This is a genomic window from Vibrio mexicanus (assembly GCF_001012815.1).
Lineage (GTDB): Bacteria > Pseudomonadota > Gammaproteobacteria > Enterobacterales > Vibrionaceae > Vibrio > Vibrio mexicanus.
Genome location: NZ_JYJP01000041.1, coordinates 1 through 57671, shown reverse-complemented (window position 1 = coordinate 57671; position 57671 = coordinate 1). Strand labels below are relative to the sequence as shown.

Sequence of the window (57671 nt, the reverse complement as noted above, 5' to 3'; positions counted from 1 at the left end):
GATGAACGAGATGTGGGTTCACGATACGATTCAGTGAATGCAGAATTAAGCCAATACCACTGACTGCCATTAGGAAGAATGACAGCGGGATCATCGCCTTAATTATCCAGCGATAAGGCAAGCCGCCCGGATCGCCCGATGTTTCACCCAATAGATAGCTCTCTTTGGCAAAGTCGATACCAAACCAAGCAACCAGTAGACAGAAAGGTAGAAGGAAAACCACGGTCCCAATCAAATCGATAATAGACTGAGCTTTGTGTGACAAGCGCTCATAGAACAAGTCTACTCGTACATGACCGCCCGCTTTAATCGCGTATGGGATACCCAGTAGGAACACCGCTGAAAATAGGTGCCATTCCATTTCTTGAAATGCGATAGACACATCGTTAAAGACATATCGCATAACGACATCGTAAACCACATTGGCCAGCAGAAGAACAAACAAAATGCTCGACAACCACCCTAGGAAATCACCGACGCGATTGAATACGCGTTCGATGTAAATAAGACTTCTCATTCCCAACTCCATGGAACGTTACTGCCCCCTTTAATTATTTGTGTTCGGGGGCTTTGAATAAATAGGTTTCTTGGGCTTGTCGGTGGTTGTCTCAGACAAAACATCCCACCGACTTTGTATTTATTGTTGTATACCCAAGTGACTTCAAGATTCAGGATTCAGAGCGTTGTCACTGATTCAAGTTCAAGGCAAATGACGCAGTGGAATAACAAGTTCTTTCCAAGTCATTTAACGCAGAAATTGAACCAGTAACACGCTCCCGAAGGGCGAGTTTGCCTAACTCGCACACTTTGTTAACGATTCTCTATTTAGAACCACTAGATTGTCGAATCGTTGCCGCGTGCAAACTAGGCAAATCTCGCTGAACAAGCATCTTGAGGTTACTTGGGTATAAGGAGATTATTGCGCTTGGCTGTTCAGATATGCGCGGTGCGAAATATCTGTCCAAGAGCGAACTTGCTTCAGGTAATCGGCTTGAGATTTTTGGATCTCTTTCGCTAGATCGTCTTTCTCTGCGTGCTTGGCAAGAAGACGGTCGTTCGCTTCTTTCAACGCTGACATTACTTCTGGTGGGAAGTCTTTAACTTGTACATCAGGGTACTCAGACTTCATAGAAGCCCAGTTCTTACCACTTTCGTGAGTCGCTTGCGTGTACATATCGTAAGCAGCTGTGCGCATCGCAACACGAAGAATTTCACGTAGGTCTTCTGGTAGACGTTCCCAAGTACGCTTGTTCACTAGGAACTGAAGCTCTGAACCTGGCTCATGCCAACCTGTGTAGTAGTATGGCGCGATTTTGTGGAAGCCCATACGTAAGTCTAGAGATGGACCTACCCATTCCAGTGCATCGATCGTGCGACGCTCAAGCGAGGTGTATAGTTCACCCGGTGCAATGTTCGTTGGCTTCGCACCTAGCTCAGCAAGGATTTCACCTGCAAAGCCTGGAATACGCATTTTAAGACCTTGAAGGTCTTCTACAGAATTGATCTCTTTTTGGAACCAGCCACCCATCTGGATATCTGTGTTACCACCTGGGAATGAAAGAAGGTTATGCGGAGTGTAAACCTGCTCCATTAACTCCATACCACCACCATGGTAGAACCAAGCGTACTGCTCTGCTGGCGTCATACCAAAAGGCATTGAAGTGAAATACAGCGTATTTGGCACTTTACCTTTCCAGTAGTATGAACCTGAGTGGCCCATGTCGTATTGGCCAGATTTCACCATATCAAACACACCAAGCGGTGCTTTGTGTTTGTTTGCTGAGTCAATACGGATCTGAAGGCGTCCATTCGACATCTTCTCCGCCATTGCTGCCATGTTCTTAGTGGCGTCGCCAAATACAGGGAAGTTAGGCCCCCAAGTTTCAGCAAGTTTTAAGCGGTATACTTTGTCTGCAGCAGTTGCAGAAGTGGCGACCATTGCTAAACACGTAGCTGCAATCACTGCCGTGTTCTTCATGATTCTTTTTAGTGAGTTTTTGATAAGACTCATGTTCACGTCCTTTGTTAGCTTGATATCTATTTACACAGATATTGAGGTTCATATTTACAATGAGCCAATAATCAGCCAGTTAAAATCGGCAAGAACACGGAGAAATTAACTTATCGAATAAGGGAAATAACGAAAGTACTACGCAAAACTACGTAGGAAATAAGCGCACACGGAATGCAATCAATGAGTTAAAGAAGGTATCGACGCTAAACATAGAAAATACTAACTACGTAGTTTTCAATTCAAACTATTGCCATTATTGTTCTTTTTTGTGACAACCGTATATCTCTAGTGTTAATTTCCTCACTAGCAAGAACTAAAAAGCCCCGCATAAGCGAGGCCAAAAACTGTCTACCCACAGGAGGGTGTGAGAGCAAGAAAGCGTAATTAAACGGCTTTGTAGATAACTTTGTTACCAGCTAGCTGCTCTTTAGTCACTAGATTTTCTTCTAGAAGTTTTTTCAATGCGCCAGTTGCCCAAGAAGCTGCTTTCGCGTCTTCTTGACCTGCTGCAAGACCAATGCCTTTCGGGTTAATACCTTCAGCATTGTTCACTACGATGTCTAAAACCTGTTGCTGTTTAGGAGTCAGAGCAACATTTGTTGCCGCTACTGATTTAGCAGGTGCTTCTACTGCTTTCTCTACAACAGTTTTCTCTACTACAGGTTTTGCTGTTTTAGTTGCAACAACATTAGTAGTAGTCGCTTTAATGCGCTTTTGCAGTTTAGCCTGTACTTTGCGCTTGTGAGCAAGTCTCATCGAGTATTTCTCCATTTCACTGCATACAACGCAGTGGTGAAAATTTGAAGCGCGTTTTATACCAAATATTTGGGTATATTTGTAGGGTGTCGCAGCGATAATGATCCAAAAATGCGTCGCAACACTATGGAAGTCTATAATTTAGTCAATAATTGAGAATAACCACTGAATACATATACAGAGGTTTTTAGAACTTAAGCGAAAACACCTAATATAGTGATTCATAAAGTTGTGATTCAAATTCTCATTTTAGACAAGAAACATGAAGCCAAATATGCAGTTATGGACACATTACACTTAACAAATACATCAGACACGCAAGAGCGGCTGATAAAAAAGACTCTTATTGCTTCCGCGATTTTTATATCTCTGGCTGCCATCGCGTTCGCGCCTAAATTTCATCACGCTCTTGCCGTTATCGCACTCGTGTGCTGTGTTGCATTTGTCATTCATACTTTGCTCAAACAGAGCAAAGTCTCTTACACGCTAACCTCAACGCATTTCCAGCAGCACCTACATAAAGGCGGCTGGGCAGTTAAATGGAACAATATCTCATCAATAGGTATTTGCAGCTATCAGCAGCAAGGTTGGCACCAACCCCTACCCTACATTGGCATCAAGCTTAAACACTACTCACCGTTTCTGGACGCAACGTGTCCAAGAGTGGCTTCAGACATCTTAATGAGTCAACGTGCTCTTCTTTATCTCGGTATGAAGCAAGCCAATCCCAACACTGCGTTCGAAGACATAGTGCTAGACTCTAGCTTGTTCAAAAGCTCAAATGGCAAAGTGTATTCGGGACTGCTGGCGATGATGGCCAATAGAATGAAGCATCAAAGAGGGTTCTTTGATTTTGATGTGTTTATTTCAGCGGCTGATCTCGATAGAGAGCCTGCGGAGTTTGTAGGATTGGCTCGGCGCTACCTTGCAGCCGCCGAGCCAGAAGAAACCTTGGATTAGTACAATGGCATTTCGTCTGCAACGAACGGGTTAGCAGCACGCTCATGACCAAACGTTGATTCAGGGCCGTGTCCAGGTACAAAACGAACCTCATTACCTAGAGGCCAAAGCTTGGTTTTGATTGAATCAATAAGGGTATTGAAGTCACCCTGCGGGAAATCTGTTCGGCCGACACTTCCATTAAATAGAACGTCACCCACAAACGCGAGTTTCGCAGAATCACTAAACAACACAACATGACCCGGTGTGTGACCAGGCGTGTGCAGCACATCAAAGCTTTGATTACCAAAAGTGACAACGTCACCCTCATCTAACCATTGATTAGGCTCGAATGCTTCCGTAAGAGGAAAACCGAACATTTTGCTTTGACCTTCTAGCCCTTGAAGCCAGAAATTGTCTGCTTTGTGTGGACCAATGATATCGATACCGCCTAATAGCTCAGCCAGTGGCTCTGTACCGCCAACGTGATCCAGATGGCCATGGGTCAATACTAAGCTCACCACTTCCACACCCAGTTCATCAATGAGCATCTTTAGCTGCTTAACATCGCCACCCGGATCAACTACGACACCTTTCATGGTCTCGTCGCACCAGACGATAGAACAGTTTTGAGAAAATGAAGTGACAGGAACAACCTGATACTTTAATGCCATTGTGAATACCTTCTTCAATACCGAAATTGTCCGCACTATGACACCACAACGCGGCGATTACAATATTTAGACCTTGTTTCGCTAAGGGTTTAAGGTTTGATGAGTATTGATAACTGCTTGTTATTTAAGTCGGTTATGCCCAACTGCGGACTGGACCGGTATCAATATGAAGGAAGTCGCTGCGTGGGTAGTAGCCCACACCGCCCGCTTTTAGGCTAATTGCCGCCTCGCGAACTTGTTTGAGGTTGACGCCTTCCAATCTAAAGTCGATAGCCTGACCTAACATATGGAAACTCTTCTTTGCCACGCCCGATGATTTGCCACGTAGCGCTTCATTGGTAGCGGGTGAGCGATAACCGGAAATAATCTGTACTTCCGCTTGGGTGCCCAACAAGTCTTGGATTTTGCTGATCTGATCAAACAAACGCTTGTCCATAGGATGTGACTCATTACGTCTAAAATCACGACAGATATGATCTAGGCGAGCGAGCTCGTCGGGTACATAAATTTTGCCATTAAAGTACTGAGATTCTACGGTTTCTCCAGTATGAAGATTGTTCATGGCTAACTCACGAGGGCGATCGGGATAGTAGGCAAACGCAACCTGAGGCATACAAGTAGCGACAACAACACCACTTCCGGCAAGTTTAAGAAAATTACGGCGAGTTAACGACAAAATTACGACCCTTCTCAGCAAAGTTTGGAAACGAGAACGGACACTACCGAACTCTTCTGAGAAGTTCAAATGCATAAATCGTGCAATAATCGGGTAAACAACTGACTTTTTTGCTTACTTATTGAGCAGTATGGAAAAATTCCATAAGTCAGATAAATGTCAAAATTCGATTCAGTTATCCTTTTGTGTAACTGAACGTGTCATAGCGGTAAACATCATCCCTATAATGAACTTTACCTGCCTCATACCACACAGTTTGATAGATGATATGCACTGGAATGCGACGTTTGAGCGGAATAGCATGATTGGAAGACATCTCTTCAGACTGATGCTCCATCGCATCAATGCCTTGTGTTTCTAGCAATAGCGACGCAAACTGGTCGGCATTTTCAACCCTGACACAGCCTGAACTAAACGCTCGAGTCTCTTTACCAAACAGATGTTTACTTGGGGTATCGTGAAGGAAGATCGCTCTAGGATTAGGGGTATTGAACTTATACAAACCCAGAGCATTACCCTGCCCTGACTGCTGACGCATTTTGTATGGGAACGTATTAGGGTTAATTGCGCTCCAATCGATCAGTTCTGGGTTGACGGTGTTATCCGGTTTCGAATACCAGCTTTTAATAATCTCAAAGTTCTGCCTTTCTAAATAGGAGGCGTCTTGCACCACTTGCGGCAAAATGTCTTCAACCATTATCTTGCGCGGTACATTCCAAGTTGGATTAAGAATCAGTGAATCCAACTTGGTCGTCATCACTGGTGTTTTGCGCGTCGTACGGCCAACCACCACCTTAGATTCAAAAACTTCCTCACCCAAATACCAATACTTCATATCAAAGCTAGGCACATTCACCATAATGATGGTATCGCGCTGCTCTGGCCACATACGTGAACGCTCGGCGTTTAAAGCAAGCATAGCTAGCCTATCGTTGAGAGGTAAGTTCAACCAGCTTAAGGTGGCCGGGCCTATTACTCCATCGGGTTTCAGGCCATGTAAGCTCTGAAACTCTTTCACCAACTTCACTAACGTATCATCGTACCAGCTAACATCGGTCCTCACCGTTGAAGCATCGAGATTTGCTAACTGTAGGCGCTGTATCAACAGATCACGGTTATCTAGTGTGTCACCACTTTTTACCAACTTACTAATACGATAAAGGGGCAGCTCAATCTGTTCATACTGCTTTAAGTACCAAAAGGAGCTCACAAGCTGCTTATAACCCTGAGAACTTGGTGTGTAAGCATTAACTAATTGGTCCAATTGATGGACTTCTATCGCAACAAAAAAGGACAACACCGCATCGCGGCTTGGTGTTGGCAGCTTTCCACTGAGTGAATGCTGGAAAAACCACTCTTTGCCTTGATCACTGCTTGCCGCACGCTCGGCGTAGCTCATATACAGCAACATGGTATCGGTTGCGAGGAGGTCGTACTCAAACCATTGACTGTTTTCACGCAATTTACGCATATGAGCAAGCTGACGTGAAAACAAACTACTAAAGCCTGCGTGCTCAATAATTTCGAGTTGAGATTCAAGATAAGAGTTGTGTTTAGTGTCGAACCAAATCAGTTGAAAATCATTTTCAGCATAAATTTGGTCAACTAATTCAGGGTATTGAATCAAGCTCGCGACAAATGAGTCTGACTCAAGCCAGTCCATTTTCACGAAGCGTTCTAAAGCAAGTGAACCTGATGAAAATATCATTAACATCAGAAAGATAGAGACACACTTCCTCATCAATACCACTCCTTTTTTCTTAAATGTATACCAAAGTAACCTCAAGATGCGTGGTTCAGCGAGAATTGCCTAGTTTGCAGACGCGGCAACGATTCGACAATCTAGTGGTTTTAAATTGAGAATCGTTAACAAAGTATGCAAGCTAGGCAAACTCGTCCTTCGGGAGCGTGTCAAGCATTCAATTTCTACGTTAAATGACTTGGAAAGAACCGGTTATTCCTCTGCATCATTTGCCTTGAACTTGAACCCATGACAACGCTCTGAATCCTGCATCTTGAAGTCACTTGGGTATATTCAATAAAGTATGGCAGATAACAAGAAGAAAAGTTGAACAAGTTTTAAGATCTAGCCCAAGCTATTGTGAACACTTAAGTATCAATTTTAACAGTACTCCACTTACAGGGGTGTGAGGACGTAAAGGAGTACTGTTATACCCAAAAAGCCTGACGCTAGATTGGGTACATAAATAGAAAACGGCTAGATTTGCAGATAACTTAAATGGTTGTCCCAAGCTATCGAAGTAGACGAAATGAGTGTGGAGATAGAATCCTGCCTGATTGAGGGGATCAATTTCATCTCACCAATGCCAGAGCTCATCGCAAACTGGATGGTGTTTGATGGTTGCATCGCAACTACCCCACTCGCATCGGTAAGCTTTCCAAGCTTAACCAGCTTCCTAGTCGTCTTATCCCAGACGCCATAACAGTTTCCTCTTGGAGACGTTGCCACAATATGCTCTCCAACCATGGCTACGCTGCCTATGTAACTGTTAAATCGCATCCATTCCTCTGGCGTCGCCTCTAGCGGCACAAGCGATTGACCTTGATAAGAGATCGCCATCAAAGGTTGAGAATCGTCTTCATCTCCTTGATATTGCTGCCCGCAAACAACGGCGCCACTTTCATCACAGGCAATATGCCGGATACTGAGCTGATGAGAGCCCAATCCTAACTGACTTACGATTTCGCCATCTGGCCTGATGTAGACCAGCTTAGGTTGCATAGTATCTAGGTTGAGTTTAGTGCGACCAGAAGTTTGAATACCGCCAACAGCGACCACAATAGTGTCATCACTTCGAACAATGATCTCATGCGGCCCTATCCCAATGCCGGAAAATTCGTTCACGCGCTGATAGCCATTAAATGCATCGTAAACACCTATCACGCCCTCACTGGTCTCAGAAATCCCTTCTGTAACATATAAGAACTGACCACTGTTTGAATAAGCCCCATGACCATAAAAGTGACGGCCAACGAGTTGAGGGATAAAAGCCACCTGCTGACCAGATTGCCCATCAACCACCTTAATAAACTCACCCGGTCGACGTCCAAATATCGCCACTTGATTGAGCTCAGTATTAATTGCTACGCCATGGCCTCGATGAGGTAAAGGACATTGCCATACCGGAGATCCGTCTATCTGAACAGCAGTTGCAATAAACTCGTCATTACCTAGCGCTGCGCAGCCGACTAGCAATGATTCTCCATTATCTTGGCTTTGGGCATTGTTTGAGATGCTGCAGCCAGACAGATAAAGAGGCGCCATAGTTGCGAATAACGCTCCTTTAAGCAGTTCTCTTTTAGAGTTATCAATCGCCATCGGTTGCATTAAACCCAATGACAATACCCAACTCGATCGCCACTTCTTCTGTCATGTAATAATGGAGCTGTTCAAGTTTGTTGTATTGCGCCATCAAATATTGGTAGCCCGATTTTGACTGTAGAAGATCGAACATGCTCTGCTGCTCTGGCCAAGTCTCCAGCGTCACTTGAAACTGATGTGAAATGAGGCTGGCAAGTTCATCGCGCCCTCTTTTCCTTAGTATGTTATCTAGACCCATACCGTTGGCAAAGTAAAGCGCTTGCATTGCTTCGATATTTTTTTCCAATTGAGATAGAGAAGTTCCAGAGCGCCATGACTCCGCAAAGTAGGCTCTGGGCTTACCCGGTTTGGCTAATGGACGGCTCATCTTCTTCATACTGTAATCAAGTTGATTTGTAATGAGAGACAAATACTCGCTGTGCCACTTCTTATCGTCCAGGCCATTCCAAGGATTAACGCGCCAAGCTTGTTCAATCAAGCTCGCGTTGTTCTCAATATTTTGAGAAATTGGCACCCCGAGCTGACATATCTCTGTTTTGCTATATCGCTCTGCGGAGCTGTCAAACAGCAACCACTCTATCGACCCAATTCCCTGTACTGTGACGCTTTGATTGGCGATCTCTTCGACTTGCCAAGTTTTGTCCTGCTTTGCGAGCTCGAACATTTTTCTGCCGGTGGTGTTTTTCTTATCGGGCCAGAACTGAATATTCCAACTCTGCTCCAACGCTGCCTCAGGCCCACGTTCCTGCCCTTGCAAATACATCCATGCCGAGATCGTTTCTTGCCATTGAGCTTTTAGTTCTGCGTCTTGCATCTCTTGGGTTTGACACCATGCTTGCCACTCCGAGCTTGCGCTTGACTCGCAGACAAGAATCGCTGTGCCGAATGCCATTGCAAACTATGCACAGCCTCAATGCTGTTAGTAGGAGCATCCACTGTTTTAGCGTTAACTTTTTCAGCATAAAGTTGAACGCGTGGCTGGGCTTCAGTTTCCATAGACTGACACCCCACTAGCAATAACGAAGCGGAAAGTGTGCAGCCAAGACTAACCAAAGAATACTTTTTCATGTTCAGTCTCCACTACCGTTATAAAGAGTTCAAGAAAGCGACCAAGGCTTCTCGCTTCTCTTTATCAAATCCTAGTACTGCCTGCTTCGCCGACTCTGCTTCACCGCCATGCCAAAGTACTGCTTCAAGCGCATCTCGAGCTCGTCCATCGTGAAGTAACGTTGTATGACCGTTCACTTCTTTTGTGTAACCCAATCCCCATAGTGGCGCAGTTCGCCACTCTCTGCCATTGGCTAGATACTCAGGTCGGTTGTCTGCTAACCCTTCACCCATATCATGGAGCAACAGATCGGTATAAGGATGAATTAGCTGATTGGAAAGCGCTGGAAGGTCTTCGCGAACCTTAGTTTTCACATTCACTTTATGGCAGCTTTCACAACCTGCTTGGACAAACAGTTCCTGACCCAATTTCACTTTGGGGTCGTTCACATTACGACGAATTGGGACCGCCAAATGCTGCGAGTAGAATTCAACAAAGTCTAAGATATTCTCACTCACCTCTGGATGACCACCGTTGGGTAATGTCTCGCAAAGCTCTTGCTTTGTCGTACAGTTCTCATTTGGAAATAGTTCGCTTGTTAAACCAAGGTCACCATTAAATGCGGCCGCATTTTGCTGCATAAGGTTTGGTTGACCTGCTTTCCAGCCAAATCGCCCAATAGCGAGCTCACCGGTTTGTACATCAAGCACTTTGTTCACTTTACCCGATAAGCCATCGGACCCCTTTTTCTGCTCTTCAACCCAAGCAAGTAGGGTTTCATCTGGGATACTTTCTATTAGACCAAGACCAATCATTGGCGGTGCAACACGGGCCGACATTAAGGTGTCTGGATGCATTGGTCCGTAACCCAAATCAGTGATAGACAGTAGCGGCTTACGCAGCTCAACCACGGTTCCGTCTTCAAAGACTACCGGATATGGTTCATAGACGATCTGAATTCGGCCTTCCGGTTTTTCGTCTGGCAGTGCAAAGTCTTGTAGCTGACCACCATAGGTAGGTTCTGGAATCACACCCGATAGAATTACCTCCTCTTTTTGCTCTGGCGTTGTGGCCGGAATACTCAATCGAACCAGCATAGAAACCGCATTTCGGTCACTTGGCTCAGGTGCGTGACCTCGGCCATCTTTAATGTGGCAGTTTTGACACCCATTAGTATTAAATAGCGGGCCCAAACCGTCTCTTGCATCTGTCGATGCTGGCGCTTGCACCCAAGGGTTTCTGAAAAAGCTATTACCGACGCTGAAGTCTAAGCGTTTGCTCATTGGCAAATTGCCTGCCGGCAGTGAGAAGGCGTTCGCACCCTCTTTTTTGACACTTGTTCCCCCGCCAGACTTCTTATCATAAGCAGAAACGCTCATTGAAGTGACGATTAGTAAACAAGCTAGAAAAGTTGTTTTCATGAATTGATTCTCAGTGAACATGCTCATCTGTATCTTCCATAACAGATTGGTGTGCGACTTATTTAGGCAGTTCGTTGTTATTGTTTGTCGCTGCTCTGTAGTCGTATAGAGTTTGTCGTTAACGAAAAGAAAGAGAGAAGAAAGGGCTTTAACAGCCCTTTCTACAACGAGTTAAACTAACCAAACTGGTGCTTAAAACTCGTGGTCAGCCGTATCTGGGTTTAGGCTGTCGATACCGATAATGCCTGCTGCACGTTCAATAGAAGCCGTTTGAGCCACTAGAGCAAAAATGGTTTCATTAACGAGTGCATTACCTTGAGCGTTACCAGATGCGATAAGCTGGTCGAAATGTTGGTTGTTCTTCTCAGCTGAAGACACCAATAGACCTACTTGGCTACGTGTTTGATCAAACTGCTTTTGAATCTCTTTCGCTGCCTGCGGGTCTTTTTGCTTAACTAGTTGATGTAGGCTTGGACCAGATAACAAAGTACCATCTTCACGCTTGTACAAACCAGTGTAGACATTGTAGATGCCTTGCTCGTTGTAGTAGTGAGAGTTGTGCGTGTTGTCTGAGAAACAATCGTGCTCGTCTTCTGTTGAGTTGGCTTCTAGTGCAACCTTCATACGCTCGCCCGCCAGTTCACCTAAAGAAAGTGAACCCATACCAAATAGCATTTTACGCAGACCTTGATCGCTGCTGTCTGCCAGTAGTTCTTGGCGGTAGTTGTTCTTCTCTGATGCTGACCACTGCTTTTCCATCCACTCTAGATCTTGAATAAGAAGCTGTGACGCTGCTTTAAGATATTCACCACGACGGTCACAGTTACCATTCGTACATGCACTGCCTTTAGCAAAATCTGTGTAGGCACGCTGACCTGCACCAGCGTTAGTACCGTTTAGGTCTTGACCCCAAAGCAAGAATTCAATCGCATGGTAGCCAGAAGCAACGTTCGCTTCAGAGCCGCCAACTTCATTCAAATCCGCAATCAGTTTTGGTGTAATTTCTTTGACTTCCAATACTTCTGAGCCGATTTGGATCGTGCTATTCGCTACGATATTCGCGCTTGCCCCTTCGTTACCCAATTCGTGTTGGTAGTCTGCCGCAACATAATCGATAAGACCTTCATCAAGCGGCCAAGCGTTTAGCTGACCTTCCCAGTCATCAACAATTGCGTTACCAAAACGGAATACTTCAGACTGTTGGTATGGTACGCGAGAATCGATCCAAGCTTGCTTAACGTCTTCAAAGCCTTTCGCCGATGGCGCCGCTAGGAATTGGTCAATCGATTGATCAAGTGTTTTAGCCGTCACTAGAGCATCAGCGAAAACTGCGTGAGCAATATCCGCATAATGCTCAACGACTTGTTCTTGTGTCACTGTTGCTGCTGAGGCATTGAAAGCGAAAGCTGTAACAGCGAGAGAAGGAATAATGGCAAATTTACCAGTCATATTGTCGTCCTTGTTGAGCTTATTGTAATTGATATTATTAACGAGAATTATTATCAGTTTTATTTAATACGCCGCAATAATACAAAGTTACAATTTATTTTCAACACTAGTTACAAAAAAACCTCACATAAGTGAGGTTTTTGTCAATGTACTGATATGTTTTGCAAAAATGCTACTTGGTCAGCTTGAGGTTGTGTTTACCATGAGACACTTTAGCCGCTAGATAGCTCTCGTTGCCTTGCTTAACATGAGCGGAGGTATTGACAACTTCTTCGATTTCAATGCCTTGGTCTTTCAAGGATTTAATCTTCTTTGGGTTGTTGGTGACTAAGCGGACTTTCTTTATTCCAAGCGCTGATAGCATCTGACCAGCTTCGGTAAAATCGCGTAAATCATCGCCAAATCCTAAGTGGTTATTCGCTTCGTACGTATTCATACCTTCACTTTGCAGTTTGTAGGCGTCTATTTTGTTGTAGAGCCCGATTCCACGACCTTCTTGGCGCAAGTAAAGGATAATGCCCCCACTTCGCCCATTAAGTTAATCGTCTCATCTAACTGTTCACCACAATCACAGCGAGACGAATGGAAAACATCTCCCGTTAAACACTCTGAGTGCATGCGTACTAGTGGCGCTTCTTGGGTTGAATCCGCCTGCCTAAAGATAATGGCAACATGTTCCTTGTCTGTTTTTAGACCGTGAAATGACAAGAGCTCTGCGTCTATATCACTTTTACTTCCGACTCTGAAGTCTACTCTGGCTCTAATCTCCGCCATATCTCTACTCACTCGATACTTTTTTATAATCTGTACAACTGTACGACGCTACGTACTTGGTCACAATATATTGTTATACTATAACAATTTCAAGGCATAGCATCATTCAAATCTTACAAGTCAACATGTGAAATTTTCATAATGATATAGCATTAGTCGCGTGGCTTAAAACAGTTCTACATCGTTATCATCATTTGAGGCTTCGACAATCTCCCCTCTCTTGAGTAAAACGTCGTAATTTCGTACCTGATTACGGCCATTTTCTTTGGCGTAATACAAGGCTCGATCCGCTCTATCGAGAATGGTTGGCAAGTAGGTATGGGCTTCCATGTAACAAACGCCAATACTCACGGTAATGTGTTCGATTTGAGGAAAAACATGCGACTCAATGTGCCTTCTAAACGACTCAAGCCGACGGTTCACAGAACATTGCGATTCAAGATCCAAAATCACCACGAACTCTTCTCCACCAAATCGAAACAACTCTTCGCCCTCAGTGAAGAAATCCCGCATACATTGCGCGAACATCAGAAGCACTTCATCACCAATCAAATGGCCAAACTGATCATTAACCCGTTTAAAGTGATCGATATCCATAATCGCCATCCACAAACCACGGCTACTGGCTGCACCTTCCTCCCCAGCCATTTCATCGAGTAGCGCACCAGTAATTAGGCGGCATCGCTCTTCAAACGTTCGGCGATTAAAGAGCCTGTAAGAGAGTCTTTTTCACTTTGAAGCAGCACACTATGGTAATTTTTGTAGATACTGAGAAAACCTTGAATGAGCAATTCGTAACCCGAGGGGAGACTGGTTAGCCCAAGCTTAGTACCAGCATGGCATTGTCGCCAATTTGAAGAGAGTAATTTACACACCAATACTCATCACTGAGCTGTTCGACAAACACACCCTCACGCGTAAAAGACGTTTCCAAACCGACGATTTTTTGTTCATTCAAACCTTTTTTGTCCGTCACCGTCGCCGGGAGATCGGCTTTTTCGATGGATGCAACCACTTCAATGTTGGCTTTAGGATCTAATCGGTAAAGGGTGACATAGTTTGCTGGTAGGATCTCAGATAACGTTTCCAGCAAGCACTGAACGAGTGCATCTGAGTTTTTCTGTTCGGTAATATTAACGATTAATTCGAGGACTTTTCTATCCATACTTACTTCCTAGTTCGGAAATAAAAGGTAAATAGCCGCAAAGCGCGACCCACTTACTCAATTCTAGAAGAAAAGTGAACGTACGTTGGTGAGATTAAGCGTTGGCAAGGTTAAGAAAGAGAGGAAAGTTAAAATCGTCGCTGAATACTAAACGCCTTGTTTACGTTTGTAGACGTTCCATTCTACCCATAACGCTTCAAGCTCTTTAATCTCCTCTTTGGTGAGAAGGTCGAGTGTCGAGCTTGTATTTGGCTCTGAAGTAGTTTGAAGTGACTGAATCTGAGCGTAGAAAGCCTTTTTTAGCTCAGGTACTGCTTTTTCTAAAGACATTCCATATCCATGATTAACCTGTTCTTATTTGTTCAGACTATCATCACATAGAGATTTTTCACAACGCACTGTAAATTATGGAATTATCATCACACTCTAAACGCAAAAAATGTGGAATTAATTAAAGAAACGAAAAAAGCAGCCGAGTGGCTGCTTTTTACTAGTTTCTATATCCCAATTTCACTTGGCCTTCACTATCAAACCATAATGCTTGTTTTCTGCGACGCCCTATCAAGATTGGGCCGTCATCATAAAACAGGAAGTTTTTCCAATGCTTCTTGAAGATACTCCACTTGGTCTCAATAACATTGTACTTTTCATAGCAGAAGTAAACCGTCACATCATCTTGCCAATCCAGATGTTCTAACAGCTCTTCTGGTAAACCTAAATCGTCGTCTTCCCAATTTGCCATCCAATTGATTTCATCGATCCAATTAGCGGCTTTCATTGGCCAATCACTCGAACTCAAACGCTCAGAATCTGGGCTTTGAGCACTGATATTTTCTTTCCAAAGCTGCGCCGAACGTGCTTGATCCATTGGCTTAATTTCAGCTAGTTCTGCCTCTGGAATAGGCATTGATTGATGTGTGAATATCCACTTTCTTTGGTATTGATCCAAAGGTAAATACGACATTGATTTTCCTCGTTATTGAAGCCAGCCTTTTTCTGCGGCTTCTTCGATCATTTGTTGGGCTTTGTCCCAAAGTACGCTTGAACCGTCGCCTATACGGCGGTTAACCGTTAATGCTTGCTGCTTTGTTACGCCATGTTCTTTCCAACTCTGCCCATCATTATGGTAGTTCAAAAGCATCGGTATAATTCTATCCAGCGCTTTACCGAACTTGGCATCTGCACTCTGGGCAGATTCGAATTCTAACCAAAGCGACATTAACTCATCGCCTTGGTCTTGGGGTAACATGCCAAACAGCCTTTTTGCGGCGTCTAGCTCTTTTTGTTCTTGCTCCGCAGAAGCGGCAACATCATAAACGAAAGTATCGCCCGCATCGATCTCTACAATGTCATGCAGCAGTAACATTTTAACGACGCGCGTAATATCCACGTCTTCATTTGCATGCTCTTGCATCAAGATAGCCATTAACGCCACATGCCAACTGTGCTCTGCACTGTTTTCTAAACGCTTCTCTGCACTCTTTACACGTGTACGTCGCAACACAGATTTAAGCTTATCAAGCTCCATCAATAAGTTGAGTTGCTGGGTAAGACGATCGCTCATAATTATTTTGCACTCCAATTTGGATTCACTAACGCAGTCAGTACGTGATCTTGCCACTGCCCGTTAATGAGTAAGTAATCTTTGGCGTAACCTTCCTTCTCGAACCCCAATGCCTCCAGCACTTTCGCACTGCGTTCATTGCATGGCATGTATCCAGCCATGATGCGATGCATGTTTTGAATCTCAAACATGTAGTTCACTGCCACCTCTAAACAGCGGCGCATAATGCCTTTCCCCTGCGCAGATTCTGCCAGTGAATAACCCACATTACACGCATGAAATGGGAAACGACTCAGGTTACTAAAAGAGATAGTGCCTAGCATTTCTTTGGTTTCTTCATCTTGAATCACAAGGTAGTAACCAAGCCCTAGTCTGTGCAGCTCATTGAGTTTAATTAAGCGCTGCGCCCAGCCTGTTTCCAAGAAAAAGGCTGCCTCACGCTTTGGCTCCCAAGGCTCTAAATAGGCTTTGTTGCTGTTGAAATAATTCGCCAGCATCGACGCATCGCTTAACTGCGCGGTACGTAAAATAAGACCATCGATACGCTCAAACACTTCAGTTGGAGTACTGCAATCACTCATTAGTTTTTGCGAATCCCGTAATCACGAAGCTTATTGGCAATCGAGGTGTGTGAAACACTTAAACGCTTAGCCAATTTACGGCTGGATGGGAAGGACTGATAAAGACGCTCCAGTACTTGCGACTCATAGTCTTTCATAATGTCATCTAACGAGCCGTCTAGGTTGATGCTAGTACTGGTTGAAACCACGTTTTCCAATTGAGGAAGGTGGAACAGTTCAATACTTAAAGGCTCATCTTGCAGTTCAGTCAGCGCTCGAAGGGCCATATTATCGAGTTGGCGCATGTTTCCTGGCCAAGGATAATTTGCCAGTTGATCGAGTAGCTCGTCTGCAATACTTGGTTTCGCCATACCCAATTGCTTGGTGTACTTGTTAATAAACAAATCGAGCAGCGGACCTAAATCGTTGGTGCGCTCACGAAGCGGTGGAATGCGCAGAGTCAAAACGTTCAAGCGATAAAATAGATCTTCACGGAATGCGCCAGATTCAGCTAAATCCGCTAACTTATGACGGGTAGACGCAATCACGCGCACATCTACATGCACTTCATGCTCTTCGCCAACACGTCTAAACGTGCCGTCTTGAAGGAAACGCAGAAGTTTGATCTGCAAATGCGGGCTCATCTCACCAATTTCGTCCAAGAAGACGGTACCACCATTGGCTTGCTCAAAAATGCCTTTATGGCCTTGTTCATGATTAAATGAACCTGGGGCATGGCCGAACAGCTCAGTTTCCGCTACATCATCAGGCATTGAAGCACAGCTCAGTACAAGAAACGGGAACGACGCTCGGTTTGAACGATTGTGGCAAGCCTTAGCAAGCATCTCTTTACCGGTGCCCGTTTCACCTTCGATCAGCAAAGGTTGGTCGAGCATCGCCAGTTTTTTCGCTTGGCTCATCAGCGCCTTATGGCGGTTAGACACACCAACAAAATGCTCAAAACCTAAGTTATTTTGCAAAGGCAAACTGTCTTCAAAAGCTTGTCCTGATTGGCTTGAGCGGATAATCATCACGGTACTCGCCAACGTCGCCTCTTCAGAGTCACCAGAGATATAAACTGGCATCACTTCCATGACGTAGTCTAAGCCGTTTATCACAAGATTTTCACGCTGGCGGCCGCAGTTACCTTCTGCCCATTTAGAGAAGTTAAGCCCGGCAGCATGCTTGAGATTTGCTCGTTCAAAATCTCTTGTTCGGTTTTCTGAAACAGACTCAGCGCAGCATGGTTCGCCATGTCGACTTGACCTTTTAAGTCAATCGCAAGCACGGGATCGGGAAGATTATTCAATAGAGCGATAAGCTCGGTGTTATGCCTCTCTATAGGCATAAACTGAATTTTTCGAACGTCGCGGACACCATCAATACGGCGTATTTCAGCCATTAATTCGCTGAAGGTATCAAAGTCGATATCGGGACAGTTTAGATAGATAATTCCGGTTACATCAATTTCGATACCTCGAAGATCGATGTTTTTGGAGGCAAGTATATCAAGCAGCTCACGGGTCAGCCCGAGGCGGTCTTCACATAAAACTTCTAGGCGCACTGAAAAACCTTAGCTCAAAGTGTCAGGAATTGTTGACAGTAGTTTCGCCCAAGCCCTCAGATGCGTCAAGCATCAAGGGTCTACAAACCTCACAATCATGGGCTTTACACCCTGTTTGTTCGAGTGTTTGACCTTTTATGATGAAATTTCAATCGAATGCTTTGAGCACTTGAGCTGTTATAACTTTTGAAACTCTTGATTCACTTGATAGCTACTGTCAGTCACAATCTTTTCTAATACGGCAACCCTTTCGGTGAGCTGCTTAACTTGCTCGCGGAGCTCTTCATTCTCTGCGCTTTGCGATTCGTTGATCTTTGACATCGCTTGCTGATGGTTAAAGTACTTCATTAGCGCAAGCCAACCAAAAACAATGGCAACAATAAATACGGGTGTAGTGATCATTTTACTTCCTCAATTGGGTATCTAACTCATTGTAATCGTACTCTTTGACCGAATACCGAGAGTCACTTCGCGGATACAAAAAAACAACGACCTTTCGGCCGCTGTTTCTCTTTTACAATAATCTCATTTTAAAAAAGCGTTTTTGGCCCCAGGATTATGAGTCCTTTTCAACGGTATGCGTATAGAGGTGAACATCGCGTTGCGGGAATGGAATCGAGATACCCGCTTCATCTAAGCGTTTCTTGACGGTTTCCGTCACGTCCCAATACACATCCCAATAGTCTTCCGTATTAACCCAAGGCCTTACGACGAAATCGACTGAAGACTCATTAAGGGTATGCACTTTCACGGCAGGTTCCGGATCTTTTAGGACACGCTTATCGCTGTTTATGATGTCATTAAAAATCGCTTTGGCTTCGTCGATGTCTTCGCCGTAACCAATGCCAAACACCATATCTACACGGCGGATACGCTCTGCGGTAATGTTGTTAATCACGTCTCCCCAGATCTTGTTGTTTGGGATCACCAATCTTTGGTTATCAATGGTTTGTACCGTTGTCGACACCAAGCTCATATTTCGCACGGTTCCTTGAATTCCCGCTACTTTCACCATATCTCCCACATCATAGGGACGATAGATTAAAATCATCAATCCAGAGGCGAAGTTAGACAAGGTATCTTGTAAGGCAAAACCAATGATGACACCCGCGACACCAAAACCAGTAAGCAGAGGCCCCATCTCGATGCCGATTTGCGACAACGCCACCAGTAAGCCAACGAAAACAACCGCTTTAGAGGCCATTGAAACGAAGAAGTCTTGCATCAAAACACTAAAGTCCATCTTTGAGTGTTTTACACTTTTCCGAACCCCTTTCCCAACAACACGCGAGACTTTAAGCGTGAAATAGATAATACCTAAAAACAGTGTCAGCTTTACGATGACAGATGGCGTATTCTCATACGCCCACTCTTTGAATGACGTTGCCCACCCATCCAGTAGCCCAAGCGCCACATCGATATCGAGTACATCTGCGTTTATATCGCCAGTCATCGATAGCAGCAGTTGCTTATCTTCGGTGACGTCAATACCCATAGCGCCAAGCAGTGAGATGCCAGACTCAAAACTTTGGATCATCATCGATTTGCGTTCGTTCAAACGTACCGCTTCATTAGTGAGTACGGCTTTTTCATCTTCAGATACATAAGGAAGCCTCGTTTGAACTTCTCTCTGTTGTGTGTCTAAGTAAAGAATAGCGTTGGAGAGAAAGTCGACACGGTCAAGCATCGCGCTACGAAATGCTTCTCTGTTTTCCTTAACATCAACGCCGCGTGCTTCAGCTTGACTGAGCGTTTCATCCAACTGTTGGTAATACAGGTCCATGATCGCGATGCGTCGCTGAATATTCAGGTTGATTTGCACCTTGTCGGCTTCTTCAGCCGTTCTTGATTGCTTAGCAAGCGTATCAATGGCGAGCTCACTCTCCCTAATCAAGGTGGTGAGTAGCTCAATCTGCTGACTCACTATCTTTCCAACAACTTCATCTTCGATGGTGCCGGCTTTGATCTGTTCCGCAACTCGATCGCGCAGATTCTCATTCTTACGGCGAAGCACATTTTCATAGAAAGGTTTATCCACTTCATGCGCTTCAAGCAGTGTGGTTAAATCCAGCATCAATTTGTCTTGAACATCTGAAACCGTCTGACCCACTGCGACGGAACTCATTAAAAGTAGTAAGCCAATAGCTGACGCTTTTAGCACCGATAGAATCCTTTTCATACCACCACCTTATTCATTGATATCAGCAGCTTCTTGCAACTGCTTCTCCATTTTAGTTTCGAGCACTCTTTGATGCCAATACTGCGCTTTTATTTCATCTTGAAGTTGATAATCGGTCACTAAATACAAACCAGCCAATGCCTCTTGCGCTTCTAACATGCCGTGTTGCGCAGCATTGATTAACCAAAACTCAGCTTTAGCGACGGTATCGGATGCCACGCCTATCGACAAGTAATAATTCGCCAAGGTCAATTGACTAAGATGATCACCTTTATTGGCCGCCACTTCGATCCAATTAATGTTCCCTAACCCGTTGTCGAGCTGCATCTTTTGATAGTTGGCCAGATGCAAGATGGCTGGCAAATACCCATTGTTGGCTGCTTCTTCTAACCAGTACATAGCACGAGATGAATCTGAATTAACACTGACGCCATCAATAAACATCAGAGCGAGATTATACTGGCCCTGTGGGTGCCCTTGGCTTGCTGCGAGCAAATACCACATAGCTGCTTCATCAACATCTTGCTCAAAGTAGTCTCCCTGTTCATACAGGAGCCCTAATTTAACTTGAGCATGAGCAACCCCTTCTTCCGCCGCATGTTGCAGGGCTTCGACCGTTTGCTCGCCCCAAGCGGGTCGCGCGCCAAAATCATCGTCAGGTTCAAGTTGAGTATTGGCAATACCTAGCGGAGAAAAGAAGCAGAACGACAGCAATAAGGTAGAAAAGATGTTTTTCATGACAGACCCTCAAATGTGAGGCGCCAGAATACGCATTTCTCGTCACTTAGACTTACCCTTTTGCGCCAACCCTCGGTTCGCGTTTATTCATCCAACAAAGATCGTAGTAGCTGTTTTGCGTTATCAAAATCGTACTGCTCTAAACTCTTTTTCACCTCATTCAGGGTAGCGTTTGCCGTTTGGTTAAACAGCTCCTCGGCTTTGGCTAACGCTTGACTATCGTAGGCATCAATAAGCGCAGATAGAGCTTCAACCGCCGCATGGTCAACCACTTCCACTGACGCAGACTCAACCTGCGTCTGCGTAGGCATCATGTGATGTTTAAGTTGCTCAATCAATACACTATGCTGTTCTCTCATTGGCGCAAGTTCATCGAGCACCGACTCTCCTTGGTTCACTTTTTGCTCCATGGTCGCCATATGCTGCGCGAGGATTTGCCCGCCAATCGACGCTGACATACTTTTTAAGGTATGGCACAACCTTTCCACCTCAGAAAAATCTAACGATGTTTCGATGTCTTGAATCATCTTCGGCGATTCAGAAATAAACCTATCTACAAGCTTGTGCTGCAGACGCTCATCGCCTTGGGTGAATTCTTTCAGCCTTATCGACGAGAAAACGCTGAGGTCTTGTGCAATTTCACTCGGTTCGGAAACCGCTGCCACGCTTTGTTCGACCAACAAACGGGCTCCGCCTTCTCCTTCAAGGAACTGCTTAAGCACTGTCACAAAACGTTCAAATACGATGGGCTTATCGATAAAGTCATTCACGCCGACATCGGTTGCTTTGCGTTTTTCTTCTTCAAACACATTGGCTGACATCGCAACTATAGGAACTGAGTTTTCAGACTCTCGAATTAAACGCGTAGCTTCATAACCATCCATTATCGGCATTTGCAGATCCATTAAGATCAGTTGGTAGTCTTCAGTCGAGGCTTTCGCAACCGCTTCTTCGCCATTAACAGCAAGGTCTGCGACAAGACCAATCTTATCTAACAGGCAAACGCCAGATCTTGATTAAATTCGTTATCTTCCACCAAGAGTATTCGAGCCTGATTAAAGAGATATGAATCAACCACATCAACTTGTGCTTTACTATGCTGTTCAATCTGTTCTTGAGACGCTAAATCAAAGTTCAAGGTAAAGTAAAAATCACTACCCTCATTTAAGCTACTCTCTACATCAATCGTTCCACCCATTGCATTTACAAGCTTCTGACTAATATTAAGGCCAAGTCCTGTCCCACCAAATCGTCTTGTTGTCGTACTGTCTTCTTGGCTAAAAGCTTTAAACAGACGATCGATGTTGTCCGGTGAAATTCCTATCCCTGTATCCTTAATTGAGTACTTCAACGTTACGCTGTCGTGCCGTTGCTCCACAAAATTGATCGAAATGGTCACGCCGCCGCGCTGTGTAAACTTAATCGCATTCCCAACTAAATTCAGGATAATTTGGAACAACCTTAAAGGGTCACCAATCATAAGCTGATCCGCTTCTGGCGCTATATCGACATCAAGGGTCAACCCTTTGTCCGTCGATTTCACTTCTATAAGTTCGGTAACTTCTTCAATGGTTTCACGCGGATTAAACGGGATGTACTCCAACCCAAGCTGACCTGCTTCAATTTTAGAAAAATCCAGAATGTCATTTATGATAGAAAGCAACGCTTCTGCTGAGTGGTGAACTTTTTTCACATAACCTTTGGCAATCGGGTTCGCAATTTCGTCAATCGCAAGGTGTGAAAGTCCTAATATGGCATTCATTGGTGTACGGATCTCATGGCTCATATTAGCTAAGAATTCCGATTTAGCTTGACTCGCCTGATCTGCTCTTAGCTTCTCTTCTTCGAGCTGATGATTTAACTCCTTCATCACAGAAATATCGAAGGCCCAAAAAAGTAATACGGGTTTATTGTCCCTCTCGAATAAGTAGTAACTCACTAAAGCGGTAAAGCTTTCTCCATTCGCTTTTAAAAGGTTCAACTCGCGGTTAACCACTTTGCCATAGGTGCTAAGCTCTTGATGGATGTCCGCCCTTTCTTGTGGGTCAGGATAGATAGTTGTAATGTCAAAGCTTTTTACGTCCACATCTTCTAGCCGAAACAACTTGCGCGCGGTTTCGTTAATGTAATCAATTTGCTCATTAATCACCTGAGCCGCGGCAATAGGAGAGGTATTTAAAATGCCATAAAGATGTTGCTGCGCATGTTCTAGTTCTTGTGTTGCCTTAGTGGCAATTGCCACTTGCTTTTTAAGCTGACGGTTCCAAACAAATATGAGCAGCAATATCACCAGAGAGAAAATCGAGACGGTGTAAACCAGTTGATAGTCAACTGTTTCAATCTCTCTTGGCGCAGACCATTTGGCTCGAATTTTTCGATGCTCATCGGTTGAAATCAGGTTGATGGCTTTATTAATGATTGCCAAAAGTTCCGGTTCACGGTTTGTGACATGAAAGGTAGGCGACACATAAAAGTTAAGCCTTTCTAATATCGAAATATCGGTATAACCGTAGGAATTAATCAAGTAGTTTAGGACAGTGATGGTGTCGACCATACCGTCTAGCTTCTTTGATTCTACTTGTTCTAAGCCACTGGCCGTGGACTCAATTAACACCCACTCAATGTTTGGATAACGCTCCATAATAAAGGGGGTATTGGAGGCACCACTTAGTATCCCTATTTTTTTACCTCGAGCTTCTTCGATTTGCAGATCATAAAAGCCACTTCTGCCCGCCACACCCATTCTGGCTGAAAAAAGTGCTTTAGCTGGCTGATAGGGATCACCTATTTTTTTGTTTTCTACCGCTGCTGAGATCAAGTCCAGCGATTCACTCTTAATAAGCGCTTCGGTTTCAGACCAACTAGACACAATATGTGCCTCAATGTTTAAACCCGTCTTCTTTTTAATCAGTGAAACGTAGTCACCAATCATACCAACGTATTCACCCTTAGAGGTAATCGCCTCGTAAGGCAAGGCTGCTGGGTCGACCCCCAAGCGGATGACGGTATGATCTTTCACCCACTTCTGCTCCCTAAGGTCAAGATTTAACACCTCATCAGTAAGCTCATTATCCTCATAAACCTCTTGGATATAGTTAAGTGCACCTGAACCAAAGCGGGCAAAACGGTTTACCGGCGGATAGTAGACATAGCTATCCATCAGCTTATCCATTGAAAAGTAGAAATCTAGATTACCAGCCTTACCTACCCCGGTTGATGTCACATACGATGCAACATGTTTTACGTGACCACTATTGGAAAGATTGACCTGCGATTCATACAGCCCTCTATTTTCTCCTCTATACCAAGAGGTTATTGCGTAGGGGTCATTGTCTAAGCTCAGCTCTATGACGGACAGCTTACCCTCTGGGTCGAACATGTCGAACAGTTCAGGCAACTCATTTAAGCGATCATTAACAATGAAATAAGCAGCAACATCGGCAACCACTTTGGATAAATGTAAAACTCGGCTGAGGTCTATTTGAACATGCTGATTGATGATGGATTGGTAGCGATCTTTCTTAAAGTCTTTGCCTGATAAAACTTGGTTGAATTTGTCTCGAATCAACTTGTCTCGAAACTTAACCCGGATGGGATAGCTCAACGCGTGTTTATCATGCATCTGTAGCTCATCAGGCTCAATAAAGTTGGTATTGGCGATGAACCAGTCCAGCACTCTTTTTTCAATCACAAACGCATCTATGCCCTGCGAACGCAATTGATTAAAGGCTTCCTCCATACTGTCAAAGTTACTAATACTCTCTACAGAGATGGATTCTTTCAAGCTCAAAACGGCAGTTTTACTCGGAGAGTTATCTTCATAAACCATTGCTCCCAATTTGAGTGGTTCTCGACTGCTCAAATTAATTGCACGTCGCTTTAGGCTAATGGGAATGTATTCAATTTCAACCAATGGATCACTGGCAAAGAAATTCGACTTACTTATCGTTGGCATACTCGAAACAAACGAAATTGATCCATTTTTATCCATCGCTTTTTTCGCAGCGGATGGTGGCATCGTTGAGACATCACCGACTTGATAGCCCATCTCATCAAAAACCGCTTGAATTAAATGGTGCTCTAGACCCACCGCGGGGCTATTGGGGTACATATAAGGAGGGTTACCAAATCCGAACACCCCTTTTAATGACGGACGATAAGGCGAGCTAGAAAGCCAACGCTTTTGCAACTCATTATGCTTTTCAACGGGGAACGACAATATTTGTTTATTCAATAATGCCAATAACTCAATGGCTTCTTTTCGAACCAACATGCTGGCTTTTGTGCTTCGCCAGTGTTCCAAGCCATATATAACAGACAGATCATCAATCCCAATACGATTTGCTAGCGTGATCATTGAAATAGGTTCAGATAAAACACCATCAATTTCTTGCCTTTCCAATGCTTCTAGCGCTTCGAGAGTTGAGTTAAACTCGATACCTTTGATTCGCGTAAGCTGAATCCCTGCAAGCTCTAAATTCAGCGAGCCTTTCACTGTACCTACTTTCGTACCTTCGCTCTTACTGGTTACACCATTGGAAAGCTTATCTTTGGTAAAAGCGATTCCTGATTGATAAGGAAAGTAAGGCTTAGAAGAGATTAAAACCGTACCCACTTTCTCTGGAACTTGGGCAAAGGGAAACACGTCGACAATGCCTTCGCGAAGTGCCTTCTTTGCTTCGGAAGGAGAAGAAACAATATGAAAATCAACCGATACGCCATACCGTTCAATCAAGTCCTGTGTATAGCCCTTGATGACCCCATCAACCTGCCCTTGTTCATTAATAAATGAATAGGGGTAATGGTTATCAAGAACCACGAACGTGATCGTCTGCCCTCGATTAAGCCAGTTTTGAACTTCAGTGGCCCCACTTTGTGCGGCCGAATAAAAAGAAAGACAGGCTCCGACTAAGACAAGCCAAAATTGAAGAGCCAAACGACGGGTTGTCTGATTGCAATGGTAGAATACGTGTGATCTATTCATCCTTGAAACGCTCTTTTATGACGAGTATTTCGTCAATATTTTTCTCAAAGTGTTCAACCACATCTGGGTCAAAATGCTGGCCTTTTTCTTCAACTAAAAGCCCTACAGCCCTGTCAACCTCCCACGCGGCTTTGTATGGCCGCTCAGAGGTTAACGCATCAAACACATCTGCAACCGCCGCAATTCTTGCTGTGAGGGGAATAGCCTGACCACTGGTGCCGTTGGGATAGCCCGATCCATCCCATTTCTCATGATGATTTTGTGCGACTTCAATCGCCATTCGCATGAGTTTTGAGTCACTAAACTGCCCTAAAATCTCCACCCCATACTCCACATGGCGCTGCATGATCGTCCACTCTTCTTGATCGAGCTTTCCCGGTTTTAGCAACACTTTGTCGGGGATACCAATCTTTCCCACATCGTGCATTGGGGCGGCATCTCTGAGCGTTTCCGCATCTTGTTCATTAAAACCCATTGAGCGCGCGAGTATGTAGCAATAGTGACTCATGCGTTTCACGTGCATACCAGTTTCATTGTCTTTGAACTCTGCTGCTCGCCCTAGGCTCTGAAGCGTTTCTAGTTTACCTTGGTTTATCTCACTGGTTTGCTCTTTAACCTTCTCATATAAGGTGCGTTGTTGGTCATACAAAGCTAACTGCGTTTTAACACGTTGTAGCGCAATGGCCGGGGTTATTGGTTTAGTTAAGTAATCGACCGCGCCAAGTTCTAGCCCTTTTACCTCATCCTCGGGAGCAATTTTCGCAGTTACAAAGATGATCGGAATGTGCGCCGTGTTTGGCTGAGATTTCAATGTTTCGCAAACTTGATAGCCATCGATGTCTGGCATCATGATATCGAGAAGAATTATGTCGGGTTGAGGTTGTATAGTTGCGATTTTTAACGCGATGTGTCCATTTATCGCCACTTTGACTTGATAGTCATTTTGCAAAATACCCGTTAATACATCTAGGTTACTTGGGGTGTCATCGACAACCAGTACCGTCGGTTTTGAACTCATTCAGCCATCACTCAAATAAATGAAATTGATAAAAAAAGTGTAAGACATAGGTTTCAATGCCTCCACTGAGTACCTACTTTTTTACGAAAACTGATCGTGTGAAATTGATAGCTTGATCCCCTTCACATCGAACACGTCCAATCGTTCAAATTGCTTTTTCACACAGTGGCGTAAAAAGGTAATTCTCAATTTTAGGAAAGCTGCATACTTCGCCCCGTTCCCAAAACCACAATGAAACAGGTAATGAAATGAAAATGATCGCTGTAAAACTGATTGGACTTTCTTTAATGGCTGCTGCGCTAACTGGCTGTGTGGGTAGCAACGCTGTCACAGGTAAAGTGATGAAGTTTAACGTAGAAGTCGTGGACAACCGCTATGCTCGTGCAGGTGTGAACTTCCTGTTAGCTCCGGTCTACGGTATTACTACGGCAGCCGATTATGTCGTATTCAACTCATTAGAGTTCTGGACTGGCAAAAACCCGCTTTCTGGCTCTCCACACATTTTTGATTCTGAAGCGGACACGCACTTCAAAGTGAATGACGAGTTAGACCCAAGTCTGACCGATGCGCCACTGTCTAACAACCGTACTATTGAGAGTGGCGAAATGGTCCAACTCGACGACAATACAGTTGAGATGAACATTGTTTACGATAATGGTGATCAAGCGACGCTGAAAGGCATTAAAGACGGTGAGAACGTCAGCTACTACATGGATGGCGAACTGGTAGCGCAAACCACCATCGATGAGCTTGAGAGACTCGCTCAAGAAAAAGCCTGATAACTTAATATCCTAGGAACTAAACAGTACTAGCAATGAAAAGCCCTGCTGAAAAGAGCAGGGCTTTTTTGATCGACTTTTTAGGCTCGCTCCGATTGGGCAAGGCGCATGCTCACTAGGCTTGCGACCATGATGGCTAAATAGAAGCTGCCAATGATCGATTCCAAGAAAACGAAAAATTGCGCTATTGGAAGCGTCGGTGAAATATCTCCATAACCCACGGTCGTCAAAGTAATGAAGCTAAAATAAAGCGCATTAAATAGATTATTTAACCAAGGTAGAGGCTCAAGGCCATTGAAGGCTTGTGGAAAAATTTCCAGTATCAGCAGATACAGTGTCGCCCAGCTTAACCCCATCAATAGGTAAATACAGATGGACCCTACAATATGATTCCCGCTTATTGTCTTCGACAATACCACTTGTTTTAAAGCTGAATAAATCCTAGAGACGAAAAATGCCAACAAGGAAGCCAACGTTACAATAGTAAAATCAAAATCTTCAATAAGAGAAATAACACCTGACACCGCGGCAGTGACAAGCAGTAGCCCATACCACGAGCGATAAATCTTCTTCTGCCTACGAATACCCGCAATGGATAGTGACAGAGTCACAATCAACAAGCCCAATATGGTTTGCTGCCCTTCTGGATAAAACTGCTGCATGGCTGCGCAACCGAAGAACAGCAGCAAAAGGGCGACAAACAAGAAGTAAAAGTTGTCTTCGCCCGTCACCGTTTTCATTTACGCATCCTGACTTTGTTCATGTTCTAACCACGCCACGAGCAACTGATACGTCAGACTCAGCACTACCGCTCCCACAAACAGCCCCACAATGCCTGACATTGCCATGCCGCCAAGCGCACCTAGCAAAATAACCAGCATTGGGATGTCTGAGCCACGGCTTAGAAGCATAGGTTTTAATATGGCATCACTACCACTCACGATAATACACCAGACTAAGAACAAGCTTGCCGCAACTGTCGATTCAACACTAAACATGTATATGATTGCGGGTAGCAACGCTAAAATGGGTGGCAATTGAATGATTGCAACAAGCAATACTGCCAACGCCCAAAATGGTGCTCCCGGTACACCAGCAATCACTAATCCTAAGGCAGACATGGTCGATTGAATCACCGCCACACCGATAACTCCTTGAGTCACGCTGCGAACCGTCACTTTGGACAACTTCACTAGTCTTCGCCCTTCTCACCGGTTAGACGACCTGCCAGCATAATAGCGCCCGCTTGGCATTTGTCCGCATTTGCCATAAATGCACCCGCAATCATGGTCGAGATAATGAACTGTACAAATCCACCACCGACAGAGCCAATCACCGCTGCTGCTTTACCAACAAACAGTTTGATCTCTTCAGAATACTTCAACAAGGCACCTTCAATATTCGCCGAAGCATAAACCATTGCGGCATAGAGTTTTTCGCCGATAAATGGAATTTCCTGCAACGAAGCTTTTGGCTTAGGCAGGGAGATGCTTCCCTCTTGAAGGCCTGTCACCACCTCGGTTGTACTGGTGTAGATACCTGAAGACAGCGCAATGAGCGGACCGAGAAGCAGCAATACCCCAATCACACTCAATAAAGTGCTGGCTTTCTTTTTAGACATTCCCGTTCTAGCGTGTATCGCCACGGCAACGGGATAGAGCGCTGTCGCAATGATCGCTCCCCAAATCACTAAAAGAATAAAAGGTTTTAGAATGGAAAAGCACCAAAATACCAAAACACCAACGGCGAAGATCTTAATGGCGGCATCTATCGCATGATTTGAGAACTCGCTGTTTATTTTCATTACACATCCTTGTACATGAATACTGTGATTTTTGAGAAACTAATTATTAATAAACTAGTTTTTAAGAAACGCCCAAGTTCTCGTTTCCAAAAAGAGCGAAGCCAAAATCATATAGACTCCTATGAGGAACAATTGAAACAGTCGAATAAAGGTACTGCTGTCGATCTCACCCGAGCTCAACAAGGTACTGCCGACTAATACCAACAACGTGCTAAAGGCCGTCGCGTATATTGGGGCTTTAGCAGGAATGGTATAAATCTTTTTGCCGATCCAAATGGCCATTAAACCAATAAACAACGAATAGAAGAATATATTCGGCACAATGGACAAAATACTAAATGACGCGATCGCTAATAACCCACCAAGCCCATTACTAAAAAGTAAAAATGCACTCAACTTTACCGATTTCTCTGCGGTAATCATCAGGGACAACAGTGCGATGAACATCATGGTGAGCAAAGCTTCTGAGATCTGGAATACAAAAAAGAAGCAAACCACAGGGAATGATATCAACATGGCACGAAAAGCCGCATACCAACGCTCTTGCTTACTGATCATCGGTTCAGCAAATCCCGAAAACTCGGCATCAGGCTCAGGTAAATAGATGTGCACAATAGAGAAAATCGTCACTGCCACCACACCTGAAACGGCTAGGCCTAACGCTAAGTATACCGACATCCCAGGATTAGATATCCCCATAAACGGCAGCATCAAAACGGCAATCAACAAGATGGTTGCGAACAAATTCCACTTCGGATCGCTAAATAGGTAATAGCCCCACAACATTGCAAGCCCCACTAGGCATAAAAGGGGAATGGGATATTGGGTTATACCACCAGTAAGTAGCAAGCCGAGTAACATGGTGACTACCAATGCCAATAGCAACTCGTAAACCGTCTCTTTATGCAGCGACGGTTTATCTATCAGGAACTTAGCGGTAAAAACGGGACCAACAAAGGCAAGAGGCCAATTTATCCATGCCGCAAGCAACACTGCAATTGTTACACCTAGCGTAAATCGCAGTATTCTTGTCTGTGCATGTGCGTCGGGTACATTCACTGAATTATCGGACATAAGACAACAAACTAATAAAGCGGATCCAAACCCAACCAATCGCGTTGAAAATTGAGTTTTCTTTCGCGTAGACAATTACGTCAGCTTGGCCACCAACACGCAGTAGGCTTGATACTTCATCTCGTTCAAATTCAATTGTGATTGGTAGCATCTGAGTTTGCCTTAACCAACCTGTTTTTTGAGTGGCTTGGGCGAGCTTACCGGCTTGGTCATTCTGCCCCCAGTCGACACCCCAATCGATACTGGTCACCGTTCCGCTAACCACTTTACCCGGCGCAAAATCTAAAGCGACTTCTACTTTGTCGCCCACTTGAATATTGCCTAAGCTATTTTCACGATAATACGCTTCAATCCAAATATCATCTGTCGATACGAATGTCATCAAAGGCTGGCCTGCTGATGCATAAAACCCTTCCGAAAGACTAAAGTTAGATACACCACCCACACTTGGTGCTTTAATCTCTGTGCGTTCTAGGTTTAACTGTGCTTGCTCTAGCGCCAAAAGGGCCGCTTTAACTTGGCTATTCTCTTGCCCCTCTTTACCTAACTGCTGCTTGGTGCGTTCTAGGTCTGCTTGCGCGTTAACCACCGCCGCTTTCGCTGTAGCAAGCTTCGCTCTTGCTTCATCCGCGTCTGATTTCGACACCACCCCTTTCTCAGCCATCGCTAAAATACGGTTGGCTTGAACTTGCGTGTTTTGCTGCTCAACCATTGCTGAAGTCAGTTTCGCTTGAGACGCCGCGATATTTGCGGTCTGAGCACCGACATTCTGACCCGCAATCTCTAGGTTTTGCTCGGCTTGAGCCACTGCAATTTTAAAATCCGACTGATCAAGAATGGCTAAAACCTGCCCTTGCTGAACCAGCTGGTTAGGTTGGACGACAATATCAAGAACTTTGCCCGAGACTTCAGGTTTGATAGGTACGATGTAACCCTTAACACGAGCGGTATCGGTGATCGGAATAATACGGTCGGCAACAATGCTAAACAGCAACATACCAACCACAAACATAAGTAAGTAATTAGTGACCTTTCTTACTTTATCCTGTTTTGCCGTCGTTTTTTGTGTCTCGTCCTTAGTGGGCTCAACTGAGGTTTCTACTTCAGTGTTGGTGTTATCTGCCATTTGAGGTCCTTCTATAATCACTCATAACTTATTTATACGTTAAAAATATGCATTTTCATGGATAACTCAAGGAATTAGCGTTAGATTTACTAAAAATATTCTTCAAATTCTAGGGCGTGTTGAACTTTCGCGATAACGTTTTGTTCGAGATATGAAATTCTAAGCGCAAGGAGTGGCGTAACCATGACAACCAGTCCATTTCAAGTCCCCGTAGTACAGACTCGCTATGCCAAAGTATTGGTAGAAGTGTTTTCAGACTATGGATTGAATGTTCAGTCAGTTCTTGAAGAAGCCGGACTGCCCTCCGACCTGTTTTCCAACGCTAATGACTTTGTACCTTCAGAGTCAGTTAAACGCCTCATCTACCTCACTTCGTCGCAATTGGGGACTGCTCGTTTCACTGATTTACTCGCGTTAGCATTTCGTCAACGAATCATTCCGCAAGTTTTGATCCAGTTCCAGTGCTACGAAACCATTGGCGATGCTCTTCTCAATATCAATACAATCTTCTCCAATGATTCACCAGGCAGTCGCGTTATCCTGAAGCAAGAGTATGGTCAGAACTGGTTTTGCCGCTACGCTGACTACGAAGATTCAGGTAAATTCGTTTGGAGTGAAACATTCGCCATCATATACATCATCGAGCTGGTGAGCTTACTTACCCATCAACGGTGGCAACCGACACAGATTAAGGTTCAGAGCAAAACCACCGAAATCATCGAAGCGGTTGTACCCAAATCTTGCCAACTGTATGTAGAACACGATTGCGCCAGTGTGCTCATCCCTGATGAGGTTCTCAGAACGCCGATATTCATCTCAAGCAAAGTGCTTGCCCCTAAGCCTCAACTGATTGAATGGCATACGAGCTTTACCGACAGTGTATTTGAGGTGTTATTGCCATATGTAAAAGAACATTCTTTGACGATTGAGCTGGCTGCCGATCTACTCAACTACTCTGTTCGAACCCTCCAACGAAAATTAAAAGAAGAGCACACCTCATTTCGAAATATCAGAGACAGCTTGATTCTATCTTCCGCCTGTGAGCTGATGGAAGCAGGCCACTCATTGACCTACATCTCCACTCAGCTCGGTTTTGCGAATATCTCTCACTTTTCTCGCGCTTTTAAGCGTATTTCAGGCTATCACCCAAAATTTATCGTAGCTCGATTGTCGCGGAAGCTTCGCTAGATGAACACTCTCGCCCTTAAGCCAAATACCCAAGCGCTGCTCTCGCTCGAAAACGCCGGATCTTTGATGTATTGGATGTCAGGACTAAGCTGAAGGTGATCACCAAATTGCATGTTGTAATAAAGCTCTGCAGTGACTTGGTCATCACCACCAAACGCAACATCATTAGTTTCTGCCCAGTTGACCGCAAAGCCCAATGTGTTGGTCGGTTTACCTAAGCCAAAGTAGCCAAAACCGACGCTAAGAGATTTATCATAAAGCGCTACGTCACCTTCTGAGAGACCACCGCGAATAAAGGGCATGATCTGTTCTGTCGCGAAGTAGCTAGCTGAAAAGTTAACCCCTCTGCCGCCTTCTCCTGTCGCGTTACTGTGACGAGTATCTTCGCCAAAATCCCATAAGGTAATGTGCACGTTATCGGTATAGATTTGTTCTTGAGACGCGGTCCAACCCAGCTCAAGCGTAGTAAAGAACTCACTTTCATCAAATACAGTATCAAACCCGTCGAAGATGTCGTCTGACTTGCCGTTCGCGTCCGCAATGCCCGCAATAGTATAGAAGTTATCCGTGATCATGTGGCCTGCAGATATCGCAAGCACACCATCATCTGGCAAACCCATTGCGCCCGCGCCTGTTGAAAAAGCCAAGTTGCTAAAGCCACCCCAAGGACTTGCTAGCGCATAAACATCAACATAATCCGTCACATCTTGCCAACCCGCAATCAATGACGTTCTTCCACCATTGAATTTTTGTTTCCAATGTAAATTAGTGACGCGAGAACCTTGGTCGTTAAACGCAGCTCCGATCATACCTACATAGCCTAAGCCCTCAGGACCACCAGACACATCATCAATGAAGGCCAACCCTTTAGGTGCAGTATCGCTGTAGGCGTGTCTATGTTCGACCTTCCATACCAAAGTGCCTGTATTACCCGATTCTTTACCAGTCAGCGCCCATGAACCATAAAATCGAGCAACACCAGATGAACGATCAACACGGTTACCTTTTGAACCATTGGCTGAGCTCAAACCTAAAACGTTGTAGTCTGCGCCCATATTCAAGCCTTGCTCGGCCAAGCTTTCACGCCAAGATTTCTTATGCGCTGTCTGCTGGGCGATGGTGTTGTCGACAGAGTCTGGCCCTTCAAAATTGGCAGCATATAAGTTTATTGAGAATAAAGCGGCGGCAACCGCCAAGCTGGCAACTGAGTAATGGAATGTCATAAATAGTCTGCTCGCGTCATTTATTTGCTCATTATTAGTGTAATGAGATTGTCTGAAATTAATTGCCATTTAGTGACATAAGAACGATATCTAAAGCTGATAATCTGTTACCTCTATTGCTTTCATGGTGTAGACAGTTTCGACATCCATCGCTCCATCCACATACGTGACATCGGCAACTTTTTTCTCAACTTCAAGCACTCCTTCTACCCAAATAGGTTGGTATAGAGAGGTGATAGTCATACCTTCAGGAAAATCAACTAAGACGATTTGATTGGCTGGCGGGGGCGGAGTGTGGACACAAGCCCCTGAAGTTGGCACTAAAAAGAACTTGGTGATTCGTTCATCATCAAATTCAACAGGAGCAATAAAGCCGGGAATTTTAAACTCTCCACCAGATATAGCCTGATTAGGAAGCGTCGCTCTATTGCGGCGATAGTCCATGATCTCTTGCCGCTTGCTAAATAGCCATTTCACATCAAGCCCCTCGGCGGAAAGCTTAGCATTGATCTCTTTCTGAGTATCCAGCTGTTCTGACGAGAGCGTCTCTACTTGCGCTAACCGTGCAAGTGTCCCAAGTTCAAAAAGTTGTTCATCCGAAAGGAGCAAAAAAGGATCTTCAATAGCGGGTAGCTTTGGTTGTAAATCAGACCAAGTGAGTTTATTTGCAAGCGCCGAAGAACTTAAGACCACACTTAGCAGGAAAATGATACATCTAGCCATATTGACACCATTTAACGTTGTTCGAATTAGAAGGGCTTGCGCCCCTTCTAAATTTAAAGTGTGTTCTTGTGGATTTTTCCGTCTTTCATGATGACTTTAAACTTGTCTTGATAGTCATTAAGCATCGTAATATCTTCAAGTGGATTACCTTCCATCAATATCACATCGGCATAGGCACCTGTCTCGACAACACCAAGCTTTCCGTATTTATATGGATTCATACCACCTGACCAGCTTAGAACCTCTGCTGCGTTCGATGTACCCATCTTCATGATTTCATAGGGTGTAAAGCCAACTTGGCTCATCCAAACCATGTTGTCTGCTTGACGAGTGTTATACGCTGGACCAAACATATCCCCGCCGGTCACGATCAGCACATCGTGCTTACGAGCCCAGGTAAACATGTCTTTTGCTCCACTATTAACTTTTGCAGCTTTAGATTTCTGATCTGGACTGAAGAAGGTGATCTTCTCTGGCTCAGCGAAGGCTTCTAGCGACATCACTGCTTGAGCAGACAGCGCGACCCCTTCTTTCTTCATACGTTTAATGGTTTCTTCTGACACAAGGAAATTGTGTTCTATCACCTTGACGCCAGCATCAATAGCACGGTTAACCGAACGATCATGATACGCATGCGCCATGACATATGTACCATAGTCTTCAGCCACACCTACGATAGCTTCCATCTCTTCTTGAGAGAATTGAGTCATGTGAATTGGGTCGAACTCACTGGCTACACCACCGCCCGCCATGATTTTGATTTGAGTAGCGCCGGCACGAAGGTTTTGACGTGCTGCCCGTCTCGCTTCAGTAACACCGTCGACAATATAACCAAATCCATGCCGTTCAAGGTCATCCACCGAGCCTGGCATATCATTAAAACTGCCCGTGTCGGCGTGTCCGCCTGTTTGACTTAAGAAACCGCCCGCTGGGAAAATACGCGGCCCTTCAATAAGACCATTGTTAATGCTTTTGCCATACCAAGGATATTACACCCCGCGTCCCTTGCCGTTGTGAAGCCTTGATCTAGATATTGCATCATTGAGACATGCGCACGCGCGCCCATGGCCATCTGGTCGTATCCGTCACGCCCCACTAACATGCCCTCTTGAATGCAAAAGTGGGAGTGCATGTCGATTAAACCAGGTGTCATTGTTAAGCCTTGACCATCGATCACTTCAGCATCGCCTGCTTCTATTGGCTCTGCAGATATTTTAGTAATCATATTGTCTTCTACCAAAACATGGTGGTCTTCGTAGAGTTTGTTTTCTGTGCCATTAAAAATATCGACATTGGTAAAAAGCGTTGCAGCCGATGCAGTAAAAGCCGAACCGCATAGCAAGGCTGTCGCAGTCAGTTTGAAAGCTGAAGTCATAGTTATCGTCCCTTTAAAGAATCAATTAGTCCTTTGGTATCCGGGGGTACTCACAAGAGCTTGGGATCCCGATTACCTCAAAGAGGTTATCAAGAGAGTCATTACGTCTTGCTGGCTTCAAAGATCAAAAACGCAACAAACCCAATACAAGCATAGATACAAAATATAATTTAACTCTAACAAAGTGGCATATCAATAGATTTACATTGCCATTTGATGACAACATTCACGAGTATTCATGCCTTACTTAATGCCCTGATTTCTATGATGAAACCCTATGACGTAAGCGATACTGTTTAGGCGTGATGCCATAAATACGCTTGAATGAACGAATAAAATGTGGCGAATCCGAATAACCAAACTTGGTCGCGATATCCGTAATTGCGTATCAGTCGTCGCAAGAATGTCGCAAACTTGCTCAAAAACCATCTCTTCTATTAGAGCCTTATAGGCGACATTCTCACTCTTGAGCCTGCGTTGCAGAGTTCGAACATTCATACGCAAAATTTCAGCAGCGAGCTTAATTGGCAACTTGCTACAGGAAGGTACGGATAGATAGCCAACTTAAACTCATTAAGGAAGCCACCCTGATCAACTTGATTCATATCGACCAGAGTTCTCTGCGTTAATGCCGAGGCTGCCACGTCCACCGGTGTATTAATGAGTGATTTTGGAATTTCAACAGCGGTTGCAGGGCGCTCGGTAAAGAATTGAGCAAAATCTAATGAAGGAAGCTTGGAAAAAAGCTGGCTATCTTTGCTTCTGACCCCTATTCGCGTTGGTCGCCAGATACCGTTGGTCAAAGACCGCAGTAACTCGCACATAAACAACACTGAAAACATCTCTGCAAATTGAAACCAAGATTCATCAACGCCATTTTTTTCTCTAACCAGCCAGTAGCTATTACCCGCCTCTTGTACATAGACTGTCGCGCCTGATGATTCTTGGCTAACTACATTTGAAAACTCCTCTAACGCTTCTTTAAGCGTCTTGGATCCACCAAGTTTGCTTAAAAAATAAGGAATGAAATTTTCTTTGCAACTGCGCCAAAATACTACCCCCAGTTTATCTTCAGACATCGACTTCGACAGTACTTCCATTAAGTTTTTCAGCGTCGATTCAGGTAAGTACTGATAATCACGGTTGTCCGCTTCATTGATATCGATTGGAATCGTGGCAGCGCGCAACAACTGATAAGCATCATCGTCGATGTCTTTAAGCATCAAAGTAAAGAGACGAACGCTCTCTTTGGAGACCATTGGAATTAATTGAGAAGGCATGATTTTCGCTGTACCTATTATTCTTCGTTAGTACCAAACCGACGGCACTATTCTAAATAGCAACCTATTGATTATAGTTATAATAAACCACTAACTAAAACAAAAAGTTAATTTAGAGCGACTCGTCAAAAAGATAGAGGCTCAAACCAAAAAGCGGCACCGATTGCTTTGATCAATCGATGCCGCTCTGGTCAAATATATACCCAAGTGACTTCAAGATGCAGGGTTCAGAGCGTCATCACTGGCTCAAGTTCAAGGCAAATGACGCAGAGGAATAACGCGTTCTTTCCAAGTCATTTAACGCAGAAATTGAGGCCAGTGATGCGCTCCCGAAGGGCGAGTTTGCCTAGCTCGCACACTTTGTTAACGACTCTCAATTTAGAACCACTAGATTGTCGAATCGTTGCCGCGTTTGCAAACTAGGCAATGCTCGCTGTACCACGCATCTTGAGGTTACTTGGGTATAGATTATTTCACTCGTTGGATAATCTGCTTACGAATAGACTCCAATTTTACCTTGCGATCTGACTGCCAAGGGAGAGGCCTTAGAAGAGCCATTGCTTTGATGCCTAACCGCGCCGTTAAAAGCCCAACGCCAATCCCTTGCCCTGCGCGAGCCGAGACTTTACTTGCAAGATCCATCGACATCGCATCCAAGCTCACGTCAATAGCAAGTTCACTCGCCCCTGCGAGCGCCATGTTCATCAGCACTAGCTTGAACAATTTGATGCGTGACCAATAGCCTAGCTTAATGCCATAAAGTTCTGATAGGTCGTTGACCATTTTAAAGCTGCGCCAAGCCACCAGCAGCATGTCGGCCACGGCCAAAGGGCTAACCGCAACTAATACCGCCGATTCCGACGCGCATTTTGCGACTATAGCCGACGCTTTTTTATCTTGCCCCTGTACGACCATCGCATCGTACATTTCGATCACTTCTGCATCGCTGTGGCTAGATTGAAGGGCGTTAACCCAACGCTCGAAGTCAGGGTTCTCGTCGGGTATCCCGGCATCTTTCGCGATTTTGCTACAAATCTCTTTGGCCTGACCGACACGGCCCTCAGACAGTAGCGACTCTAACTCTTGCTGAGTAGAAAAATGCTGTCTTAATCGGCGTAATTGCCATAGTTCTTTACCCAACGCACCAATACCAAGGCCCGCCAAGGTTGCAATAAACCCAGTCCAGCCCAAAGTGAGCCAATCACCCGCACTGATTGCCGAGATGACACCATCGATACTCTGCCATCCAACTAAGCCAGCAAATGCGATGGCCAAGCCTCCCGCAAGTTTACCTCCGCTCTTCAAAGGTCGAATCACTTGTTCTAACTTATGCTCGGATGCCAGTTCAGTTTCATCACTATTGCTAACTTGCGGAACGAACTTCTGCTTTTCATCAAACTGGTGCTTCGCTGTCAATTCCGGTGATTCACCATCGTTCGTATTCAAATCTTGGCGAAATACTTGTTTGGTTTTCAAATCACTCATTTCAGTTTGTCTCCAATCAAATACTCCAACGCCTTATCCAGACGGATGTGTTTTAGAGGCGCATCGGGTTCATACTCTGAAGGTCTAAACGATGTAAACTCAAACCCTTTGTTCTGCCAGTAACTTTCATTGGGTAACTTACTCGGCACTTCGCCGGGAAACAGCGTGATGGACTCATCATCCAACGTCACACCCTGGAGTCTGGTACTTTGCTTTCACCATCCCCAATAAAGCCTGACTGCGTTGCCTGAATAGAGGCTAGCGTGACGCAATTCATTTCTATGTTCTCATAAGCCACTTGTTGCCAAGATGGGTGGACCATCTGTTGCAGCAGGCTCACAAGATTAGGGTGCTGTTCTGGTGTCACGTGATCCGCTTTTGTAGCGGCGAACAGGACTTTATCGATTTTAGGCGCAAATAGCCGCCTTAAAAAGCTGCTCTTACCGTATTCAAAACTCGCTATCGTTTGCTCTAACGCACTCTTCATATCTTGAAACGATTCATAGCCCGCATTTAGCGGTTGCAAGCAGTCAACCAATACGATTTGGCGATCAAATAATGAAAAGTGATTATTGTAAAACGCTTTCACGACTTTGGTTTGATACTCTTCATAACGTGCAATCAATGCAGCGAGCATTGACCCTTTGGGTACTTCTTTATGTTCGTCATACTCGCATGGGAAAAATTGCAATACTGGCGCTCCTGCCAGATCCCCCGGCAGCACAAAACGTCCTGGCTGAACCCAGTGAAGACCGTGTTCTTTACAAGCGTGCAAGTACTGAGTGTATTCCTGCGACAATGTTTCGATTACTCGCTCATCTAATGGTGCGAACAAATCAAGATTTTCCAGCGAAGCTAACCAAGTTTGAGCCAATTCACCTCGCTGACCTTTTAGTGCTTCAAACTGAGTTTTAGACCACTCACGAAAATCCATTTGCAACAAAGGCAGGTCAAGCAACCATTCTCCCGGATAGTCGATAATATCCACGTATAACGTCGAGGCTGAACTAATAAGCTTTTTGGTGCGGCTCTTAGGCTTGTATTTTATCGCAAGACGAATTTCGCTCACGTCTCGTGTTGGCACCGGCCATATCGGCGGCGTTTGAGAAAGCTGCTTATCGCCGTGTCATACCCAAACCTTGGCACCATCATGTTTTTTTGAGGAACACGTTTTGCACCAATGATGCGATTCTCTCTCGCCGCGCCAAGTAGAGGCAAATTGTCATGCGTAGAGGTATGAAGAAGCTGATTCACCATTGAAGTAATGTATGCAGTTTTACCCGCTCTCGATAACCCTGTCACAGCTATGCGGACATGGGAGTCCAAACTTCGATGAAGAAAATCGTTCACTTCTTGCTTAATACGCTTCATATAGTTTCTCTAGTTAACATCAGGCGGTGAGCTTACTCGGTTCAATCTTAATATCAGATGAACAGGGAATGCCATTTAAATTCATGCCGTTTGACGCAGAACACATGATTAAATGCCCCCTTTTATCTCCTTCACTGGCGTAACAAGGTAAATTTAGTAAGCGAAGCACGGGTACACTTTGCGCAGTTTTGTTAACTGAGTGAGCTTTATGACCCTACAAGAATTTAAATACAGCGACACCTACCATTGCCTTTGTGTCGCTGGAGATCTTCTAAAAACCATCAGTAAATACGCCTACCTATTTTTTAAGGCCACTTTTAAGGCACTATTGTGGATCGTAGCTAAAACCTATCGGTACATCTCTTAGCTCACTAGGCAGTTTGCCAGTCTGCTTGGCAAAAACAAAAAAGCCTCTGAATTCTCAGAGGCTTTTTACTGGCGTTAAACCGAGTTTCTAATCATCTTCAATGAGCTTGTAAATCACAAACAAACTGATTTGCAGTAGAACGAACAGAGCACAGGTTATGGTGACGTACTTCTCTTCAAAGATACTGATCCCATGCAGAATCAAGTCGTAACCCAGAAACGCACCTATGACGACCGCGATAACAATCTGTAGAATCTGAATAAAGCGAGGCATGTCCTCTCCTGTCAAATTAATGCTATATGCAACATAAAGTGCAGTGTTTACTGCACTTTTGTCAAATGTTTACCTTAGTAAAAATCAATCGGTCACACAATAAGTACAACATTCGCTTAATGAGATAACTATTTCTGTAAATAGAAATTCAGAGCGAGTTACTTTTGAGCCTCAGCGATTTTCACTTTCCAAGTATCTGGGCCTGTTTGGTGTGCGTTAACGCCGCTTGAGTCTACTGCCACCGTTACTGGCATATCTTCAACTTCAAACTCATAGATCGCTTCCATTCCCAAATCTTCAAACGCAACAACACGCGCTTTCTTGATTGCTTTAGATACTAAGTAAGCTGCACCACCCACAGCCATTAGGTAAACGGCTTTGTGCTTCTTGATGGACTCAACCGTCGCAGGGCCACGCTCAGCTTTACCAATCATGCCCATGATGCCGGTTTCTTCAAGCATCATGTCGGTGAACTTATCCATACGAGTTGACGTTGTTGGGCCAGCAGGACCAACAGCCTCATCACCCACTGCATCTACCGGGCCTACGTAGTAAATAAATTTACCTTTGAATCGACGCCTTTTGGAAGACCTTCGCCATTTTGCAGCATTGTTTGAATGCGTTTATGCGCAGCATCACGACCCGTTAGAATCTTGCCGGATAGCAGAACCGTTTCGCCCGTTTTCCACTCTTCAACATCGGCTTGAGTCACTTCATCAAGGTTAACACGGCGCGTATTTGCGCCCGCTTCCCATGTGATATCTGGCCACTCTTCCAGTTTTGGTGGTGTTAAGTCCGCAGGGCCTGAACCATCGAGCGTGAAGTGAACGTGACGCGTTGCCGCACAGTTCGGGATCAAGCAAACCGGCTTAGACGCCGCATGCGTTGGCGCTGTTTTGATTTTCACGTCTACAACTGTAGTCAAACCACCTAGGCCTTGCGCACCGATACCTAGCTTGTTCACACGGTTAAAGATGTCTAAACGCAGTTCTTCTTCGGCATTTTCAGGGCCACGATCAATCAACTCTTGAATGTCAATGTGCTCCATTAGAGACTCTTTTGCCAGTACCGCTGCTTTCTCTGCAGTACCGCCAATGCCTATACCTAGCATGCCCGGTGGACACCAACCCGCGCCCATCAGCGGTAGTGTCTTCTCTACCCATTCAGCGACGTCGTCCGATGGGTTTAGCATCACCATTTTGGTTTTGTTTTCACTACCGCCACCTTTTGCGGCGATTTGAATCTCAACCTTGTCACCCGGCACTGAGTTAATGTGTACAACCGCTGGCGTGTTGTCTTTGGTGTTAATACGTTTACCCGCTGGGTCCATAAGAACCGAAGCACGTAATGGGTTATCTGGATTTGTGTAAGCTTGACGAACGCCTTCATCCACCATCTGTTGGATAGTCAAATCCGTGGCATCCCACTGAACGCCTATCCCCACATTCACAAAACATGTCACGATGCCCGTGTCCTGACAAATTGGACGGTGGCCTTCTGCAGACATGCGAGAGTTGATAAGGATCTGAGCGATTGCATCTTTAGCGGCTTGGCTCTCTTCCTTGTGATAAGCCTTTTCAAGAGCTTGGACAAAATCAAGTGGGTGGTAGTAAGAGATGTACTGAAGCGCATCAGCGACACTACTGATTACATCCTGTTTGCGAATTACCGTCATTGCATACCTCGTGTTTATTATGTTTATCACCTAACTGCTTGCGTTGAGCATTTTTATGAGCAGTCTCTGTTGGTGACAAAACAACCATAGCGCTCGAATCTACATGCTTTTGCATTAAGTAGGCACTTTCATTTTGCGTTTTATGATACTCTTGCTCGCTCTCACACGCCATGCATGGTTCGAACTCTTTGTCACAAATTAAACAAATGAATAACAACGACCTGAACAACATCCAAATCCAATCGATCGATTATCATCCAAACTTATCTAAGCACCTGTTTTCAAAAATAGAACATTTGCCATGGTCGATGATACTTCGCTCGGCTTCGAACAAGCATATTGATAGTCGTTACGACATTTTGGTGGCCAATCCGTTGGTAAAATTAACAACTTCGGGTGATGTGACAAATGTAGAAGGGCCAAGCGGAAGCTACAACACCAAACAAGATCCTTTTGAACTTCTCGCTGAGCTTCAGTCTCGCTACATTCCTGATTGCTCCCACGATTCCACGTTGCCATTTCTTGGAGGCAGTTTGGGCTATTTTGCTTACGACCTTGGCCGACGAGTAGAAACCATGCCAACGCTCGCAGCCAACGAAGTTGATTGCCCAGACATGGCCGTTGGCTTATATGATTGGGCTGTCATTGTTGATCATAAAGAAAAGAAAGCTTGGGTTGTGGGCCAAAATGTCGATGAGCACTGGCAGTGGCTAACAAACCTAGATACTGACAAAGAGAACCTTGGTTATACGGTAAAGTCTGATTTTGCTTTGACGACAGAATGGCAATCGAATATGACCAAGCAAACTTACCAAAACAAGTTTGATGCGATTCAAGAATATCTGTTGTCTGGTGATTGCTATCAGATAAACCTCGCACAGCGATTCCACGCCGAATACCAAGGCAGTGAATGGCAAGCTTATGAAAAGCTAGAAGCGGTCAACAAAGCGCCTTTTTCAGCATTCATTCGCACAGACGATAGCGCCGTGATTAGTGTCTCACCTGAGCGATTCTTACAAGTTCACAAAGGGATAATTGAAACCAAACCGATTAAAGGCACACGCCCACGCTCTTTAGATAAAGCACAAGATGCCGCACTCGCTCAAGACCTTGCGACGGCCGAGAAGGATCAAGCTGAGAATCTGATGATCGTGGATTTGCTTCGTAACGATGTTGGGCGCGTTGCCAAACCGGGTTCGGTGCACGTACCTAAGCTGTTCGATATTGAGAGCTTTCCGGCGGTCCATCACTTAGTAAGCACTATTCGCGCCGAGCTTGGTGAGCAATATCAGAGTGCTGAGCTGCTGCGTGCTAGTTTCCCCGGCGGGTCGATCACGGGCGCTCCCAAAGTTCGCGCAATGGAAATCATTGAAGAGTTAGAGCCTCATAGGCGAAACGTTTACTGTGGCAGTATTGGTTACATTAGCTGCCATGGGCACATGGATACTAGCATTACCATTCGTACCCTGCTTGCTAACAATCAGACACTCTACGCTTGGGCGGGTGGTGGTATCGTGGCAGATAGCCAAAGTGATGCGGAATATCAGGAAACGCTAGATAAACTGAGTAAAATCCTACCCACGCTTGCGGGCAAACCAAACAACGATTAACCAAAAGGCCGCTTCGTGTTCCCACCAAGCGGCCTTTTCACATCCATTTGGTCAACATGCTTTCTAAATCAGAGGCGGTGTAGGGTTTGGTCAGGATGTCATCCATACCAGATTCTATACATAACTCGCGTTCTGCAAGCGTTGTTCCGGCCGTAAGGGCAATGATGGGGGTTTTCAAGCTTGATCCCTTAAATGACGAGTTGCTTCAAAACCATCCATTTCTGGCATTCTACAATCCATAAAGATCAAATCGTAATGATTGGCTTCAACAGCATTAACCGCTTCTCGGCCGTTGTTTCCGATATCTGGCTTCACTTGGAGTTTCTTCAGCATTTGCGTGATGATGATTTGGTTCATTCGGATATCATCCACGACCAGAATCGACAATGAATCAAATGACTTCTGTTCATCGACCACTTGCTCAACCGCTTCTTCCTCCTCTTCCGAATCGACCGTGGGTAAAGGCAAAGATACAGTAAATTGTGTCCCCTTCCCTACATCGCTTTTTAAGGCTATTTCCCCATTCATTAATGTGATTAGATTCTTACAGATGGCCAAACCTAATCCTGTTCCCTCATAATTACGTTTACTGGAACGGTCAGCTTGCACAAACGGATCGAACAATGTCGCTTGCGCTGCTTTCTCAATTCCAACACCTGTATCGGAAATAACGGTCACCAAACGTTCATTCTTCCACTTAACCAACACATCAACCGCCCCTTCGTGGGTAAATTTAATTGCGTTACCAATTAGGTTCACCATAACCTGTGTGATCCGTTCAAAGTCTCCAACAAACCGATCCGGCACATCCGATTTACGTGTGATGGTAAATTTAATCTGTTTCTCTGCTGCTTTGTGCGAAAAAATACCCGTGAGCGAGCTCTCTAACTCCTGCCAATTAAACTCCGCTAAGATGAGCTCCATCATACCCGCATTCATTTTACTAAAATCAAGCAAGTCATTGATAATTGTTCGAAGAAACTCACCTGATTGATTCAGGTTAGCCAGATAGTCCGATTGCTCTTTGGTCAGAGGCGTCTCTTTAAGTAAGTCCGCGCTTCCAAGCAAACCCGTAAGAGGCGTGCGCAACTCATGGTTAATCATGGCCACAAACTCTTTAGTTGCTCGTTCAGACTCTTCTGCTCGCTTTTTCGCTCTCAATGTTGCACTAACCATTCGCTGACGACTAATGGCGCTGCACAACAGTTCTGCTACCAAAGACATCTGGTTGGCAATAAACTCCTGATCGACATCGCCAATCCGAACCTGAAAAACCAATTCACCTACAGAGTTACCTTCTACTTTGAGAGGCAGATATAGCCGCTCTTCTCTCCATGTCACACTAGAGACAAGGGTCGTTGCACTCGCAATGCTCTTATCTCCAAACTCAGAGAGGCTCAAGGTCTCTAAGTCAAGATCGACAAAGCGAGCGTAAGAAGATTCAATAACATCGCTAACTGTCAGTTGATGTATAAAATTAATGATCAGGGCATCGTCTAACGTCTGTGATAGAAACGCGCGGCCAAAATGAATCAAGCACTCATCAATCTGCTGCTCAAACTCAAATTTACGTAAATCGTATTGTGTTTGGAGTTCTAACTGACCAATAGCGACCCTAAGCTGTTGATTAGATTCGTAAAGCTCAACACCCTTTTGCTCCAAGAGCCGCTCAGCTTCTTTCCGCGCTGCAATCTCTCTTTTCAGTTTTCTCTCTAAAGCGCCATCGCTGGGCATAACTTAAGTCCTTAACGACACCGCAAAGCGAACACGGTCGTTGGAATCACTTATGTTGAGCATTTCAACGTCTATCTCTTCGTTGTAGAACTCTGCACACCCTTTTAGCAATCCGAAACAGACATGCGCCATACAACGAGCACTGACATAATCAAATACCATTTCCGTTTGATGCTCAGAGATAAATTCGAATTTAGGGGGTTTAGCATCTGGATAGAGTTTTTTAACTTCGAGATGAATGTAGTCTTCTACATGGTGAACAAACTGAAATGTGTTCTTACAATGGATCAAACTTGCCGTGTCTGGCAACGCTTGGTAAAGATTTTTGAATACCGACTTACCAAATACTTGCTGTAAGGTCTCTGGTGGTATGTCAGTTACCTTGCTCAGTTGCACGATAAGCTTTACTAAATCTCGGTGATCATAACTGCCCACCGAAGTGTAAATGCCTTCGTCTTCCGCCAACTCCAGTATCTTATCCAGTGTATCTAACCCGAACTCTTGCTCAACTAGCTCCATGAACTCAGTAAAAATAATCCCTTTCATCTTTATGAGCTACCTTTATTATTAAGTGACTAAGAAAGCATGATCCAAAAGTCAGGTTTTATCAAATACTCACAAGAGGTAATGCCTTGTTAAATCTTAATAAAACAAACCTAATTCAAACTTTTACCCTTAAACAACCTGTCCCTTATCATTTTGAATCACTTAAACGAGTGGCACACCTTAACGGAGAAGCTCTTCGTAAAGCCTCGGTTTTAATCGGTTTTGTCGAGCGACCTTCGGGTATTCATGTTTTATTGACCAAACGCGCAATGCATCTCAAGCATCATCCGGGGCAAGTCAGCTTTCCGGGTGGCAAATATGAAGAATCAGATAGGTCAATCATAGAAACCGCTATTCGAGAAGCCAATGAAGAAGTCGGCATAGGGACATCGCAGATCGAAGTGTTCGGCACGCTGCCCGAACTCAATACGATTAGCCGATTTAGCGTAACCCCAACGCTCGCATTCATTGATCCAACTTATCAATTAAAGGTGGATAGAAATGAAGTTGAAGAAGCATTCGAGGTACCAATAAAAGTTATCTTCGATAGCAAGAATCTAATCAGCCAAACCTTCAGCGTAAACAACGAACGCCATAGGGTATTTTGTATCGCCTATGAAAACCATTATATATGGGGAATGACAGCGCAAATCATACATGCAATGCAAAAACACCTATTCCATTAATCAGCCTCATTTTTGAGACAACTCCCACCCATAAATAGCAAACGTTTGCGAGCAAAAAACCTCATTTCGAATAAGTTTTACTAATGCTACAAATTAGTAGAAATCATCTCTAGCACGTGATTTTCGTGACCAAAAACATGTTTTGCGTCACTGGTGTGACAAGTCGGACAAATACATGATTTAGATCTAATTTTTTTGCAATTATAAAGTTCATAATTGCAACCAACTTATTTCCTGTTCCCAAAATGAGTACACACACTATGACAACTTCAACTACAGCTACTACAGCTGCTAACCCGAGTAAATTTACTTATAAAGATTTCACTTGGTGTCTATCACTATTTGGTACCGCCGTTGGTGCTGGTGTTCTATTCCTACCTATCCGTGCTGGTGCTGGTGGTTTCTGGACTCTTGCTATTCTGGCTCTAATCGCGTTCCCAATGACTTGGTTCGCACACAAATCTCTTGCTCGCTTCGTACTTTCTGCAAAAAACCCTAACGCTGACATCAGTGAGACTGTAGAAGAACACTTCGGTAAAACTGGCGCAAACCTTATTACTTTCGCTTACTTTTTCGCTATTTACCCTATCGTTCTAATCTATGGTGTTGGTATCACTAACACGGTTGACTCTTTCTTAGTTAACCAAGTTGGCATGGAACCTATTCCACGTTGGTTATTGTCTGGCTCGCTAATCGCGATGATGACTGCGGGTATCCTTTTCGGCAAAGAACTAATGCTGAAAGTGACTTCTGCACTTGTATACCCACTGGTATTCATCCTACTTGCACTGTCTCTATACCTGATTCCTGATTGGAACACTTCAATGATGGCTGAAAGCCCAGACTGGGGTGCGATGCCTGTAATGATCTGGCTTGCGCTTCCAATGATCGTGTTCTCTTTCAACCACAGCCCAATCATCAGCCAATTCGCTCGTGAGCAACGTCGTGAACACGGTGAGAACGCAGTTAAGAAGACTGACGCTATCACTGGCGGTGCAGCAATGATGCTAATGGGCTTCGTAATGTTCTTCGTATTCTCTGTTGTTCTATCTCTATCTCCAGAGCAACTAGGTGAAGCACAAGCACAAAACATCAGCGTTCTGTCTTACCTTGCAAACATCCATGAGTCTCCACTGATTTCAACGCTTGGCCCTATCGTTGCTTTCGCGGCAATCACTTCTAGCTACTTCGGTCACTTCCTTGGTGCTCAAGAAGGTCTAGTCGGTCTTGTTAAGTCTCGCACTCAAACCACTGAAGCTAAAGCTGAGAAAGGCGCTCTAATCTTCATCGTACTAACAACTTGGGCTGTTGCTATTATCAACCCAGACATCCTAGGTATGATTGAAGACCTTGGTGCTCCAATGATTGCGGCAATCCTGTTCCTAATGCCAATCTTTGCAATGCACAAAGTACCTGCAATGGCTAAGTACAAGACTTCTAAAGCAGCACAGGCATTTACCCTAATTTGCGGTCTAGCTGCAGTAACTTCTGCTATCAATGGTATCTTCTAACGCGTATTATCTGCGATAATAACCAAACAATACTAAGTCCTGCCTCTCTCCTTGGGAGAGAGGCTCTTTAGCTGAGGCATCTTATTAATGATTAGTGTTTTTGATATCTATAAAATTGGCGTTGGCCCTTCTAGCTCACACACCGTGGGTCCTATGAAAGCTGGTAAAGAATTTATTGATGATTTACGTTCAATGGGAAAATTGCGCGACATCACTAAAATTACCGTCGACGTTTATGGATCATTATCACTGACAGGGAAAGGTCACCACACAGATATTGCGATTATCATGGTCTTGCTGGAAACACACCCGAGAAAGTAGATATCGATTCTATTCCAGGATTTATCGCTCGCGTTGAAGAGACTGAACGTCTACCTGTAGGCATGCACTGCCATACTGTTTCTTTTCCTAAACAAGGTGGTATGAACTTCCATACAACGAACCTTGAGCTTCACGAAAACGGTATGCAAATCCACGCTTGGATCAACGACGAAAAAGCCTACTCAAAGACTTATTACTCAATCGGCGGTGGTTTCATCGTTGATGAAGAAAACTTTGGTAAAGAAGAAGAAAACCCTATCAAAGCGCCTTACGAGTTCACAACGGCTGAAGAGCTAGTGAACCAATGTAAAGACAGCGGTTTATCTATCAGCACGCTTGTGATGAAAAACCAAGCGGCATTGCACTCAGACGAAGAGTCTCGCACTTACTTTGCTAACATCTGGAAAACCATGCGCGAATGTATGGACCGTGGTATGAATACAGAAGGTATTCTTCCTGGCCCACTGCGCGTGCGTCGTCGTGCTGCTGCACTTCGCCAGCAACTGATGACTTCAGAAAAAACCACTAATGACCCTATGTCAGTAGTTGACTGGGTAAACATGTTCGCTTTTGCTGTGAACGAAGAGAACGCTGCCGGTGGCCGTGTAGTAACCGCGCCGACAAACGGTGCATGCGGTATTATTCCAGCGGTTCTTGCTTACTACGATAAGTTTATCCAAACCGTAACAGAAAAAGATTACATCCGTTACTTTGCCGCTTCTGGCGCGATTGGCGGTCTATACAAGCGTAATGCTTCTATTTCTGGTGCCGAAGTAGGCTGTCAGGGTGAAGTGGGCGTTGCCTGTTCTATGGCGGCAGCGGGTCTTGCTGAGCTTATGGGTGGTAGCCCAGAGCAAGTTTGTATGGCGGCAGAGATCGCAATGGAGCACAACTTAGGCCTAACATGCGACCCAGTTGCTGGCCAGGTTCAGGTTCCATGTATCGAGCGTAACGGTATTGCTGCAGTGAAAGCGATTAACTCATCACGCATGGCGCTGCGTCGCTCATCTGAGCCTACGGTATCGCTAGACAAAGTGATCGAAACGATGCTCGAAACGGGTAAAGACATGAACGCGAAATACCGCGAAACATCTCAAGGTGGTCTAGCCGTTAAGGTTATTTGCTAAAACTTGGCAAAGCCAACATCGACTCATAAAAGGAACGCTCAGGTGTTCCTTTTTTAATACCTACAATCCTCAATCGCCTCAAAGGAATAGCGCTCGAACAATACCCCTAAAGGAAATGTCGTTTATATTTTTGGTGATATGTGTCACATTGAATTCTCCATTCGTTCTCTTTCTAGAGAGGCTCTTATGATAGACATTGCCTTTTTCAGCACCAAAAACTACGACGAAGATGCATTCAATCAAGCCAATACCAAATCCGATGTTCAGTTCCACTTTCATGATTTTCGACTAACAGAAAAAACAGCGCAAATGGCGGAAGGCTGCCAAGCAGTTTGTGCGTTTGTTAATGACAACTTATCACGCCCTGTACTGCAAAAGTTGTCGTCACTCGGCGTTCAAATCATCGCTATGCGTTGTGCCGGTTTCGACAAAGTAGACTTAGAAGCCGCGAAACAACTTGGTCTTCAAGTGGTACGCGTCCCCGCTTATTCACCAGAAGCCGTAGCTGAACATGCTGTCGGTATGATGATGTGTTTAAACCGACGCCTTCACAAAGCTTATCAGCGAACTCGTGATGCCAATTTTTCATTAGAGGGCTTAGTAGGCTTCAACTTCCATAACAAAACTGTTGGTGTGATAGGAACAGGCAAAATTGGTATTACAACAATGCGAATTTTCAAAGGATTGGGAATGAACATCCTTTGTGTCGATCCTTATGAGAACCCACAAGCCATTGAACTCGGTGCTCAATATTGCGAACTTGATGAGCTGTATGCCAAGGCTGACATCATTTCACTGCACTGCCCTCTTACCGAACACAACCATCACCTTCTCAATGAAACCGCTTTCGACAAAATGAAAGACGGCGTCATGATCATCAACACCAGTCGCGGCAAACTGCTCGATTCGGCAGCGGCGATTGAAGCGCTTAAAAAAGGCAAGATCGGTTCTCTGGGATTAGATGTGTATGACAATGAAAAGGATCTGTTTTTTCAAGATAAGTCGAATGACATCATCGTCGACGATGTTTTCCGTCGGTTATCCGCTTGCCACAATGTCCTATTCACTGGCCACCAAGCGTTCTTGACCCATGAAGCACTGCATAATATTGCGGATACAACATTACAAAACATTCGAGCCTTCTTCTTGGATGACAAAACCGGCAACGAGCTCATCTAGCGATTCTCTTATCGAATAGACGAGAATTAGGATTTAGACGAAAAAGAGGCTGCAACTGCAGCCTCTTTCACCTATTTCAATCGATTGAGGGCGCTACTCCTCGACTTCGATGACTTTCGATTTAAGCTCTGTGCTTGCATCACGCAGCAAGTTAATCGGCGAAAGCACTACGCCTTTCACCGCGCCTTGCGTGGCTTCTGAAGCAATATCCTGGCTCTTATCCAGTATGAGATCGATCTTTGCTAGTAGCGCGGGCAGCTCTGCCCTTACCTGCTCCGACTCAGTTATAACAGTAGGAACCAGAGTCCGATACCCTTTGCTTTCCACAAGCATAGGGGGTACTACGTCAGTTCGATACAACTTCAATTCAGCCAATGTTGGTGGAATGACCTGCTCTCTGTAGTTTGAGGCTTCGTTCACAACAGATGGAATCACACTTTCGCGATATTCGGAAAATTCGGCTAGCACCAAAGGGATCTTCTGATCAACAGATGCCACAGTCCCATTTACTTCAAGTAATGCCCGATTAATACCATCAACGGTCTGTATCACTTGAGGAGCCAACGATTCCACCTGCTCTGCAAACAACAGCCACTCTTCAATTTCTAATTGCTCGGTCACTTGGCTAACGTCAGACAGCATCTGCGGGTATACATCAATAACTTCTGAGATCTTGTTGCTGAACTGAAAGATTGAGTAACCAAGATAGAAAATAGCGATGGCAAGAATAGACTGAACCACAATTGAGATACGCGCTAGCATGGATGTTCCTTATTCCAACTGAACGAAAAAAGCGAAGCTAGGCTTCGCTTATTCTACAAACCTATCTACACAGGTTATCTCGCTCATTACTAAACACAATAGGAAGTTTGCTGTTCTTCGATCATTCTATGTTTGGCTGCCGATCTCTGAGCTAGTCCCACCAACTTTCCAAAGGTATCACATCTCCAACAACAAGACGCTGCCCCATCTGAGGCATCACTAACTCAACCCCATTCTTTTCAGCAAATGCGATGGCGCGGCGAATTGGCTCTTGCCAGTCATGCAAAGACAAATCAAAAGTACTGTTATGAATAGGGAACATCACCTTTCCACGTAGATCGATATGCGCTTGCACGCTTTGCTCTGGGTACATGTGAATCTCTGTCCAAGCTTCGCTGTATGCTCCAGTTTCAACTAAGGTCAAATCGAAAGGTCCATATCGGTCACCGATACGTTTGAATCCTGGGAAATAACCGGAATCACCGCTGAAGAAAACGCGCTGTGTTTGCCCGGCAATAACCCAACTGCCCCATAAAGTTTGGTTCTTGTCGAAAGCGGTTCTACCTGAGAAATGCTGACTTGGTGTAAACACATACTCAATACCGTTGAATGTATGAGACTCCCACCAATTTAGCTCAATGATTTTTTCACTCGGCACGCCCCACTTAATCAAGTGTTTACTCACACGAAGTGGTACCAAAAACAATGAAACCTTGCTTGCCATCTCTTTTACCGCGTTTTTGTCTAGATGATCGTAGTGGTCGTGGCTGATCACCACCACATCAATATTTGGCAGTTCATCAATGCTGATTGGGGTTTGATGGAAGCGCTTAGGCCCTGCCCATTGCACAGGCGATGCCCTGTCGCTGAACACCGGATCGGTTAACACAAACTGATTATCGATTTTTAGCAGAACGCTCGAATGGCCAAGTCGATAGGCTACATTCTCTTGCTCTTCAAGCAGCGCCGCTTTAGTCATAAGCACAACAGGTAACGCCGTGGTAGGTTTTGGTTCTTCACGTGGCGTAGTCAAATACATCTTAGTGATATCAACGAGGTCTCGAATTCCAGAGTCATACTCGATATCGCTATTTTTGAAGGTTTTAGGTAACGGTTGAGATTCTGTTTCGCCAGCTGTCATGCTAGTGAATTGAGAAAGTGCCATAAATATCGCTCCTACTAAGATGATTTTCTTCACGGTAAGTTTATCTCGCAAGTAAACTACACCGATTAGTTTACTTATAATCCTTCAAAAGTAAACTGGTTAGTGTAAAATTAATTTTCGCAGTTTATTGAGACGGATGAATGACATGACCGTGACAAAAAAAAGTCGAAGTGAAATCAAGCGCGAAGCGGTGCTGTGCGCAGCGCGTGAAGCTTTCTTAGAGTTTGGTGTGGCGAACACCAGTATGGACAAGATTTCAGCGATGGCAGGCGTATCTAAACGCACGGTATACAATCACTTTTCTTCTAAAGAAGCCTTGGTGATGGCACTGCTCTCTTGTCTGTGGAAGAGTCATGAAGAACTTGATGAGTCTTTTCTTCATGGAGAGTTATCTCTTAAAGAGCAGTTGACTGAGCTGGTAAAGCAGCAGATAGCGTTATCAAGCGACCCGTCGTATGTCGAACTGTCTCGGGTTGCAATGGGCCACTTCCTTTTCAAGCCGGAAGAGCTTAAACAGCAAGTTTCTAACTTAGATAAGAAAGAGACCAATCTCTACAAATGGCTAATGATTCAAGCTGAGAACAAGTTAATGGCTTTAGAGGTATCTGAAGTGGAAACAGCGATGATGCAACTTCACCATTTAATTAAAGGTTCAGCCTATTGGCCTCAGTTGATGGGTATGTCGGAGGTATTGAATCCAGCACAAGGTAATGAACTTGCTTCACAAACGGTTGAGCTATTTTGGGCCAAATATGGCAACGAAGAATGCTAGGCTAAACTTAATGATGATGGCTAACCTGATTCTCTTGCTTCTAGCACGTTAGTTAGGTTAGTTCAGCTTCTTTATGTTAACGAACCACTTTCCTGATCACTCCCACTATTTGTTTCTATCTGCATTAAAGCTATCAACAACTTCACCTTAATGAACGCGATATGCTGTGAAGTCAGCTTTACAACTCTTCATATACAAAAACTGACCGATTACATGTTAGTCACATCACAATTACATAACCCTACACAGTGTATGGTCACAATCTTCCCGTGCTAGTCCTTTAGTATTATTACATAAATGGTATATTCGCCGCGTCAGCCCAAGAATATTACTAAAAAACAACAATATGAAAACGTCTATCACTTTTAAGTTACTTACAACTCTCATCTCCGTATTTGCAGTTGTCGTAATTTCATCCACGGCTTATCAATATTTCCAACAGAGAGATATGCTCAATTCCATCCTTAGTGAACAGCTTTATGATAAGGCAAGCAATTACTTCGACAGTCTCAATATGATGATGCTTACGGGCACCATGGCTCAGAAGGAAACACTAAGGCAGAAAGCACTCGCGCAGGATGGAATTGAGAATGTAAAAGTCTTGCGAGCGGATGCGGTCAGCAAGATGTACGGCCCAGGCCAAGCGAATCAAAGCCCTACCGATGACATCGACCGCCGCGCGTTAGAAGGCGAACTTGTCATTGAACCTTTTACAGCAGACTGGGGCAAAGGCATTGTTGTCGCTCTGCCAATGAAATCTAGCGAAGATTACCGCGGAACAAACTGCGTATCCTGTCACTTAGCACCAGAAGGCGAAGTGCTAGGCGCTATTCGACTGGAATATAACCTGAGCCACGTAAATCAATTGATTAGCCAGCGCACCTTAATCGCGGTTTCTATCATGGTTGCGATCTCTTTCGTGGGTTTCTTAATTACCTTAACGCTCATTCGCAAGATAATCATCCGTCCTATTCAACACACCTCGCGCTTCATGCAAAAAGTTAGCGAGACGAAAGATCTTTCTCAACGACTGAGGACTCATAAGAAAGACGAGTTAGGTCAGCTTTCTAACGCTTTAAACTCATTTATTAACACCGTTGATACTAGCCTGATTGAAGTTCAAGACACCTCAAACAGTTTGGCGCACTCCGCTAGCCAACTGACCAATGTGGCAAGCACGACTAATACTGCCGCCAACAATCAGAGACAAGAAACCTCAGACGTTCAGTCAAACATAGAGCACATGAAAGAACAGCAAGTTCAAGTGCTTGAAGCTACAGTCAATGCTTCTGAGCTTATTCAGCACACTACTACGGTTGCTCAACAAAGCGCCGAGCAAGCCCATCAAGCTAGCCTTGAAATCAAAGACCTCGTTGTTGATATCGAATCGGTGAAAAGCAGTATTTCTCAGCTCAATGCTCAAACCAGTGAAGTCTCTAGCATATTGTCGGTTATTAAAGGTATTGCTGAGCAAACCAACTTGTTGGCACTTAATGCTGCCATCGAAGCAGCGCGTGCAGGTGAACAAGGCCGCGGTTTTGCCGTAGTTGCTGACGAAGTTCGGCAATTGGCTAGCCGCACTGCCGAAGCGACTGGCAGTATCGAATCCATTATTTCTCAGTTCCAAAAAGACAGCGATCAATCCGTAGCATCGGTTGACTCGGTTTGTGAGCATGCACATCAACGTTCTAACGATATCGAATCATTATCATTGGCGATGAATAGTGTAGTAGATGAAATGCAACAGGTGCTCGTGCACGCAGAGCAAATTCAACGACAAACTCAAGTCACCACCGAAATCAGCCAAGATGTTCAAAGCAAAGTATCGATAATCACGGAACATGCGGAAGGCACGTCCGATTCAGCCTCCCGCTCTAGCGAAATCAGCATAAGCCTTGAACAACTGTCGGAGAGACTTGAGGAGCTGCTCGCGCAATTCTCCCTTGAGCCGCGAAAAACGAAGTAAACAAGCAAATTTCCTCGACTACCGACCAATTAAAGGTTGAAGCGAGCGATTTGACAGGTAATATGGTCGTTTGATTTAAATAGTTTTACTTAGCCCAGTGTGTTAATGCCATTTTGTTTATTAATTAAACAAGTTAGCGAAATACGCTGGGTTTTCGCATCCCTCAATGGAGAATGAAAACAACATGACTTACGCGCCTGTAAAAGACGTACTTGGCGGCAAGCTAGCGGTAGACAGTGAAGTCACTGTTCGCGGCTGGATCCGTTCACGTCGTGATTCCAAAGCTGGAATCTCTTTCCTTGCCATTTATGACGGCTCTTGTTTCGACCCGATTCAGGCCGTGGTCCCTAATAATCTTAATAATTACGAAGACGAAGTACTAAAGCTAACTACTGGCTGCTCTGTTGAAGTAACAGGTAAGATTGTTGAGTCTCCTGCGAAAGGTCAAGACTTCGAACTTGCTGCAACTGACGTTAAAGTTGTTGGTTGGGTTGAAGACGCAGAAACTTACCCAATGGCGAAAACTCGTCACTCTATCGAGTACCTTCGTGAAGTCGCGCACCTACGTCCACGTACTAACGTAATCGGTGCGGTTGCGCGTGTTCGTAACTGCCTATCTCAAGCAATCCACCGCTTCTACCACGAGCAGGGTTTCTTCTGGGTATCTGCGCCACTGATCACAGCTTCTGATGCAGAAGGTGCTGGTGAAATGTTCCGCGTTTCTACGCTAGACATGGAAAATCTACCTCGCACAGAAAAAGGCGATGTTGATTACAACGAAGATTTCTTTGGCAAAGAAACGTTCCTAACGGTATCTGGCCAGCTAAACGCAGAAGCTTACGCTTGTGCACTCAGCAAGGTTTACACGTTCGGTCCTACATTCCGTGCTGAAAACTCAAACACAAGCCGCCACCTAGCTGAATTCTGGATGGTTGAGCCTGAAGTTGCATTCGCTGACCTAGAAGACGTTGCTAAGCTGTCTGAAGACATGCTTAAGTTCGTATTCAAAGCAGTCCTTGAAGAGTGTCGTGATGACCTTGAGTTCTTCGCTCAACGCATCGACAAAGAAGCAATCACCCGTCTAGAGCAGTTTGTTTCTTCTGATTTCGCACAAGTTGACTACACTGACGCAATCCAGATTCTTCTAGATTCAGGTCGTGAGTTCGAATTCCCAGTTGAATGGGGCATCGACATGTCTTCTGAGCACGAACGTTACCTAGCTGAAGAGCACTTCAAAGCACCAGTAATCGTTAAGAACTACCCGAAAGACATCAAAGCATTCTACATGCGTGCGAACGATGACGGTAAGACAGTAGCGGCAATGGACGTACTAGCACCTGGTATCGGTGAAATCATCGGTGGTTCTCAGCGTGAAGAACGTCTAGACATTCTAGACGAGCGTATGCGTGAAGTAGGTATCGACCCAGAACACATGAGCTGGTACCGCGACCTACGTAAATACGGCACAGTGCCACACGCTGGTTTCGGCCTAGGTTTTGAGCGTCTAGTATCTTACGTAACAGGCATGGGCAACGTACGTGACGTTATCCCATTCCCGCGTACACCACGCTCAGCAAACTTCTAATTAAATCGGCGAGATAAACGCTAGTCGGTAAAGTTAGAAACCTGAGTAAATTACCACCTTCTAAAGAAGGTGGCTTTGTGTAAGCCCCCTAAAAGGGC

The 57671-nt window shown here is 44.7% G+C and carries 44 protein-coding genes and 9 pseudogenes (1 of these 53 running past the window's edge); 11 read left to right on the top strand and 42 right to left on the bottom strand.

Going from position 1 to position 57671, the window contains the following annotated elements; genetic code table 11:
- From UA76_RS06970 to UA76_RS06960, 3 genes are all read right to left on the bottom strand, one after another.
- Positions 1–517, bottom strand: the 5' portion of a protein-coding gene (locus tag UA76_RS06970; protein WP_047044289.1) for a TRAP transporter small permease subunit. The gene continues 23 nt to the left of window position 1, outside the view; 517 of the gene's 540 nt are visible here — the first part of the coding sequence; the start codon lies at positions 515–517; its stop codon lies off the left edge, out of view.
- A 399-nt stretch (positions 518–916) separates the two neighbouring features.
- Positions 917–2011, bottom strand: coding sequence for a TRAP transporter substrate-binding protein (locus UA76_RS06965; RefSeq protein ID WP_047044287.1), 1095 nt, complete (start codon positions 2009–2011; stop codon positions 917–919).
- Positions 2012–2398: 387 nt separating this feature from the next.
- A complete protein-coding gene (locus tag UA76_RS06960) occupies positions 2399–2770 on the bottom strand; it encodes a hypothetical protein (protein ID WP_047044286.1) in 372 nt (123 codons plus the stop codon).
- Positions 2771–2986: 216 nt separating this feature from the next.
- On the opposite strand from UA76_RS06960, the gene UA76_RS06955 reads away from it, so the two are divergent.
- A complete protein-coding gene (locus UA76_RS06955; protein WP_420340901.1) occupies positions 2987–3730 on the top strand; it encodes a DUF2982 domain-containing protein in 744 nt (247 codons plus the stop codon).
- Here the strand turns inward: UA76_RS06955 and UA76_RS06950 are convergent.
- The 21 genes and pseudogenes from UA76_RS06950 to UA76_RS06860 all read right to left on the bottom strand — a co-directional run bounded on the left by UA76_RS06950 (position 3727) and on the right by UA76_RS06860 (position 26866).
- Positions 3727–4383, bottom strand: a complete 657-nt coding sequence (locus tag UA76_RS06950; protein ID WP_047044284.1) for an MBL fold metallo-hydrolase — start codon at positions 4381–4383, stop codon at positions 3727–3729. The two genes, UA76_RS06955 and UA76_RS06950, sit on opposite strands and share 4 nt — an antisense overlap.
- Before the next feature lie 133 nt (positions 4384–4516).
- The gene (mepK, locus tag UA76_RS06945; RefSeq protein ID WP_047044365.1) at positions 4517–5059 is read right to left on the bottom strand and encodes a peptidoglycan L,D-endopeptidase MepK; all 543 of its coding nucleotides are present in this window, start codon (positions 5057–5059) and stop codon (positions 4517–4519) included.
- A gap of 175 nt (positions 5060–5234) precedes the next feature.
- Positions 5235–6800, bottom strand: a complete 1566-nt coding sequence (locus tag UA76_RS06940) for a L,D-transpeptidase family protein (protein ID WP_047044282.1) — start codon at positions 6798–6800, stop codon at positions 5235–5237.
- Between the two features lie 477 nt (positions 6801–7277).
- Positions 7278–8345, bottom strand: coding sequence for a DUF1513 domain-containing protein (locus tag UA76_RS06935; protein ID WP_238322200.1), 1068 nt, complete (start codon positions 8343–8345; stop codon positions 7278–7280).
- Between the two features lie 43 nt (positions 8346–8388).
- Entirely contained in the window at positions 8389–9294 is a 906-nt protein-coding gene (locus UA76_RS06930; protein WP_075202549.1) for an imelysin family protein, read from the bottom strand.
- A gap of 194 nt (positions 9295–9488) precedes the next feature.
- Positions 9489–10871: a di-heme oxidoreductase family protein gene (locus tag UA76_RS06925; RefSeq protein WP_047044357.1), complete on the bottom strand. Its 1383-nt coding sequence runs from the start codon at positions 10869–10871 to the stop codon at positions 9489–9491.
- A 192-nt stretch (positions 10872–11063) separates the two neighbouring features.
- Positions 11064–12320, bottom strand: a complete 1257-nt coding sequence (locus tag UA76_RS06920; protein ID WP_047044278.1) for an imelysin family protein — start codon at positions 12318–12320, stop codon at positions 11064–11066.
- A 172-nt stretch (positions 12321–12492) separates the two neighbouring features.
- Positions 12493–13094, bottom strand: a pseudogene (locus tag UA76_RS06915) (GTP cyclohydrolase II).
- A 165-nt stretch (positions 13095–13259) separates the two neighbouring features.
- A pseudogene (locus UA76_RS23405) lies at positions 13260–13793 on the bottom strand (GGDEF domain-containing protein); the annotation flags it as partial.
- Between the two features lie 115 nt (positions 13794–13908).
- Positions 13909–14259, bottom strand: coding sequence for a hypothetical protein (locus UA76_RS23400; protein WP_052771972.1), 351 nt, complete (start codon positions 14257–14259; stop codon positions 13909–13911).
- A 147-nt stretch (positions 14260–14406) separates the two neighbouring features.
- Positions 14407–14589, bottom strand: coding sequence for a hypothetical protein (locus tag UA76_RS06905; protein WP_047044276.1), 183 nt, complete (start codon positions 14587–14589; stop codon positions 14407–14409).
- 160 nt (positions 14590–14749) lie between these two features.
- Positions 14750–15223 (bottom strand): DUF2947 domain-containing protein, encoded by a 474-nt coding sequence (locus UA76_RS06900; protein WP_047044274.1) that lies wholly within the window; start codon positions 15221–15223, stop codon positions 14750–14752.
- Between the two features lie 12 nt (positions 15224–15235).
- Positions 15236–15823, bottom strand: coding sequence for an HD domain-containing protein (locus UA76_RS06895; RefSeq protein ID WP_047044272.1), 588 nt, complete (start codon positions 15821–15823; stop codon positions 15236–15238).
- Positions 15824–15825: 2 nt separating this feature from the next.
- Entirely contained in the window at positions 15826–16404 is a 579-nt protein-coding gene (rimJ, locus tag UA76_RS06890; protein WP_047044270.1) for a ribosomal protein S5-alanine N-acetyltransferase, read from the bottom strand.
- Positions 16404–17947, bottom strand: a pseudogene (gene tyrR, locus UA76_RS06885) (transcriptional regulator TyrR). The gene rimJ and the pseudogene tyrR overlap by 1 nt, the downstream one beginning before the upstream one ends.
- Positions 17948–18124: 177 nt before the next feature.
- Positions 18125–18349: a hypothetical protein gene (locus tag UA76_RS06880; RefSeq protein WP_047044268.1), complete on the bottom strand. Its 225-nt coding sequence runs from the start codon at positions 18347–18349 to the stop codon at positions 18125–18127.
- Between the two features lie 154 nt (positions 18350–18503).
- Positions 18504–20126 carry a mechanosensitive ion channel family protein gene (locus UA76_RS06875; RefSeq protein ID WP_047044266.1) on the bottom strand — a complete coding sequence of 541 codons (1623 nt, stop codon included), beginning with the start codon at positions 20124–20126 and terminating at the stop codon, positions 18504–18506.
- Between the two features lie 9 nt (positions 20127–20135).
- Entirely contained in the window at positions 20136–20864 is a 729-nt protein-coding gene (locus tag UA76_RS22360; RefSeq protein ID WP_052771971.1) for a tetratricopeptide repeat protein, read from the bottom strand.
- An 83-nt stretch (positions 20865–20947) separates the two neighbouring features.
- Complete coding sequence (locus UA76_RS23395; RefSeq protein ID WP_238322203.1) at positions 20948–21850, bottom strand: response regulator; 903 nt, start codon at positions 21848–21850, stop codon at positions 20948–20950.
- Positions 21851–21855: 5 nt separating this feature from the next.
- The gene (locus tag UA76_RS06865) at positions 21856–25848 is read right to left on the bottom strand and encodes an ATP-binding protein (protein ID WP_052771969.1); all 3993 of its coding nucleotides are present in this window, start codon (positions 25846–25848) and stop codon (positions 21856–21858) included.
- The gene (locus UA76_RS06860) at positions 25841–26866 is read right to left on the bottom strand and encodes an HD-GYP domain-containing protein (protein ID WP_047044265.1); all 1026 of its coding nucleotides are present in this window, start codon (positions 26864–26866) and stop codon (positions 25841–25843) included. The genes UA76_RS06865 and UA76_RS06860 overlap by 8 nt, the downstream gene beginning before the upstream one ends.
- Before the next feature lie 248 nt (positions 26867–27114).
- On the opposite strand from UA76_RS06860, the gene UA76_RS06855 reads away from it, so the two are divergent.
- Positions 27115–27645 carry a DUF3332 domain-containing protein gene (locus tag UA76_RS06855; RefSeq protein WP_047044263.1) on the top strand — a complete coding sequence of 177 codons (531 nt, stop codon included), beginning with the start codon at positions 27115–27117 and terminating at the stop codon, positions 27643–27645.
- Positions 27646–27725: 80 nt separating this feature from the next.
- On the opposite strand, the gene UA76_RS06850 is transcribed toward UA76_RS06855, so the two are convergent.
- From UA76_RS06850 to UA76_RS06835, 4 genes and pseudogenes are all read right to left on the bottom strand, one after another.
- The gene (locus tag UA76_RS06850) at positions 27726–28385 is read right to left on the bottom strand and encodes a potassium channel family protein (protein ID WP_047044261.1); all 660 of its coding nucleotides are present in this window, start codon (positions 28383–28385) and stop codon (positions 27726–27728) included.
- A pseudogene (locus tag UA76_RS06845) lies at positions 28386–29449 on the bottom strand (AI-2E family transporter).
- Between the two features lie 54 nt (positions 29450–29503).
- Entirely contained in the window at positions 29504–30523 is a 1020-nt protein-coding gene (locus tag UA76_RS06840; RefSeq protein ID WP_047044259.1) for a DUF2955 domain-containing protein, read from the bottom strand.
- On the bottom strand, positions 30513–31649 hold the full coding sequence (locus UA76_RS06835) for an HlyD family secretion protein (RefSeq protein ID WP_047044257.1): 1137 nt from the start codon (positions 31647–31649) through the stop codon (positions 30513–30515). Before UA76_RS06835 ends, UA76_RS06840 begins: the two co-directional genes overlap by 11 nt.
- Positions 31650–31832: 183 nt before the next feature.
- Between UA76_RS06835 and UA76_RS06830 the strand changes: the two are divergent.
- Positions 31833–32857: pseudogene (locus tag UA76_RS06830) on the top strand (helix-turn-helix domain-containing protein).
- On the opposite strand, the gene UA76_RS06825 reads toward UA76_RS06830, so the two are convergent.
- From UA76_RS06825 to UA76_RS06790, 10 genes and pseudogenes are all read right to left on the bottom strand, one after another.
- Complete coding sequence (locus UA76_RS06825) at positions 32834–34060, bottom strand: carbohydrate porin (RefSeq protein ID WP_047044253.1); 1227 nt, start codon at positions 34058–34060, stop codon at positions 32834–32836. The pseudogene UA76_RS06830 and the gene UA76_RS06825 sit on opposite strands and share 24 nt — an antisense overlap.
- A gap of 90 nt (positions 34061–34150) precedes the next feature.
- Positions 34151–34783, bottom strand: a complete 633-nt coding sequence (locus UA76_RS06820; protein ID WP_047044251.1) for a DUF3299 domain-containing protein — start codon at positions 34781–34783, stop codon at positions 34151–34153.
- 53 nt (positions 34784–34836) lie between these two features.
- Complete coding sequence (locus UA76_RS06815; RefSeq protein WP_337588516.1) at positions 34837–35721, bottom strand: amidohydrolase family protein; 885 nt, start codon at positions 35719–35721, stop codon at positions 34837–34839.
- A complete protein-coding gene (locus tag UA76_RS25775; RefSeq protein ID WP_272946004.1) occupies positions 35697–36158 on the bottom strand; it encodes an amidohydrolase family protein in 462 nt (153 codons plus the stop codon). Before UA76_RS25775 ends, UA76_RS06815 begins: the two co-directional genes overlap by 25 nt.
- A 262-nt stretch (positions 36159–36420) precedes the next feature.
- Positions 36421–36531 carry an AraC family transcriptional regulator gene (locus UA76_RS24490; protein WP_238322202.1) on the bottom strand — a complete coding sequence of 37 codons (111 nt, stop codon included), beginning with the start codon at positions 36529–36531 and terminating at the stop codon, positions 36421–36423.
- A gap of 121 nt (positions 36532–36652) precedes the next feature.
- Positions 36653–37438 (bottom strand): AraC family transcriptional regulator, encoded by a 786-nt coding sequence (locus UA76_RS06810; protein WP_238322199.1) that lies wholly within the window; start codon positions 37436–37438, stop codon positions 36653–36655.
- Positions 37439–37906: 468 nt separating this feature from the next.
- Complete coding sequence (locus UA76_RS06805) at positions 37907–38923, bottom strand: YcjF family protein (RefSeq protein ID WP_047044249.1); 1017 nt, start codon at positions 38921–38923, stop codon at positions 37907–37909.
- Positions 38920–40294: pseudogene (locus UA76_RS06800) on the bottom strand (YcjX family GTP-binding protein). Before UA76_RS06800 ends, UA76_RS06805 begins: the two are co-directional and overlap by 4 nt.
- 454 nt (positions 40295–40748) lie before the next feature.
- On the bottom strand, positions 40749–40934 hold the full coding sequence (locus UA76_RS06795; RefSeq protein WP_047044247.1) for a hypothetical protein: 186 nt from the start codon (positions 40932–40934) through the stop codon (positions 40749–40751).
- A 158-nt stretch (positions 40935–41092) separates the two neighbouring features.
- Positions 41093–42609, bottom strand: a pseudogene (locus UA76_RS06790) (fumarate hydratase).
- Positions 42610–42797: 188 nt separating this feature from the next.
- Between UA76_RS06790 and pabB the strand changes: the two are divergent.
- On the top strand, positions 42798–44219 hold the full coding sequence (gene pabB, locus UA76_RS06780) for an aminodeoxychorismate synthase component I (protein ID WP_047044351.1): 1422 nt from the start codon (positions 42798–42800) through the stop codon (positions 44217–44219).
- 37 nt (positions 44220–44256) lie between these two features.
- Here the strand turns inward: pabB and UA76_RS06775 are convergent.
- A pseudogene (locus tag UA76_RS06775) lies at positions 44257–45953 on the bottom strand (ATP-binding protein).
- Between the two features lie 3 nt (positions 45954–45956).
- A complete protein-coding gene (locus tag UA76_RS06770) occupies positions 45957–46499 on the bottom strand; it encodes a heme NO-binding domain-containing protein (RefSeq protein ID WP_047044243.1) in 543 nt (180 codons plus the stop codon).
- 65 nt (positions 46500–46564) lie between these two features.
- Between UA76_RS06770 and UA76_RS06765 the strand changes: the two genes are divergently transcribed.
- From UA76_RS06765 to UA76_RS06750, 4 genes and pseudogenes are all read left to right on the top strand, one after another.
- The gene (locus UA76_RS06765) at positions 46565–47185 is read left to right on the top strand and encodes a CoA pyrophosphatase (protein ID WP_047044240.1); all 621 of its coding nucleotides are present in this window, start codon (positions 46565–46567) and stop codon (positions 47183–47185) included.
- Between the two features lie 260 nt (positions 47186–47445).
- Positions 47446–48696 carry an aromatic amino acid transport family protein gene (locus UA76_RS06760; protein WP_047044239.1) on the top strand — a complete coding sequence of 417 codons (1251 nt, stop codon included), beginning with the start codon at positions 47446–47448 and terminating at the stop codon, positions 48694–48696.
- 87 nt (positions 48697–48783) lie between these two features.
- Positions 48784–50144, top strand: a pseudogene (locus tag UA76_RS06755) (L-serine ammonia-lyase).
- A gap of 186 nt (positions 50145–50330) precedes the next feature.
- Positions 50331–51323, top strand: coding sequence for a 2-hydroxyacid dehydrogenase (locus UA76_RS06750; protein ID WP_047044237.1), 993 nt, complete (start codon positions 50331–50333; stop codon positions 51321–51323).
- Positions 51324–51416: 93 nt separating this feature from the next.
- Here UA76_RS06750 and UA76_RS06745 read toward each other — a convergent pair whose 3' ends face one another.
- Together UA76_RS06745 and UA76_RS06740 are read right to left on the bottom strand one after the other, a co-directional pair.
- Positions 51417–52085 carry a hypothetical protein gene (locus UA76_RS06745; protein WP_047044235.1) on the bottom strand — a complete coding sequence of 223 codons (669 nt, stop codon included), beginning with the start codon at positions 52083–52085 and terminating at the stop codon, positions 51417–51419.
- Between the two features lie 151 nt (positions 52086–52236).
- Positions 52237–53250 carry an MBL fold metallo-hydrolase gene (locus UA76_RS06740; RefSeq protein WP_075202548.1) on the bottom strand — a complete coding sequence of 338 codons (1014 nt, stop codon included), beginning with the start codon at positions 53248–53250 and terminating at the stop codon, positions 52237–52239.
- A gap of 145 nt (positions 53251–53395) precedes the next feature.
- On the opposite strand from UA76_RS06740, the gene UA76_RS06735 reads away from it, so the two are divergent.
- The 3 genes from UA76_RS06735 to asnS all read left to right on the top strand — a co-directional run bounded on the left by UA76_RS06735 (position 53396) and on the right by asnS (position 57573).
- Positions 53396–54022, top strand: coding sequence for a TetR/AcrR family transcriptional regulator (locus tag UA76_RS06735; RefSeq protein WP_047044345.1), 627 nt, complete (start codon positions 53396–53398; stop codon positions 54020–54022).
- Positions 54023–54368: 346 nt separating this feature from the next.
- On the top strand, positions 54369–55988 hold the full coding sequence (locus UA76_RS06730) for a methyl-accepting chemotaxis protein (protein ID WP_047044233.1): 1620 nt from the start codon (positions 54369–54371) through the stop codon (positions 55986–55988).
- Positions 55989–56172: 184 nt separating this feature from the next.
- A complete protein-coding gene (gene asnS, locus UA76_RS06725; RefSeq protein ID WP_047044231.1) occupies positions 56173–57573 on the top strand; it encodes an asparagine--tRNA ligase in 1401 nt (466 codons plus the stop codon).
- The last annotated feature ends 98 nt before the right edge of the window (positions 57574–57671 follow it).

Coding starts and splice junctions, on each gene's coding strand:
- UA76_RS06835 (WP_047044257.1), bottom strand. CDS start 31,649: ATGGCAGATAACACCAACACTGAAGTAGAAACCTCAGTTGAGCCCACT.
- UA76_RS06805 (WP_047044249.1), bottom strand. CDS start 38,923: ATGAGTGATTTGAAAACCAAACAAGTATTTCGCCAAGATTTGAATACG.
- UA76_RS06965 (WP_047044287.1), bottom strand. CDS start 2,011: ATGAGTCTTATCAAAAACTCACTAAAAAGAATCATGAAGAACACGGCA.
- UA76_RS23400 (WP_052771972.1), bottom strand. CDS start 14,259: ATGGATAGAAAAGTCCTCGAATTAATCGTTAATATTACCGAACAGAAA.
- UA76_RS06735 (WP_047044345.1), top strand. CDS start 53,396: ATGACCGTGACAAAAAAAAGTCGAAGTGAAATCAAGCGCGAAGCGGTG.
- UA76_RS06865 (WP_052771969.1), bottom strand. CDS start 25,848: ATGAATAGATCACACGTATTCTACCATTGCAATCAGACAACCCGTCGT.
- UA76_RS06820 (WP_047044251.1), bottom strand. CDS start 34,783: ATGGCTAGATGTATCATTTTCCTGCTAAGTGTGGTCTTAAGTTCTTCG.
- UA76_RS06925 (WP_047044357.1), bottom strand. CDS start 10,871: ATGAAAACAACTTTTCTAGCTTGTTTACTAATCGTCACTTCAATGAGC.
- UA76_RS06935 (WP_238322200.1), bottom strand. CDS start 8,345: ATGGCGCCTCTTTATCTGTCTGGCTGCAGCATCTCAAACAATGCCCAA.
- UA76_RS06895 (WP_047044272.1), bottom strand. CDS start 15,823: ATGAGCGATCGTCTTACCCAGCAACTCAACTTATTGATGGAGCTTGAT.
- UA76_RS06795 (WP_047044247.1), bottom strand. CDS start 40,934: ATGCCTCGCTTTATTCAGATTCTACAGATTGTTATCGCGGTCGTCATA.
- UA76_RS06760 (WP_047044239.1), top strand. CDS start 47,446: ATGACAACTTCAACTACAGCTACTACAGCTGCTAACCCGAGTAAATTT.
- UA76_RS22360 (WP_052771971.1), bottom strand. CDS start 20,864: ATGAAAAACATCTTTTCTACCTTATTGCTGTCGTTCTGCTTCTTTTCT.
- UA76_RS06745 (WP_047044235.1), bottom strand. CDS start 52,085: ATGCTAGCGCGTATCTCAATTGTGGTTCAGTCTATTCTTGCCATCGCT.
- UA76_RS06730 (WP_047044233.1), top strand. CDS start 54,369: ATGAAAACGTCTATCACTTTTAAGTTACTTACAACTCTCATCTCCGTA.
- UA76_RS06770 (WP_047044243.1), bottom strand. CDS start 46,499: ATGAAAGGGATTATTTTTACTGAGTTCATGGAGCTAGTTGAGCAAGAG.
- UA76_RS06810 (WP_238322199.1), bottom strand. CDS start 37,438: ATGCCTTCTCAATTAATTCCAATGGTCTCCAAAGAGAGCGTTCGTCTC.
- UA76_RS25775 (WP_272946004.1), bottom strand. CDS start 36,158: ATGACTTCAGCTTTCAAACTGACTGCGACAGCCTTGCTATGCGGTTCG.
- UA76_RS06940 (WP_047044282.1), bottom strand. CDS start 6,800: ATGAGGAAGTGTGTCTCTATCTTTCTGATGTTAATGATATTTTCATCA.
- UA76_RS06900 (WP_047044274.1), bottom strand. CDS start 15,223: ATGTCGTATTTACCTTTGGATCAATACCAAAGAAAGTGGATATTCACA.
- UA76_RS06930 (WP_075202549.1), bottom strand. CDS start 9,294: ATGGCATTCGGCACAGCGATTCTTGTCTGCGAGTCAAGCGCAAGCTCG.
- rimJ (WP_047044270.1), bottom strand. CDS start 16,404: ATGAGTGATTGCAGTACTCCAACTGAAGTGTTTGAGCGTATCGATGGT.
- UA76_RS06850 (WP_047044261.1), bottom strand. CDS start 28,385: ATGAAAACGGTGACGGGCGAAGACAACTTTTACTTCTTGTTTGTCGCC.
- UA76_RS06860 (WP_047044265.1), bottom strand. CDS start 26,866: ATGAGTTCAAAACCGACGGTACTGGTTGTCGATGACACCCCAAGTAAC.
- UA76_RS06920 (WP_047044278.1), bottom strand. CDS start 12,320: ATGACTGGTAAATTTGCCATTATTCCTTCTCTCGCTGTTACAGCTTTC.
- UA76_RS06875 (WP_047044266.1), bottom strand. CDS start 20,126: ATGAAAAGGATTCTATCGGTGCTAAAAGCGTCAGCTATTGGCTTACTA.
- UA76_RS06750 (WP_047044237.1), top strand. CDS start 50,331: ATGATAGACATTGCCTTTTTCAGCACCAAAAACTACGACGAAGATGCA.
- UA76_RS06825 (WP_047044253.1), bottom strand. CDS start 34,060: ATGACATTCCATTACTCAGTTGCCAGCTTGGCGGTTGCCGCCGCTTTA.
- UA76_RS06880 (WP_047044268.1), bottom strand. CDS start 18,349: ATGATCACTACACCCGTATTTATTGTTGCCATTGTTTTTGGTTGGCTT.
- UA76_RS06905 (WP_047044276.1), bottom strand. CDS start 14,589: ATGTCTTTAGAAAAAGCAGTACCTGAGCTAAAAAAGGCTTTCTACGCT.
- UA76_RS06840 (WP_047044259.1), bottom strand. CDS start 30,523: ATGTCCGATAATTCAGTGAATGTACCCGACGCACATGCACAGACAAGA.
- UA76_RS06960 (WP_047044286.1), bottom strand. CDS start 2,770: ATGAGACTTGCTCACAAGCGCAAAGTACAGGCTAAACTGCAAAAGCGC.
- asnS (WP_047044231.1), top strand. CDS start 56,173: ATGACTTACGCGCCTGTAAAAGACGTACTTGGCGGCAAGCTAGCGGTA.
- UA76_RS06950 (WP_047044284.1), bottom strand. CDS start 4,383: ATGGCATTAAAGTATCAGGTTGTTCCTGTCACTTCATTTTCTCAAAAC.
- UA76_RS06740 (WP_075202548.1), bottom strand. CDS start 53,250: ATGGCACTTTCTCAATTCACTAGCATGACAGCTGGCGAAACAGAATCT.
- UA76_RS06855 (WP_047044263.1), top strand. CDS start 27,115: ATGAAAATGATCGCTGTAAAACTGATTGGACTTTCTTTAATGGCTGCT.